This is a genomic window from Streptomyces sp. NPDC048257 (genome assembly GCF_043201855.1).
Lineage (GTDB): Bacteria > Actinomycetota > Actinomycetes > Streptomycetales > Streptomycetaceae > Streptomyces.
Map to the genome: position 1 here is coordinate 191738 of NZ_JBICZI010000009.1, position 54019 is coordinate 245756.

The window sequence follows — 54019 nt, forward strand, 5'->3', positions numbered from 1 at the left end:
CGCCCCCCCCCCCCCCCCCCCCCCCCCCCCCCCCCCCCCCCCCCCCCCCCCCCCCCGAAACCCGGCTCCGCCGGGCACCGGGCTCCGCCCGGACCCGCGCCTCAAACGCCGGCGAGGCTGAAGGTGGCCCGGCGAGGCTGCAACTGCGCCGCCGGAGCTGAAGGTGGCGCCGGCAGGGCTGAGCGTGGCCGCCGGCAGGGCAGAAGTGGCGCCGGCAGGGCTGAGCGTAGCCGCCGGCAGGGCAGAAGTGGCGCCGGCAGGGCTGAGCGTGGCCGCCGACGGGGCAGAACGTGGCTCGGCGGGTTACCAGCCCTGCAGCGGCGGGGAGACCCCGCTCGGCGGGGCGGCCCAGGGGCGGGTCAGCGAGGCCCAGACCGTGAAGGCCACCGCCGCGGCGAAGAGCACCGCCCAGCCGAACCTGCGCAGCGCCCTGCGACGCCGCAGGAGACGGTCGCCCCGGGCCGCCGCGCCCGCCGCCAGCCCCGCCGGCACGGTCGGGTACGGGCCCTCCAGGAGCTGCCTGACCTGGGCTTCCTTCCGGTCCGGGACCCCGCTCACGCCGCCTCCCGCGATCGCAGCGCGGCCACGGCCCGATTGCACAGCACCCGTACCCGCTCGACCGGCAGCCCCAGCTGCGCCGCCGTGACCTCCTCCGCGACCCCTTCGTAGAGCCGCAGGACGAGGACGAGCCGCTCCTGCGGACTCAGCCGTGCGAGCAGCCCGGTGTCCCCGTGGTGGCGCCACCCGGTCCGGGCGAAGGCCGCGCACAGCTCCTGGCGGGTGAAGTCGTACGGATCGTCCGCGCGCAGGCGCTGCCAGTGCGCGTACGTACGGGCCAGCGCGCCCGCCAGCAGCCGGCGGGCCGCATCCGGTTCACCGGTGAGCAGCACCGCGACATACAGGAGCCGCCCCGCCGCGCCCGCGACGAAGGCCTCGAACTCCGCGTAGGAGCCAGCCTGTTGATCAACCACCCGCATAGTCCACATAGTGCGGGCAGCGGGGCGGGCCAGGTCAAGAGGACGGACGGACTCCGCTCAGGAGGCGGGACCGGCTTCGGCCACGGCCGCCATCAGCTCCGACAGCGACAGGTTGAAGCGCGTGAGCAGCCCCGTGAAGGACTCGCGCTCGCCCTCGCTCCAGCCCTCCGTCACGCGGGCCATCAGCTCGCGCCGGGAGGAGCGGACCTCCTCCAGCCGGGCCAGGCCCCGCGGGGACAGCGCGAGCACCACGGCCCGCCCGTCCTCGGGGTGCGAGGTCCGCTTGACCAGGCCGCTGTCGACCAGCGGCGCGACCTGCCGGGTCACGGTGGAGGAGTCGATCCCCATGCCGCCGGCGAGCGCCTTGACGCCCATCGGGCCCTCCAGGTCGAGCCGGTTCAGCAGCAGGTAGGCGGCGCGGTCCATCGAATTGCGGGCCTGGCCCACACCGCCCAGACGGGTCTGCTCGGCCCGGCGCGCGAAGACCGCCACCTGGTGCTGGAGCGCGTCGAGGAGACCGGCTCCGGCGGGCGCGTCGGGCGCCGCGGGCAGATCGGAATTGGCCGGGGTGGAAGGCATGGCCGTGGGCTCTCTTCGCGTGGGTCCGACAAGGTTGGGGGACAGAGTACGCGGCCGTGCGGCGGCTCGTACGCCTCGTACGAGAACTGATACGGCCGGTTCGGGCCCCCGCCCCGAGGCTGTCCCGGATGGCGAGATATCGCCCCTCCCGCAGCCCCTCCCGCAGCCCCTCCCGGCGCCCCGAGCCCGCCCCTCCAGCAGCCCCTCCCGCAGCCCCGAGCCCGGCCCCGCCCGGGCTGCGAGACTGGCGGCATGAACTACCGCGTGCCCCAGCCCGTTCCGCAGGTCATCCTCGACGACATCCGGGGGGCCCAGAAGATGCTCTCCGGAGTCTCCCGGGTCACCGCGATGGAGGGCAGCCGGCACCTCTCCTCGCTCACCGGCTCCCCGGTCCACCTCAAGTGCGAGAACCTCCAGCGCACCGGCTCCTTCAAGCTCCGCGGCGCCTACGTCCGCATCGCGGGCCTGCGTCCCGAGCAGCGGGCCGCCGGTGTCGTCGCCGCCAGCGCCGGCAACCACGCGCAGGGCGTGGCGCTGGCCTCCTCCCTCCTCGGGGTCCGCTCCACCGTGTTCATGCCGGTCGGGGCACCGCTGCCGAAGGTGGCCGCGACCCAGGAGTACGGCGCCGAGGTGCGCATGCACGGGCAGGTCGTCGACGAGACGCTCGCGGCCGCCCAGGACTACGCGGACCGCACCGGCGCGGTGTTCATCCACCCCTTCGACCACCGCGACATCATCGCCGGCCAGGGCACGGTCGGCCTGGAGATCCTGGAACAGTGCCCGGAGGTGCGGACCATCCTCGTCGGGATCGGCGGCGGCGGACTCGCGGCCGGCGTCGCGGTCGCGGTGAAGGCGCTGCGGCCGGACGTACGGATCATCGGGGTGCAGGCGGCGGGCGCGGCCGCGTACCCGCCCTCGCTCAAGGTCGGGCACCCCGTATCGATCGACGACCCGAACACGATGGCCGACGGAATCAAGGTCGGCCGCCCCGGCGACGTCCCCTTCAAAATCATTGGCGAGCTCCTCGACGACGTGCGTACGGTCTCGGAGGACGCCCTCTCCAGCGCCCTCCTGCTGTGCCTGGAGCGGGCCAAGCTGGTGGTCGAACCGGCGGGGTGCAGTACGGTCGCGGCCCTGCTCAGCGAGCCCGAACTGTACGGAGGCGGCCCGGTGGTGGCCGTCCTGTCCGGCGGGAACGTCGACCCGCTGCTGCTCCAGCGGATCCTGCGCCACGGCATGGCGGCGGCGGGCCGGTACCTGTCGCTGCGGCTGCGCGTGGCCGACCGTCCGGGGGCCCTCGCCGGACTCCTGGCGGTGTTGTCAGTGGTGGATGCGAACGTGTTGGACGTGAGTCACGTGCGGACGGACCCGCGGCTGGGACTCACGGAGGTGGAGGTGGAGCTGCACCTGGAGACGAAGGGCCCGGAGCACTGCGCGGAAGTCGCGCGTTCCCTGCACGGCGCGGGATACAAGGTGATGAGCTAGGGGGCACGCCCCCGGCTGCGGACATTCCCCCGTTCGGCCGAGCAGGACCTGCCCGCCGCCCATAGGATTTGCGTAGAAATGCCCTGAATATCCCGATTCTACTGGCCCAATTCACTGGGAGAATCCATATGCCAGGCGCTATCTACGCCGAAGGTCTGGTCAAGACCTTCGGCGATGTACGGGCTCTGGACGGCGTGGACCTCGATGTCCCCGAAGGCACCGTCCTGGGTCTGCTCGGCCCGAACGGCGCGGGCAAGACCACGACCGTACGCGTCCTGACCACCCTGCTCCGGCCCGACAGCGGCAAGGCCGTCGTCGCCGGCATCGACGTACTCAAGCACCCCGACGAAGTCCGGCGCTCCATCGGCCTGTCCGGCCAGTTCGCGGCCGTCGACGAGTACCTGACCGGCCGCGAGAACCTCCAGATGGTCGGCCAGCTCTACCAGATGAAGGCCAGGGCGGCGAAGGCCCGGGCCGCCGAACTCCTCGAACGCTTCAACCTCGGCGACGCCGCCGACCGCACGGCCAAGACGTACTCCGGCGGCATGCGCCGGCGCCTGGACCTCGCGGCCGCCCTCGTCGTCAGCCCGCCCGTGATGTTCATGGACGAGCCGACCACCGGACTCGACCCCCGCAACCGCCAGCAGCTGTGGGGGATCATCCAGGAACTGGTCGCCGGCGGCACCACCCTCCTCCTCACCACCCAGTACCTGGAGGAGGCCGACCACCTCGCGCACGACATCTGCGTGGTCGACCACGGCAAGGTCATCGCCCGCGGCACCTCCGACCAGCTCAAGGCCCGCACGGGCGGCGAGCGCGTCGAGGTCGTCGTCCACGAGCGCGACCACATCGCCACCGCACGCGAGGTGCTCGCCGGCTTCGGCAAGGGCGAGACCACGGTCGAGGACCACACCCGCAAGCTGACCGTGCCCGTGTCGGGCGGCGCCAAGCTGCTCGCCGAGGTCATCCGCGAGCTGGACGGCCGCGGCATCGAGATCGACGACATCGGCCTGCGCCGCCCCACCCTCGACGACGTGTTCATCTCCCTGACCGGACACGCGGCCGAACGGGCGGCGGAGGAGCGCGCCGACGACGCGCCGGCCGGCCCCGGGACCAAGGGCCGCAAGCCGGCCCGGAAGGAGGCGGCCAAGTGAGCGGCCTGAGCGACTCCCTGGTGATCGCCCGGCGGAACGTCATCCGCCTCACCCGGATCCCCGAGATGGTCGTCTTCGGGCTGATCCAGCCGATCATGTTCGTGGTGCTCTTCAGCTACGTCTTCGGCGGCTCGATGGTGATCGGCGGCTCCACCAGCGCCAGCGCCTACCGCGAGTTCCTGATGGCGGGCATCTTCGCCCAGACCGTCACCTTCGCCACCGCGGGCGCCGGCGCGGGCATCGCCGACGACATGCACAAGGGCCTGATCGACCGCTTCCGCTCCCTGCCCATGGCCCGCGGCGCGGTCCTGACCGGCCGCACCCTGGCGGACCTGATGCAGACCGCACTGACCATGGTGGTGCTGGCGATCGTCGCGCTCCTCGTCGGCTGGCGCATCCACGAGGGCGTCCCCAAGGCCCTGGCCGGCTTCGCCCTGCTGCTCCTGCTCGGCTACGCCTTCTCCTGGATCGGCGCGCTGATCGGCCTGTCGGTCCGCACCCCGGAGGCGGCCACCTCGGGCGGACTGATCTGGCTGTTCCCCGTCACGTTCATCTCCAACGCCTTCGTCCCCACCGAGAACATGGCGAGCTGGCTCCAGCCCATCGCCGAGTGGAACCCGTTCAGCGCCACGGTCCAGGCCTGCCGCGAACTCTTCGGCAACCCGGGCGTCTCCCGGTCCGACGCCTGGCCGATGGTCCACCCGATCTGGGCCTCGCTGATCTGGTCGGTCCTGATCGTCCTGCTCTTCCGCACGCTCGCGGTCCGCAAGTACCGCGGTGCGGACGGTTGACGTCCCGGATCGTCTCGGGAAACGCGGATGCCCGGCCGGGGTGGGCCCGGCCGGGCATCCGCGTACGGGTCGTACAGGTCCGTACAGGTCGTACGGGGCGTTCGGGGCGTCTCGGGCCTTCCGGTCCGACCGGGCCCACCGGTCAGGAAGGAAAAGGTGACCGAGGGTGATCAGCCGGTAAAGGGCTTGACGTCCAGGATCTTGACCGAGGCCTTCTTGCCGTTCGGCAGCTCGTACTCGGCGTCCTCGCCGATCGCCTTGCCCAGCACACCGCTGCCCAGCGGGGACTGGGGGGAGTACGTCTCGAAGTCCGAGGACGCGTACTCACGCGAGGCCAGCAGGAACTCCATGGTGTCGTCCTCGTCGCCGTCGAAGGCGATCTTGACGAGCGTGCCGGGGGCCACCACGCCGTCGGACGCGGGCGCGGTCCCGACCTTGGCGTTCTCCAGGAGCTGCGTGAGCTGGCGGACCCGGAGCTCCTGCTTGCCCTGCTCCTCCTTGGCCGCGTGGTAACCGCCGTTCTCACGCAGGTCGCCCTCCTCGCGGGCGGCTGCGATCTTCGTGGCGATCTCCGTGCGGGCAGGACCAGAGAGGTAGTCCAGCTCCGCCTTCAGCTGGTCGTACGCCGCCTGGGTCAGCCAGGTGACGCTTTCGCTCGTCTGGGTCACGGGTGCTCCTCGTCGGTACAGGGGACTACTGGCCGCCAGCGGCGGACGAAACCACGAGCCTAACAATTCGGGAAGAAAAGGGGGAGGACCCCAGAGGCTCATTGCCTCGTGGGGCGCGTCTTCAATCCTCTTCGGGGCCCAGCGGGCGAAGCCGCCGGCTAGCGGTCGGAATCCGCCGGCTGGCAGCCGACCAGCTCGACCATCGTGGCCCGGCTGGTGGTCTTCAGGGTGACGACCTCGTCCACGCGCGACGCGGACTGGGCGAAGGTGAAGTCGGCGCGGCCCACCTCGCCGTGCGCCTCGTCCTGGGAGCTCAGGGAGCAGACCCCGGTGACCGAGGCCTCCTTGCGGACCTCCAGGTGCACCTTCACCTCGGTGTCCGAAATCACCTGGAACTTGATCACTTCGGCGCTCACGCTCTGTCCCGCGACGTAGTCCCAGCCGATCCAGCCGACCACACCCAGCAGCACGGCGCCGAGCACCGATCCGATGATCTTGAGCTTCCGGTCCGCACGCTCGTCCGCCGACCGGCCGTACCGGCCCTCGGGCAGTCCCTCGCGCACCGCGCTCATGATCGTTCCTCTCGCCGGGGACGGCTTGGTCACCCCTGGAATTTTCCGCCCCCCAGTTCGGTCACTATAGGAGCTGAGTGTCGCGCCGAATCGCAGAGGATCCTGTTTTGACCGAGCAGCTTCGACTGATGGCCGTCCACGCCCACCCCGACGACGAGTCGAGCAAGGGCGCGGCCACCATGGCCAAGTACGTGTCCGAGGGGGTCCCCGTGCTGGTCGTCACCTGCACCGGTGGCGAGCGCGGCTCGATCCTGAACCCCAAGCTCCAGGGCGACAAGTACATCGAGGACAACATCCACGAGGTCCGCGCCAAGGAGATGGACGAGGCGCGCGACATCCTCGGCATCGAGCAGGAATGGCTCGGCTACGTGGACTCCGGCCTCCCCGAGGGCGACCCGCTGCCCCCGCTGCCCGAGGGCTGCTTCGCCCTCGCGGACGTCCACGAGGCCGCCGGCGAGCTGGTGAAGAAGATCCGCGCCTTCAAGCCGCAGGTCGTCACCACCTACGACGAGAACGGGGGCTACCCGCACCCCGACCACATCATGACCCACAAGATCTCCATGCTGGCCTTCGAGAGCGCGGCCGACACCGAGAAGTACCCGGAGGCCGAGTACGGCCCGGCCTACCAGCCGCAGAAGCTCTACTACAACCAGGGCTTCAACAAGCCGCGCACCATCGCCCTCCACGAGGCGCTGCTCGCGCGCGGCATGGAGTCCCCCTACGGGGAGTGGCTGGAGCGGTGGAAGGAGTTCGAGCGCAAGGAGCGGACCCTGACCACTCACGTGCCCTGCGCCGACTTCTTCGAGATCCGGGACAAGGCGCTCATCGCGCACGCCACCCAGATCGACCCGGACGGCGGCTGGTTCCGCGTCCCCATGGACATCCAGAAGGAGGTCTGGCCCACCGAGGAGTACGAGCTGGCGAAGTCGTTCGTCGACACTTCCCTCCCCGAGTCGGACCTCTTCGCGGGCATCCGGGAGAATGCGTAGCTATGAGCGCTACGCAGGCAGCACTGACCCAGCTCCTCCCGCTGGCGGGTGACACCTTCGACAAGAACAAGGTGACGCCCGGCATCCTGGGCTTCATCGTGTTCGCGGCCCTCGCCCTCGGCGTGTGGGCCCTGATGAAGTCGATGAGCCGCCACATGGGCCGGGTGAACTTCCAGGAGGCCCCGGACCCCGCGGCCCCGGCCGCGCCCGGCGCGGACGGCACCCGGGCCCCGTAAGGCCCCGTAAGGCCCCGTAAGACACCGCAGGACCTCTGCACGACCGCCGCCCCGGCCGGGAACCCGTGGGGCGGCGGCTTCGGCGCGTGCCCGGCCACCGGGCCGGCTCCCGTGACCAGCGGCCACCGGCCCCGCGACCCGCCCCGGCCGGCGCCGCGGCTCCGTGACCGCTCCGACCGGCCCCGCGACCCGCCCCGGCCGGCCCCGCGGCTCCGTGACCGCTCCGACCGGCCCCGGCTCCGTGACCGCCCCGCCCGCCGCGTCAGGCGCGCGGCACCCCCATGACCTCCCGCGAGTGCAGGTTCGGCACCAGGCCGAGCCGCCACGCCTGCCAGCCCTCCGCCGGATCCACCCCCCGGCCCAGGATCACCCCGTAGGTCTCCAGGCAGTCCTCCAGCCGGCCGTCCCGCGCCGGGTGCGGCGCCTGCGCCAGCCGCCCCAGCTCCGCCCGCGCCTCCTCCGGCGCCGCCGGCACCGCGTACGGCAGCATCGTGCACCGCAGGAACCGCGCCCAGTCCTCCCCGCGCCGGTCCCCGTAGGAGATGAACAGCCGCACCGCCTCCTCGCACAGACCCAGGGCCTGGGACAGACGGCCGTTGCCCGCGTCGATCACCGCCAGCTCCAGACACGTCCACGCCTCACCGTGCGCCAGCCCGATCCGCCGGAAATCCGCCCGCGCGTCCACCAGCAGCTGACGGGCGAAGCCGGAGTTGCGCAGGTTCCCCGTCTGCGCCGCACGCTGGTCCCGCGTCACCCGCCCCGAATGGTGGCGGGCGTACGCCAGCCCGTACACGTCCCGCATCCGAGAGAACATCGTCCGGGCCCGCTCCAGCTCCCGTACCGCCTCGTCCCGCTCGCCGCCCACCTCCAGCGCCTGCCCGAGGTAGTACTGCGTCCACGCCTCGCCGCGCGCGTCCTCCGCCTCCCGGTGCCGGGCCAGCGCCTCGCGCAGCCCGTCGGCCGCCGGTCCCGGATCCCCGTCGACCACCCGGGCCCGGCCCAGCTGCGTCAGCGCCCAGGCCTCACCACGGTCGTCGCGGGTACTCCCGTACAGGTCCAGGGCCAGCCGCAGCTCCACCTCCGCCCGCTGCACGTCCCCGAACCGCAGGTGCACCTGACCCAGCTGGAAGTGCGCCCACGCCTCCCCGTGCACGCTCTCGCTCTCCCGGTGCAGCGCCAGCGAGGTCTCCAGCAGCCGCGCCGCCTCGCCCAGATGCGCCCGGTCCCGCTCCACCGCCGCCAGCGCGTGCAGCCCCCACGCCCGGTCGCCCGCCAGTTCCGGCGGCTCCTGCAGCACCAGCGCCTCGCGGAGACGGACCGCCGCCTCCGGGAGATTGCCCTGGTGGTGCAAGGTGATGCCGAGCGAGACCAGGGCCATCGCCGCCGCAGCCTCCTGATCGGCCTCCATGTACTGGTCCACCACCGAGGTCAGCGTGGTGCGGGCCTTGTCCAGCTCGCCCAGCTGGCGCGCCGCGATACCCGTACGCCACTGCACCGACCGCACCAGCCGGCCCTGCTGCCCCTTCAGCCCGTTCTGACCCGCCGCCACCGCCTGCGTCAGCTCATCGATCTCACCCAGCCGGTACAGATCCCCGCGCAGCAGACAGAAGTCGCACAGCGCACCCAGCAGATCGAGCACCGCCTGCTGGTCCACCCCCTCCGAATGCCGCAGCGCCGCCGTGATGAAGCTCGACTCGTCGTCCAGCCAGCGCAGCGCCGCGTCCAGCGACGTGAAACCGTGCCCCCCGAACTGGTTCGCCCGCGTCGACATCTTCCCGTCGACCATCCGGATCACCGCGTCCGCGAGCTGCGCGTAATTGCGGATCAGCCGCTCGTGCGCCGCCGCGGCCCGCGCCCGTTCCTCGTCCCGCTCCTCGTCCCGTTCCTCGCCGTGGTCCCCGTGCTCGCCCGCCACCGAGCGCGCCGCCGCGTACGCACGCACCGCGTCGTGCATCCGGAACCGCTGGCCGCGCACCCGCTCGATCAGCCCGGCCTCCCACAGCTCCTCCAGCGTGCGCAGCGCCGCCGCCTCCGGTACGTCCGCCAGCGCGGCCGCCGCCGCACCGCCGAGGGACGCCCGCCCGGCCAGCGGCAGCCGCCGCAGCAGCTGCCGGGCGGGCTCGGCCAGCCGCGCGTCCGCCGCGCGCAGCGCCGCCTCCACCGGGTGCGCCGCCGCACCGCCCGCGAGGGACCGGCCCTCGGCCGCCAGCGGAGCCAGCATCCGCAGCGCGAGCGGGAGCCCGCCGCTCAGCTCCACCACCGCGGCCACGTCCTCCTCCGCCACACCCGCCGCGGGCGCCGGGACCAGCTCCGCCGCCTCCTCCCGCGCCAGCCGCTCCACCGGCAGCTGGTACACCCACGCCGCCAGGTCCGCCGGCAGCTCCAGCGGCTCCCGCGCCGTCACCAGCACCAGGCTCTCGGAACGCTCCGGAACCAGCATCCGCACCTGCGCCGCGTCCACCGCGTCGTCCAGCAGCACCGTCACCGGCAGCCCCCGCAGGTGCTGGTGGTACAGCTCGCCGAGGCGCCGTACCTGCTGCTCCGCCGACGCGCCCTCACGGAACAGCAACTGCTCACGCGGCGCACCCAGCCGGTTCATCAGGTGCAGCAGCGCCTCACGCGTCGCCAGCGGCGCCTCCCCGGACGCCTCCCCGGCCGAACCGCCCCGCAGGTCCACCACACACGCACCCCGGAACTGGTCCCGCAGACCGTGCGCCGCCCGCAGCGCCAGCGCCGTACGGCCCACCCCCGGCTCCCCGTGCAGCACCACCACCACCGGCCGGGTCTCCGTACTCGCCCGGGCCGCCTGCACCCACTGCGCGATCCGCGTCAGCTCCGCCCGCCGCCCCGCGAACGGCTCGGCCGGGGCCGGCAGCTGCCCGAAGGAATGCTCCAGCGCACTGCGCCGCCGCGCCTCCGCGCTGCGGTCCGTACCGCGCAACTGCGGAGCGGGCCGCGCCGCCGGCCGGGACACGGGCCGGGCCGCACGCGCCGCCGCGGCCACCGCACGCTGCTGCTCCAGGAAGGGGCGTATCCCGCGCACCTCCAGCGCCGACAGCCACTGCAGCTTCAACTGCTCCGGCCCGCCCGGCCGGCCCAGCTCCCCGGCCCGCCGGTTCGCGGCCGGCAGGTGCAGAGCCGTCACCTTCGCCGCCGTCGCCACCGCCCCGGCGATGCCCACGACCGCCCCCGCCGTCAGCGCCGTACCGGCCGCGACACCGAGCGACAGGTCCGCGCCCACGGCCGTGGCCGCCGCGACCGCCGTCACCAGCAGCGCCGTGGAGTTGTTGCTCCGCCGGAAGGCCTCGCCGAGCGACTGGTCCCCGGCCGCCGCCTCGTCCAGGGCGTGCACGTACGCCTCGTACTCCGGCGCCGCACTCGCAGCGAGCGCGTCCAGCGCCTCCCTGCCCCGCGCCAGCAGCGTCGCCCGGTCCAGCGCCCCACCCGCCGCGCCCGCCGTACCCGCCCCCCGCTGCGCCGCCTCGTCCACGGCCCGCTCCAACAGCCGCTCGGCCTCACCGCGATGGCTGTCCCGCATCGGCATCCCCCTCAGAGAGCTCCGGCAACGTGCCCCAAGTGTCCTGCGGGACACCGCCGAGCGCGAGTGAATCTGAGCTAGATCAGAGGGAAGTGCTCACTCCCTCGTGCATTCGAGTCGAAATCCGTCAACTGCCGTGAGCGTAGGGCGACATGAAGTTGCACCGGTTGCCCACCGCCCTGACCGCGGCCCTGAACCTCCCCGTCCGCGACCAGGACCCGCCCCGAGGAACCGGACCACCGACCTGACCCGCTCCTGCGGCCGTGATCCGGCCCCGTGCGGCAGGATGACCCCATGTCGAACCGCCTCGCGAACCAGACCTCCCCCTACCTCCTCCAGCACGCCGACAACCCCGTCGACTGGTGGCCCTGGTCGCCGGAAGCGTTCGCCGAGGCGCGGGAGCGTGGAGTGCCGGTCCTGCTCAGCGTCGGATACTCCAGCTGCCACTGGTGTCATGTCATGGCCCACGAATCCTTCGAGGACGATCTGGCCGCCGCCTACATGAACGAGCACTTCGTCAACATCAAGGTGGACCGCGAGGAGCGGCCCGACATCGACGCCGTCTACATGGAAGCCGTGCAGGCCGCCACCGGGCAGGGCGGCTGGCCCATGACCGTCTTCCTCACCGCCGACGCCGAGCCCTTCTACTTCGGGACGTACTTCCCGCCCGAGCCCCGGCACGGGATGCCCTCCTTCATGCAGGTGCTCGAAGGGGTGCGGACCGCCTGGGTGGGGCGGCCCGAGGAGGTTGCCGAGGTCGCGCAGCGGATCGTACGGGACCTGGCCGGGCGGGAGCTGGACTACGGGAAGGCCCAGGCCCCGGGCCCCGAGGAGCTCGTGCAGGCGCTGCTCGGGCTGACACGGGAGTACGACGCCACGCGCGGCGGATTCGGCGGCGCGCCGAAGTTCCCGCCGTCCATGGTGCTGGAGTTCCTGCTGCGCCACCACGCGCGCACCGGGTCCGAGGGCGCGTTGCAGATGGCCGCCGACACGTGCGAGGCGATGGCCCGCGGCGGGATCTACGACCAGCTCGGGGGCGGCTTCGCGCGGTACTCCGTGGACCGGGAGTGGGTGGTCCCGCACTTCGAGAAGATGCTCTACGACAACGCGCTGCTGTGCCGGGTGTACGCGCACCTGTGGCGGGCCACCGGATCCGATCTCGCACGGCGGGTCGCACTGGAGACCGCCGACTTCATGGTCCGCGAGCTGCGCACCGATCAGGGCGGGTTCGCGTCCGCGCTCGACGCCGACAGTGCGGACCCGCTGACCGGCGAGCACGTGGAGGGGGCCTACTACGCGTGGACGCCCGCCGAGCTGCGGGAGGTGCTGGGGGAGGACGACGGGGACCTGGCCGTCGCCTGCTTCGGGGTGACCGAGGAGGGGACCTTCGAGCACGGGAAGTCCGTGCTGCAGCTGCCCCAGGACGGGCCCGTGGCGGAGGCGGGCCGGCTCGCCGGCATCAAGGAGCGGCTGCTGGCCGAGCGGGGCCGGCGGCCCGCGCCCGGGCGGGACGACAAGGTCGTCGCCGCGTGGAACGGGCTGGCGATCGCGGCGCTCGCCGAGTGCGGGGCGTACTTCGAGCGGCCCGACCTGGTGGAGCGGGCGACCGAGGCCGCCGATCTGCTGGTGCGCGTCCACATGGACGGCCGGGCCCGGCTCTCGCGCACCAGCAAGGACGGCCAGGTCGGCGGCAACGACGGGGTGTTGGAGGACTACGGCGACGTGGCGGAGGGCTTCCTCGCGCTGGCCTCCGTGACCGGCGAGGGCGTCTGGCTGGAGTTCGCCGGATTCCTCGTCGACCTGGTCCTGGACCGGTTCACCGCCGAGGACGGGTCGCTGTACGACACGGCGCACGACGCGGAGAAGCTCATCCGCAGGCCTCAGGATCCCACCGACACGGCGGCCCCGTCGGGGTGGACGGCCGCCGCGGGCGCGTTGCTCTCGTACGCGGCGTACACCGGGTCGCAGGCCCACCGCACGGCGGCGGAGCGGGCGCTCGGGGTGGTGCACGCGCTCGGGCCGCGCGTGCCGCGGTTCATCGGGCACGGGCTGGCGGTGGCCGAGGCGCTCCTCGACGGGCCCCGCGAGGTGGCGGTCGCCGGCCACCCGGAGGACCCGGCGCTGGCGCTGCTGCACCGGACCGCGTTGCTGGGGACGGCTCCCGGTGCAGTGGTGGCGGCCGGCCTTCCTTCTGCGGCGGACGGCGGCGGTGAGTTCCCGCTCCTTGCCGAGCGCACGCTCGTGGACGGCCTTCCCACGGCGTACGTGTGCCGGCACTTCGTGTGCGCGCGGCCCACGACGGATCCGGCCGAGCTGGCGGAGCAGTTGGGCACGGCCCGCCCCTGAGGGCCTGAACGACCGGGTGCACGACACGAGGGGCCCGGCCGCGCACCTGCGCGGCCGGGCCCCTCGCTGTTCCGTCAGTGCTGGTAGGCGGCGAGCGAGATGCCGACGTAGTGGGCGACGAAGGCCGCGAGGGTCAGCGAGTGGAAGACCTCGTGGAAGCCGAAGAAGCGGGGGGAGGGGTTCGGGCGCTTCATGCCGTAGATGACCCCGCCCACGCTGTAGAGCAGGCCGCCGACGATCACCAGGACCAGGACGGCGATCCCGCCGGTGCGCATGAAGTCGGGCAGGAAGAAGACCGCCGCCCAGCCCATGGCGATGTAGCAGGGGGTGTAGAGCCAGCGCGGGGCGCCGACCCAGAAGACGCGGAAGGCGATGCCGGCGGCGGCCGCGATCCACACCGCCCACAGCAGGGTCCGCCCGGTGGAGGGCGGCAGCAGCAGGACGGTCAGCGGGGTGTAGGTGCCCGCGATGATCAGGAAGATGTTGGCGTGGTCGAGCCGCCGCAGGATGGCCTCGCCCCGCGGTCCCCAGGTACCGCGGTGGTAGACCGCGCTCACGCCGAAGAGCAGGCAGGCCGTGAGGATGTAGACCCCACAGGCGACCCGTGCCCGGGTGGAGTCGGTGAAGGCCATGAGCACCAGGCCCGCGACGACCACCGCGGGGAACATCCCGAGGTGCAGCCAGCCGCGCAGCAGCGGCTTTTCCTCCAGGGCGGTCTCGGCCGCCTCCAGGGCCTCGACTACCGGTGTGGCCTCGACGACCGGGACGGCGGCGGCATCAGAAGTCATGCGCGCCATGCTACCTACGGGGCCGTAGCTTTCCGTCAGTGCTCTTTACGGAAGATTGACGGACGTGGCAATGCTCACGTGAGAGGCCCTCTGGACATATGCGCACATGCACCGGATGATCAGATGAGTGCGGTCGACACCGGATGAGCGGAGCGCGAAGCGTCCGGGTCGCAGCCCCCACGGGGCCTACACCAAACAAACCCCTCAACAAGGAGCAATCGTGGCGCGCGACAACGCGGCTCCCACCATCCCGACGACTCACCAGGAGCTGATCTCCTGGGTGGACGAGATCGCAGCCCTCACCCAGCCGGACCGCGTCGTCTGGTGCGACGGCTCCGAGGGCGAGTACGAGCGCCTGTGCGAGGAGCTCGTCGCCAAGGGAACGTTCAAGAAGCTCGACGAGACGAAGCGCCCGAACTCCTACTACGCCGCCTCCGACCCCTCCGACGTCGCGCGCGTCGAGGACCGTACCTTCATCTGCTCCGAGAAGGAGGAGGACGCGGGCCCGACCAACCACTGGAAGGCCCCGGCCGAGATGAAGGACCTCTTCTCGGGCGAGAAGGGGATCTTCCGAGGCTCCATGAAGGGCCGGACGCTGTACGTCGTCCCGTTCTGCATGGGCCCCCTCGGCTCCGAGCTCTCCGCGATCGGCGTCGAGATCACCGACTCCGCCTACGTCGCGGTCGCCATGCGCACCATGACCCGCATGGGCAAGGCCGTCCTCGACGAGCTCGGCACCGACGGCTTCTTCGTCAAGGCCGTCCACACCCTCGGCGCTCCGCTCGCCGAGGGCGAGGCCGACGTGCCGTGGCCCTGCAACACCACCAAGTACATCTCGCACTTCCCGGAGACCCGCGAGATCTGGTCCTACGGATCCGGCTACGGCGGCAACGCCCTGCTCGGCAAGAAGTGCTACGCCCTGCGCATCGCGTCCGTCATGGCCCGCGACGAGGGCTGGCTCGCCGAGCACATGCTGATCCTCAAGCTCACCCCGCCGGCCGGCGAGGGCGAGGCGAAGTACATCGCCGCCGCCTTCCCCTCCGCCTGCGGCAAGACGAACCTCGCCATGCTGGAGCCCACGATCCCCGGCTGGACCGTCGAGACCGTCGGTGACGACATCGCCTGGATGCGCTTCGGCGAGGACGGCCGCCTCTACGCGATCAACCCCGAGGCCGGCTTCTTCGGCGTCGCCCCCGGCACCGGCGAGCACACCAACGCCAACGCCATGAAGACCATGTACGCGAACACCGTCTTCACCAACGTCGCGCTCACCCCGGACGGCTCCGACGTGTGGTGGGAGGGCATGACCGAAGAGGCGCCCGCGCACCTGATCGACTGGAAGGGCAATGCCTGGACCCCGGAGTCCGGGACCCCGGCCGCCCACCCCAACGCCCGCTTCGCCGTCCCGGCCTCCCAGTGCCCGACGATCGCCCCCGAGTGGGAGGACCCCAAGGGCGTCCCGATCTCCGCGATCCTCTTCGGCGGCCGCCGCGCCTCCGCCGTGCCGCTGGTCACCGAGTCCTTCGACTGGAACCACGGCGTCTTCATCGGCTCGAACATCGCCTCCGAGAAGACCGCCGCCGCCGAGGGCAAGGTCGGCGAACTGCGCCGCGACCCCTTCGCCATGCTGCCGTTCTGCGGCTACAACATGGGCGACTACATGGGCCACTGGGTCGACGTCGCCAAGGGCAAGGACCAGTCCAAGCTCCCGAAGATCTACTACGTGAACTGGTTCCGCAAGAACGACGCGGGCAAGTTCGTGTGGCCCGGCTTCGGCGAGAACAGCCGCGTCCTCAAGTGGATCGTCGGCCGCCTCGACGGCGCCGCCGAAGGCGTCGAGACCCCCATCGGCATCCTGCCGACCAAGGACTCCCTCGACCTCGACGGCCTGGACCTCCCGGCCGAGGACCTCGACTTCCTCCTCACCGTCGACAAGGAAGTCTGGCGCGACGAGGCCTCCCTGGTCCCCGAGCACCTGAACACCTACGGCGACCACACTCCCAAGGAGCTGTGGGACCAGTACCACGCCCTCGTGGAGCGCCTGGGCTGAGCCAGGACACGCCCTGAAGAAGGGCCATCGAACGTGGGAGCCCCCGACCAAGCGGCGCCCACCGCTGTGGGAGCCCCCGACCAAGCGGTTCCCACCGCAGCACATGTCCCACCTCAGGAGCGTCCGCGCTCCTCGAGGTAGGCCGTGTGCGTCTGCTGACGGCGGGCCTCTGCTTCGCGGAGGTCCGCCGTCACTCTTTCCGCCTCCTCGTACAACAGGTCCAGCTGACGCTCCAGGTGGCGCTCCGGCGACTCCCCGCCCGGAGTGAACCGGTTCCACCAGCGGGTCCGGTTGTACGTGTCCACGCACTCCGGCACGTCCCGCCGGACCGCCCGGGACAGTGCATGCACCGCCTCCGGCTCGGTGGCCAGGACCTGCGCCACCCACCCCGGCTCCAGCAGCGCCCCGTACAGCTCCAGCAGCCCGGCCCACCTGGCCGCGGCCGCAGCCGGCAGCTCCACCTCGGCCAGGTACTCCCGCAGTCGCGTGAAGTCCGCGCGCAGGGCGCCGACCTCCTCGCTCGGGTCGAAGGGCGGCGGCGCCACCCGCTCCGGCGGAGCGATCAGCGCCCCCGCGCCGTACAGCCCGGCGACGACCAACGGCCAGTAGGCGCCGGCCGCCCCGGCGAGGGTCAGGCCCAGCCCGGCCACACCGCAGGCGGACCCGGTCAGGTTCTTCCGCGACTCCAGGTAGCCGAGCATCCGGCGGGCCCCGCGGGCCCTATTGGTAGCCACGGATCTCCTCGAAGGCTCCGGCCAGCGAACCGCCCCCAGCCACCGCTGGGGGGACCCCCGTGCCGGTGGCGTCGAAGAGCCGCCCGCCGGTCAGTTCGGTGATGTGGGTGAGCTCCTTGCGGTCCGAGTCGCCGAACAGCACCGCGAAGACGGGCGTCTGCTTCTGGGCCGGCGGCAGGGCCGCGTAGAAGGAGTCGAAGTGCCCGGCCCCGACGCCCTCGGTGTTCTCGCCGTCCGTCATCAGCACGATCGAGGTGAACGCGTCCGCGCCGCCCTTGCCGAGGTGCTGGTACGCCGCCTCCAGACTGCCGTAGACCGCCGTACCCCCCTCGGGCTCCAGCGACTTCACATCACCGCGGATCGCGTCCAGCGCGGGCCCCGGATTGCCGGGCTCGACGACGTGCGTCCGCACCTTCTTCACCCGGGACCCGAAGGGCAGCAGCGTCACCTCCTCGCGGTCGCGGAACCGCTGCCCGGTGCCCGAACTCCCCGAGCCCGTCAGGTCGGTGAGCGCCGACTTCAGCCGCCCGATCCGGTCCTTCTCGCTCATCGAACCCGAAGTGTCCAGGACGTACACCGTCCGCGAGGGCCGGCGCAGCTCGTTCTCGTACGAGGCCAGCAGCCCGTCGGCCACCGACCGCGAGCCGGGGAAGGGCAGTTCGCGCCGCTTCTCGGCGTCCAGCCCGGCCGCCGGCGCCACCCCGGCCGCCACCGGGCGGCGGAAGGTCTGCGTGGTGATCGCCTTCTGCGCCTCGGGGCCGCGCAGGTACTCCGTCAACGCCCGCCCCGCGTCACGGGCCCCGGCCGGGGCCGAGGTCAGCAGGGTCAGCGGGTAGTGGGCGGTGACCACGCCGTCGCGCGGCCGGATCACCGTGAGCGGAGCCCCGGCCTCCGTCGCATCCCGGTTCATGGACAGCAGCACCGACTCGTAGTTCACCAGCGCGTCCACGTCCCCGCGCTTGGCGTACGCGGTGACCAGCCACCCCGAGGAACCCGAGGTCAGCTTCTGCCCGGCGAAGAACTCCTTCAGCCGGGGCGCGGCCGCCTTCACGTCCGCGTCGCTCAGCGCCGCCTGCGCGCCCGACAGGCCCGAGGCCACCGACACCAGTGCCGAGAAACCGGAGTTGGAGCGCACCGGGTCCGTCATCCCGTACGTCAGCTTCCCGGCGGCGACGGCCTCGTGCACCGCAGGCCAGGTCACCTCTCCGGGCTGCCAGCCGAGCCGGGCCAGCGCCTCGGGCTTCACGCCGAGTGCGACCGGGGAGGACATCACCGGGGTCTCGCTGGAGAGCTTCCCGGCGGCCTCCGGCCGCAGGCGCAGGTAGTCGTTGGAGGACAGCCAGATCGCGTCGTACTTGCCGTCCGCCGCCCCCGAGGCGACCTGCTCGGCGGCGTCCAGCGTGCCGGACCAGGTCAGTTCGACGCTGATGCCGGTGGCGGCCCTGGCCGCCTTCAGTACGGGCTCCATGTCGCTGAGCTCGCTGGAGGCCAGCACCCGCAGGTGGCCCTCCTTGTACTTCGACTCCTCGGGCCTGGCCGGCCCGTCGGCGCTACAGCCCGTCGCGGCCATCAACCCGGCGAGAACCAAGCCGATCCAGCCCCGCCGGCGTCCGGGGGATGGCGAAAGGCCGGGGCGGGGAGAAGCTCCGCGCAGCGGCCTCACCGGGAGCCCCCATCGAGCGAACTGGTGGTCCGCGTCCGCGCGAGATGCGCCGACGCCGTCTGCAGCTCCCCGGCCAGCGACTCCACCGTCGCGGCCATGTTCTGCGTCGCCTGCACCTTGAACGCGTCGATCGCGTCCAGCGTCCGGTAGATCTGCGCGAACGCCGTCCGCAGCGTCTCCACGCCCACGGCCGGATCGGCCGCGATCCGCTGGATCTCGCCGCTCTGCGTGGAGAGCATCTCCGCGTTGCCCCGGATCAGCTCCTCGGTGGTCCCCTTCAGGGCGTTGACCTGCTCGATCACCTTGCGCTGGTGGTCGAGGGCCGAGGCCAGCATCACGGCGATCCGCAGCGCGGACACGGTGGTGGTGGCGGCCCGGTCGACGCCCTTGATCAACTCGTCGTTGTTGCGCCGGACCACGTCCATCGCCAGGTAGCCCTGCGCGCAGACGGCCAGTTGCGTCAGCAGGTCCTGGTGCTTCTGCCGGACCGGGAAGAGGACGTCCGCGCGCATCGCGTCGGCCGCGCCCGGATCGGTGGGGGCCGCCTCGGCGATCCGCTGCCCGACGGCGCCGTCCAGGGCTTCGGTCAGGACGGCGTACTCCTGGAGCCTGCCCATGGTCTCCCACAGGCGCGAACGCTCGGTGTGCAGGGCCGCGTTGTCGCGGCGCAGTTCGTCCTGGCCGCTGCGCAGCGAGCCCACGATCCTGTTGAGGGTGGCCTGCGAGGAGGCGTACTTCGCCACGTGGTCGCGGAACCTGCTGCCGCCCGGCAGCTTCGCGAGGAACCGGCCGACCCCCTTGCCCGGTGTGTCCCGTGGGTCGAGGTCCTCGACGGTGCGGCGCAGCTCGACGAGGGACCCGGCGACCCGGGCCTGGGCGTCGCCGCCGCCGTCGGAACCCAGCGAGCGTACGGCCCGTTCCAGCATCCGGTTGGACTGCTGGGCAGCGGTGCGCATGTCGGCCGAGCCCAATCCGGCGATCTCGCCGATGCGCTGCGCGAACTCCGGGGAGCGGGCGTCGATCGCGGCGAGCGAGCCGACGTACTCACCGGCCCGGCGGGCCATCTCCTCGTGGACGCCGTCCTGCAGCGGGACCAGTCCGGCGGCCTGCTCCCTGCGTACGGGGGCGACGGGCTCCGGAGGGCTCAGGCGGAAGGACGTGTCCTCGGGCGGTGTCAGTGTCATGGTGTGTCCCCCTGGCCCTTGGCGCGCTGGGCCAGCGCCATCAGGATCTTGACGGTGGGTGTGCCGACCTGGCGGATGCCGGTCAGCCCCGTGTTGAGGTAGGCGGTGTGCGGGGCGGTCGCGGAGGCGAACTCGGCCACGCCCTCCTGCGGGCGGAACCCGCGGAGCACGGCCAGCTCGCGCAGCTTCGGATCGGTGGCGAGGAGGGTGCCCAGCTCCTTCGCCGCGTCGGTCAGCGGCACGAAGGTGTGCGCCGAGTTGACGGTGGTGTCGGGGTAGAGCACGACCATGTCGCCCGGATCCTGCTTCTGCAGCAGCAGCGAGGCCACCTGGGACTCGTACACCAGGATCAGCGGCTCGCCGCTGCCGCTGATGAAGGCCCGGAAGGGGTCGTCGGTGCTGGGCTCCAGTGCGCCCTGGACGGAGATCAGCTTGCGCATCAGGGGCGCGGTGCGGGCGATGCCGGCGTCGTCGGCGACCACGGTGTTGCCGTTCGCGACGTTGGACGTGGCGGCGAGGAAGAGGGCGCCGGAGTTGGAGGAGGCCGGGTCGGTGGTCTTGACGAACACCGTGCCGGTCAGCTCGGCGTGGGCGGCCGAGCCGGGCAGCTGCTGCCAGGTGCGGTCCTCGCCGGAGGCCTTGAGGAAGGGACCCATGAGCAGGGTCCCGGTGTTCTTGCCGGTCATCCTGACGAGGCCGTTATCGGCCAGCACCCTCGCGGCGCCCGGACGGGCGATGACGACGAGCGGGGAGAAGAAGGGCCTGGTCTCCTGGGCCCCCTTGAGCCCGGCGGCGGCCGCGACCTCCTTGGCGGGTTCACTGCTGCTGGGGAAGGCGAAGTCGTACTCCTTGAGGGCGAGTTGGTCCATCGCCCAGGAGCCGGAGGTCTCCGTCTTCACGGTGTAGCCCTTGGCGGCAAGGGCCTTGACGACGTCGGGGTCGCGGAAGAATTCGGACTTCTCCGAGCCGATGACGCCACGCACGGTCTTCGTTGCCGTGGTTTCTGGGTGATCCTGCCCCTGGAAGGCGACGACGTAGAGCACGCCGCCGATCAGGAGGAGGCCCAGGACGATTCCTAGGATGCGTCTCACGGGTGCAGCGTGCTCGCGGAAACCCACATTCCGCGCCGAGTCGAATGAACGTCAGGTGTCCAGGCGGTCCCACTTCGAAATGCTGTGTGGGCCCGTGGGTGCTGGTGGGCGGGGCGGCGGCCCGGGAGGATCGGGGCATGGGCGTGAGCGCGTTGAAGTGGCAGGGCTGGCTGGTCGGCCTGGTGACGGTGGCCGGGCTGCTGGTGTTCGCCCCGCTGGGCCTGTACGTGTGGGCGAGCGGCGGCGATCCGCCGCAGGCGCCGCCGCGGGCGGCGGTGGAGGACGTACGGGTCACCGGGTGCCGAATCGATCCGGCGAGCCGGCGGGTGGTGGCCGCGGTGGAGGCGACGGGGCGGACCGAGGGCCCCGGCGCGTACGTCGTCACCGTCGAGTTCCGTGACCGCGCCGAAGCGGACCCGGGCAGGCGGGCCGCGCAGGTGCTGGTGAAGATCCCGGGAGTGGCCCCGGGCGCGACCGAGTACGGGGAGGCGGTCGGCCCGGTGTGGCCGGTGGCGACGGTGCCCTGGTGCGGGGTCGCCGGCGCGGAGTTCGCACGGACGACTTAGGGAGCAGCAGGCAGCAGGGAGTCGCCACCGGTCCTCACCGTGTGGCGATCAGCCGTTGTTGTTCACCTTGATGACGACCGTGCTGCACACCTTGTCGGCGAAGGTCTGCTTCTTCTCGTCCCACAGCGGCCACAGCCAGCCGATGTAGCAGGCCATGCTGTCGAGGATGTGGGCCAGCTTGCGGACGAACGCCATGCCGAAGCCGAGCGTGGCCCCGTCGAGCTCACGGTGCAGGCTGATACCGACGACCTTCTTGCCGATCGTCTGGCCGGTGGAGCCTTCCCGGTACAGCTGGAAGATGGTCATGCCGAGGGCGTACAGGACGCCGACCATGCTGAAGATGCCGGCGACCACCGACTCCTCGTTGCCGACGGCCGCGACGATGCCGATCAGCGCGTACATCGGGCCCGCGATGATCAGTGCATCGAGCAGGTACGCGCCCACGCGCAGACCCCAGTGGGCCAGCGGCGGCATGCCCGAACCCGGCATGCCCGGCATCCCCGGCGGCGGGTACGCGCCGTACGGCGGCGGGGCCTGCTGCGGGTAGCCGTACTGCGGAACGGCGCCCTGCGGCGGCTGCTGCGGGTAGCCGTACTGCGGCGGCACGCCCTGCGGGGCCTGCTGCGGGTGACCGGGCTGGCCCTGCGGGGGCTGGCCGTAGGGGTTGTTCGGGTCGCCGAAGCTCATGGGCGAATCTCTCCAGAATGCTCGAACGGGGACGAAGCGGAGCTGGAGGAGATTGACCATGTGGAGCGGCCTCCCCCGTGCTGCCGCGATCTTTCAGCCCTCATCGTGTTCGGAGCACCGGGTTCTGTCCAATTTCCGCCCCTGCCACAGGCCCGCGGGAAAGGGACGTGGCGCCCGGTCCGGAGCCTCCGCGGCCCCGGACCGGGGCCGTCTAGAGGGCGCCGGCCAAGTCCGGGGACTTCAGGGCGGCGGCGTGCGCGTCCATGCGCTCGGCGGCGAGGATCGCGACGGTGGTGTCGGCGCGGGACGCGGCGACGAGGAGAGCGCGGGCGGCGAGGTCGTGTGCGCGCTGGTGCAGTGCGGCGGCGTCCTCGGCGGAGTGCCGGGGTGCGCGGGCGGGCTGGGCCCCGCGCAGTCGTGCGACCTGCGCGGCGATCTCGGCGGCGCCTTCGTCGAGCCCGAGCTCGTCGGTGACGGCGAGCAGGGCCGCGAGGTGGCCGGCGAGCTGGATGTCCAGCGCTTCGGCGCGGCTGCTGTGCGGATAGTCGGCCGGGGTCGCGCCCATGCGCTGGACGACCGGCTTCGTGCGGATCGGCTCGTACATGAGGTGGCCTCCTGCGTGGTCAGGAGACCATCCTACATTGGATTGGTTCTAAAGTTGAGCTGAATCCTGCTGTTGGGGGGTGTGTCTCGCCGGATGGACTCCGGCGAGACCGCCCGGGCGCGGCTACAGCTGGCTGTAGCCGTCGAGGAAGTTCCCGATCCGCGTCACGGCATCGGCCAGGTCCTTGGCGTTCGGCAGGGTCACGATCCGGAAGTGGTCGGGCTCGGGCCAGTTGAAGCCCGTACCGTGCACCACCATGATCTTCTCGGCCCGCAGCAGGTCGAGGACCATCTGCCGGTCGTCCTTGATCTTGTAGACGGACGGGTCCAGCCTGGGGAAGGCGTACAGCGCGCCCTTCGGCTTCACGCAGGTGACACCGGGGATCTGGGTGAGCAGGTCGTACGCGACGTTGCGCTGCTCCAGGATCCGCCCGCCGGGCAGGACCAGGTCCTCGATCGACTGCCGGCCGCCGAGCGCGGTGGCCACGGCGTGCTGCGAGGGCATGTTCGCGCACAGGCGCATGTTCGCCAGGACCGTGAGGCCCTCGATGTAGCAGGAGGCGTGCTTCTTGGGACCGCAGACCGCCATCCAGCCGGCCCGGTAGCCGGCGACGCGGTAGTTCTTCGAGAGCCCGTTGAAGGTCAGCGTCAGCAGGTCCGGAGCGATCGCGGCGGTGTTGTGGTGCACGGCGCCGTCGTAGAGGATCCGGTCGTAGATCTCGTCCGAGCAGACGACCAGGTTGTGGCGGCGCGCGATGTCCGTGAGCCCGCGCAGCATCTCTTCGTCGTAGACGGCACCGGTCGGGTTGTTCGGGTTGATGATCACGATCGCCTTGGTGCGATCGGTGACCTTGCGTTCGATGTCGGCGAGGTCGGGCATCCAGTCGGCCTGCTCGTCGCAGCGGTAGTGCACGGCCGTGCCGCCGGCGAGCGAGACGGAGGCGGTCCACAGCGGGTAGTCCGGCGCGGGGACCAGGACCTCGTCGCCGTCGTCCAGCAGCGCCTGCATCGACATCTGGATCAGCTCGGAGACGCCGTTGCCGAGGTAGATGTCCTCGACGTCCAGGTCGATGCCCTTGGTCTGGTAGTGCTGCATGACCGCGCGGCGCGCGGAGAGCAGCCCCTTCGCGTCGCCGTAACCGTGGGCGGAGCCCAGGTTGCGCAGCATGTCCTCAAGGATCTCCGGAGGGCAGTCGAAGCCGAAGGCCGCGGGGTTGCCCGTGTTGAGCTTGAGGATGCGATGACCTGCTGCTTCGAGCCGCATCGCCTCTTCGAGCACGGGGCCGCGGATCTCGTAACAGACATTGGCGAGTTTGGTTGACTGGATCACCTGCATGACGGGAGCTTACGGGCCCGGGTGCGAGCTTGACGTGTGTTTTCGAAGAGAGGCTCGAAGGGCGATTTGTCCCAGTTCGGGCAATGGGTGGGTGGGGGAGTGGTCCCCCCTTGGAATCCGGGGCCGGGCTGCGCTCCGACCTGCGGAATGGGTGGGGCGGGCGGGCGTGCGAATGCGCGGTGTTGCGCTCGTCACCCCGGGCCGAGTAGGCCGCATGAGTGCGCCGGGTGATGCGGTGCGTGAGTACGAGGCATGAGTACGCGGGATGAGTACGCGCACTCATGCGGGGCGCGGGTGTCGCGGTGGAGGCTGGATGCGTGAACCAGGGGGCGCGGCGGACGCCGTCCTGGCGGCCGGGGCCGTCTTCGTGACGCTGCTCCCGCCGGTGGTCCTGAACGGCGGCAACTGAGGGGCGCGAGACAGTGGTTTTCGTAGTCGGTGACATGGAGATCGCCACGGTCGGCACGGATGGCGACGACCGGGCGATCGAGTTCCTGGTCAGGCCGGAAGGGGTCGCGGAGGAAGGTCACTTCGCGATCTTCCGCGAACACGACCAGGGCTGGGAGACGGCCCGCCTCACGATCGACCCCCAGTCGGGCAGCGTCCCGCTGGCGGCGGTGGAATGGGCGGTGGAGTTCGCCCGCGAGTACCTCTGAGGGGGCGGGGCGGGGGGCGGGGGCGGGGTCGGGGCGGCAGGCCGGGTCCGGGCGTACGGGGGTCGCTCGGGCGCGGGGGCTTCGGCGGCGGGAGCCGGGCGGGCGGGGTCGAGGGGTTGGGCGGGGCTTCGGGGGCCCCGGCTGGGCGGGGTCGGGAGGTGCGGCGGGGCTTCGGGGGGCCCCGGCTGGGCGGGGTCGGGAGGGTGCGGCGGGGGTCCGGGTGTGCGGGGGCTGAGCGGGTGGCATCGAGAGGTGCGGCGGGCTTCGGGTCTCGGCTGGGCGGGGTCGGGAAGTGTGGCGAGGTCCCGGGTGCGCAGGAGTCGCGCGGGCGCATTGAGAGGTGCGGCGGGGTTTCGGCGGCGGGAGCCACTCGGGCGGCATCAGAGATGGGTATGGGGGTTTCCCGTCAGTCTCATCGTCTCTCCGGTTCGGGCCGGTCCCTCAAGGGCGCTCGTTCCTCGCGTCGCTACGCGATGTCGCTGCGCTCCACCCTTGACCGACCGTCCCGCCCCGGAAAGTCGAAGACTGCCGGGAAGCCCCCAAAAGAACGAGCCGGGCCAAGGCCAAAGGGACGGCCTCGTCGGAGATGCCCGACCCGGTCGGGCGCAAGAGGCACGACAGGCAGACGGGCCCATCACATCCACCGGCCGGGTCAGGGCGCGCGCCCCATCGCTACGCGCTCCTCACCTCTCAGCGTCCGACGACCGTCTGGGGCTGGGCATAAGCCGCCCACCGCCTGGGCGCTTCCCACTCCCCGCGTCCGACGACCGTCTGTGGCTGGACATAAGCCGCCCACAGCCTCAGCACTCTCTCTTTGACTGCGACCGGCCGCCGTCAGAGGCCATTGAGAGGGATGGTCGGCTGATTCCTCGCCTCAGCCGAGGTGGGGGCGGGTCAGCGCGAGGACGGCACCACAAAGCCACACCCAAACAAGGGTAATTGGGGCAAACGGTCAGCCTTCCGAGCCGCACACACTCACTGACCAGAGCCCACCTCGACATAGCCGCCGTATGACGCCCCGCACCCTCCGACAGCCATCAGACGCATCGCACGAGGAGCACCCAAGAGGTGTGGGCGGCCTATGCCCAGCCGCAGACGGTCGCCGGACGCACGTCGAGCGTCGAACCGAGGCTGTGGGCGGCCTTACGTCCACCCCCGACAGCCGTCAGACGCCATCGAAGAGAGCGCCCAGGAGGCGTGGGCGGTCTATGCCCAGCCCAAGACGGTCGCCGGACGCATGTCGAGCATCGAACCGAGGTCTTGGGCGGCCTTTGCCCAGCCCAAGACGGTCGTCGGACGCATGTCGAGCACCGAACCGAGGTCGTGGGCGGCTTATGCCCAACCCAAGGCGGTCGTCGGACGCATGTCGAGGGCCGGGCCGAGGTCGTGGGCGGCCTATGCCCAGCCGCAGACGGTCGTCGGACGCATGTCGAGGGCCGGGCCGAGGTCGTGGGCGGCCTATGTCCAGCCCAAGACGGTCGTCGGACGCTGAGAGGTGAGGAGCGCGTAGCGATGTGGCGCGCCCCACCGACCCGGCCGGTGGGTGTGACGGGCCCCGCCTGTCGGTCGCGCCCCCTTGCGCCCGACCGGGCCGGGCGTCTCCGACCGCCCCGTCCCTGAAAAGAAGCACCCGGCTCGTTCTTTTGGGGGCTTCCCGACAGTCTTCGACTTTCCGGGGCGGGACGGTCGGTCAAGGGTGGCCGAAGGCCATCGCGAAGCGACGCGAGGAACGAGCGCCCTTGAGGGACCGGCACGACACGGAGAGACGATGAGACTGACGGGAAACCCCCATACACATCCCTGATGCCGATCAACTGGCTCCCGCCCACCCGAAGCCACCGCCCCGGGTCCTGATGCCGCCCGCGCGACTCCCGCACACCCGGACCCCCGCCGCACTTCCCGACCCCGCCCAGCCGGGACCCGGCCCCCCGGAGCTCCCGCCCTGCGTCACGACCCCGCCCCCTCGGCTCCCGCCCCCTCGGCTCCCGCCCCCCGACGCCCCGCCCCCGTCGGTGGCCCCGAATATCCTTTCGGGATGAAGCCGCTCAGGATCATCGCCGGGGATGCGACGAGTCCCCAGGCCAAGGGGCCCAAGGTCATCGCGCACGTCTGCAATGACCTCGGGGGGTGGGGGAAGGGCTTCGTGCTGGCCGTTTCGAAGCGGTGGGGCGAGCCCGAGGCCGCGTACCGGGCCTGGCATCGGGGGCGCAGCGGGAACGACTTCGGGCTGGGGGCCGTGCAAGTGGTGCGGGTGAAGCCCGACGTGTGGGTGGCCAACATGGTCGGTCAGCGCGGCATGCGGACCGGGAGCGGAGGGCCGCCGGTGCGTTACGACGCCATCGAGCGGTGTCTCGTCACGCTGGCCGGTCATGCCGTCGAGCTCGGGGCGAGCGTGCACATGCCGCGCATCGGGTGCGGGCTCGCGGGCGGCACGTGGACGCGGATCGAGCCGCTGATCACCGGGGCGTTGTGTGCGCGGGACGTGGAAGTGACGGTGTACGACCACGGGTGAGTCGATCGGCTCAGCCCCGGACCTGCCATGCCGGGTGCGGGGTCCGGGGTGCGCGCCGCTTGCGGGCTTCGAGCGTGAGGAACACGGCTCCGGAGACGACTGTCGTGGTGAACGACAGCGTCAGGTTGGCCGGCCTCGATACCGCCCAGACTCCCAGGGCGCTCACCCACGCCGCCGCGGAACCGGCAGCCAGGGCCACCAGCAGCGTGATTCTGGCTCCGAGCGGCAGCCTGCGGCTCACCGCGACGGTCGCGTACCCCAGGACCGCGCTTGCCGTGAGGGTCGCGACCAGGCCCACGATCATGAGGGCAAGCACGAGGACGAAGAGGACCAGGGCCATGCCGCGCCGACCTCCGCACTCGTGGCGACCGGTCGCGAGGGCAGGCGGAGTCACATCCCGCTGTTCCGGCAGGTTCACCGGTGGTCATACTGCCAGAATGTTTGAACGTGTTCAATGTTGCCCCCGTGTCACCCGGAGGCCTCGGTGTCGGCGCCCCGGCCAGGGGGTGGGGGCGTGGCACGATCGCGGGATGGAGTACCGGTACGCAGCCGAGGCCGACGCGGCCGCCATGGCGGAGCTCTTCGCCGCCAACCGTCGCGACGCGCTGACCGAGCGGCAGCGGGCCGAGCAGGGGTTCGTGCAGGGCGGGTTCGACGTCGGCGCGCTGCGGGCCATGGCCGGTGCGCGGGAGCTGCTGGTCGCGGACGACGGCGGCCGGGTCGTCGGCCTGCTCGCGCTCTCGGTGCCCACGGCCCTGGCCGACCCGCCGCCGCCGGTCGTGGGCCTGCTCCGGGCCCAGGCGGCCCTGAAGTGGCACGGGCGTCCGCTGACCGAGGTGCGGTGGCTGCTCTACGGGCCGGTCGTGGTGGACGCCGCGTACCGGGGGCGGGGTGTGGCCCGGGCGCTGTTCACGATGGCCGTGGCGGCGGCCTCGGAGCGCGCCGAAGCCGTGGTCGCCTTCATCGAGGCCGGGAACGTGCCGTCCTGGAAGGTGCACGTCGACGGCTTCGGCATGGTCCCGCTGGGCGACTTCGTCGCGGGCGGACGCACGTACAGCGCGGTGGCCGCGCCCACCTTCTAGGCCTCGTGTTCCAGGATCACCAGCGGGATCTCGCGGGGCCGGGCCGCGGTGCGGTCGTCCTCGAACGGGGGCCACAGGGCCGTCATCATCTCCCAGTACATCTCCCGCTCCTGGGGCGTGGCGGTGCGCGCCTGCGCCGTGAAGGCGGCCGCACCGACCTGGAGGCGGACCTCCGGGTGGGCGGTGAGGTTCCGGTACCAGCGGGGGTGTTCCGGGGCGCCGTAGGCGGAGGCCAGGACGATGTACCGGCCCGCGTCCTCGCCGTAGATCAGCGGGCAGCGGACGGTGCGGCCGCTGATGCGGTCGAGCGTGGTCAGCAGGAGGGTGGGGACTCCGTGCCAGAGGTGCCCGTCGGCTCCAGCGGTCGTCACGTAGGCGCGGACGTGGTCGAGGCGAGGGCCCGGTCGCGGGTCGGTGGGGTGGTCCCAGTCGACGTCGAGTGCGTGCATTTTCCTGTCCTTAGGGTTGTGTCCCCCTTGCGGCTAACGAGCATTAACGATTCTGGATGCGCCCGACCCATAGCGCACCCGTACAGGTCTGGACCAAGCTCGTCGTATGGATCTGGAGCTGAGGCACCTCAAGATCGTCAGGGCCGTCGCCGACGCCGGGAGCCTGACCCGGGCGGCCACCGCGCTCGGCCTCGCGCAGCCCGCGCTCAGTACGCAGCTGAAGCGGATCGAGCGGACGCTGGGCGGCTCGCTGTTCGTGCGCGGGCGGGAGGGCGTACGGGCCACCGCGCTCGGGGAGCTGGTGCTGGAGCGGGCCAGGGTGCTGCTGCCCGCGGTGTGCGAGCTCCAGGAGGACGCGCAGCGGTTCGCCCGGCAGGGGGCGCCCGGCCACCGGCTCGGCGGGACGCACGGGCCGCTGCTCGGCGGGCTCGTGGACCGGCTTGCGCACCGGGAACCCGGCGTGCCCGTGACCACGTACACCTCCTGGTCGGAGAGGGAGGTCGCCGCCGGTGTCGCCGCGGGGCGCCTGGACTTCGCGCTGGTCGGGGTCTGCGGGGAGAGCGCGCCGCCCGAGCCAGGGCGCCTCGCCTGGATGGAGGTGGCGCGCGATCCTGTGTACGTGATGCTCGCCGAGGACCATCCGCTGGCCCTGGCCCCGCGCACGGAGATCGAGCTGGCCGAGCTGGCCGCCGAGGCGTGGACGGACGTTCCCGGTGACGGGTGCTTCGGCGACTGCTTCGCCGCGGCCTGCGTGCGGGCCGGTTTCACGCCCGCCTGCGTCTACGAGACCGACACCGCCTCCTGTGTGCACCTGGTGCAGGTGGGGCGGGCGGTCGGCCTGTGCCGGGCCACCTTCCCGGTGACCCCGGGGGTGGTCACGCGGCCGCTCGCCGGGACCCCGCTCGTGTGGCGGCACCTGCTGGGCTGGCACCCCGCGGCGCGCGCCGCGGCCCGGGCCGCGGAGGTGCTGGAGCACGCCCGCGCCGCGCACGCGCAGGCACTGGCCAGGTCGGCGGGCGGCCTGCCGGCAGGCCTGCGGACAGCGGACGACCCCGCCCCGGGGGGCGACCCCGGGGCGGAGCTGTCGGCAGCATCCGTATCGCGCTGGAGCCGTACCTACGGCAGATAGCGCTCGATGACCTGCGGGCCCTCCTTCTCGATCAGCAGGCGAGCCTTCTCGATCCGCTCCGGAGTCGGGTCGTGGCCGGTCGCCATCACGAGGTCCTCGGGGTCGTACGGCCGCTCCCCGCCCGTGAAGAGCCGGTCCGACCGTGTGGGCTGCTCGTCGGGTTCACTGACCATCGCGTACCTCCTACGGTTTTCCCCTGGCCCCATCCTCCGGCCGCCGCCCCATGAACGCACCTCGGCCGCCGCCGCCCGCCCGCAGGACTCGGGCCGTCCGCCCGTGGGCCGAGGGGGTGTCGTGCCGATCAGGCCGGGCTCGCGTCACCTGGCACGCACGCTCGCACCAGGCACCGCTCCCTGATCCGGCCCGATCGACAAGACACCCCTCGGGCATAACACCGGGGGAGGGGCCAACCGGCAGCTCCCGCACGGCGGTTCGGATTTCTACGGTTTCCGCAGACCCCCACCGGAAACCGAGGAGATCCCCCATGCTCAAGCGACACGCCCGCGCGGCGTGTACCGCCCTGGCCGCCGCCGGGCTGCTGCTGGCCGGGACCGGCGGCGCCACCGCCGATTCCGCCCCGCCCGCCCCCTCCGCGGCGGCCACCCTGCGCACCGCGGACGCCCCGCCCGAGCTGCTCGCCGCGATGCAGCGCGACCTCGGCCTGACCCCCACGCAGGCCAAGGCGCGACTCGCCCACGAGGCCGAGGCGGGGGCCACCGCGGCCCGGCTGCGGGACCGGCTCGGCGCCGCCTTCGCCGGGGCCTGGGTGGACGGGGCCGACGCCGGCACCCTCACCGTGGCGACGACGCGGTCCGCCGACACCGCCGCGATACGGGCCACCGGCGCCCGGGCGAAGCTGGTCACCCGCACCCTGGCCGACCTGGACGCCGACAAGGTTGCGCTGGACCGGGCCGCAGGACCCGCCACCCCGGTCCGCTACGTCGACCCGCGCTCCAGCACCCTGGTCGTCGAGGAGACCGAGGCGGGGGCGGCGGCCGCACTGCTGGCCGCCACCGGCACCGCCCCGGACCGGGTCACGGTGATCCGTACGGACGCGGCCCCGCGCCCGCTGTACGACCTGCGTGGCGGGGACGCGTACTACATGAACGGCAGCGGCCGCTGCTCCGTGGGCTTCCCCGTCACCAAGGGGTCCACGAGCGGCTTCGCCACCGCCGGGCACTGCGGCCGCGCCGGCACCACCACCAGCGGCTTCAACCAGGTCGCCCAGGGCTCCTTCCAGGCCTCGGTCTTCCCCGGCAACGACATGGCCTGGGTGGCGGCGAACACCCAGTGGACGGCGACCCCGTACGTGAAGGGCAGCGGCGGCGCGAACGTGCAGGTCACCGGCTCCGTGCTGCAGCCGGTCGGGGCGTCGGTATGCCGTTCCGGATCGACCACCGGATGGCACTGCGGCACGATCCAGCAGCACAACACCAGCGTCACCTACCCCGAGGGCACCATCTCGGGCGTGACCCGGACGACGGTCTGCGCCGAGCCGGGCGACTCGGGCGGCTCCTACATCTCCGGGAGCCAGGCCCAGGGCGTCACCTCGGGCGGTTCCGGCAACTGCTCCAGCGGCGGGACCACCTTCTTCCAGCCGCTGAACCCGATCCTGTCGGCGTACGGACTCACCCTCAAGGTCACCGGCAGCGACCCCGGCCCGGGCCCCGGCCCCGGACCCGGCGACCCCGAGCCGGGCGGCACCTGGAAGGCGGGCACCGTCTACGCGGCCGGCGCCACCGTCACCCACGGCGGCTCGACCTACCGCTGCCTCCAGGGGCACCAGGCCCAGACGGGCTGGGAGCCGCCGAACGTCCCGGCCCTCTGGCAGCGGGTGTAGCCCGCACAGCCCCGCGCGTGAACGCGCGGACCGGTGCCGTGACTGCCAAGGGGGGAGTCACGGCACCTCCGCGTGCGCAGGGCTCAGGCGTTGGTCACGGCCAGCAGCGTGCCGAGCGCGCCGAGGGCGGTCAGCACGCCGCAGATCCACAGGTTCAGGGCCTTGTGCTCCCAGAAGACCGCGATGAACTCGCGGATGGTGGCGCTCGGCCAGTAGTACTTCGCGGTGGGCGAGCCCAGCACCTGCCCGTTGACCCCGGTCTTGCGGGCCAGCATCGCCGACCGGAAGGCATGGAAGTTGTTGGTGACCACCACGCACCGGTAGGCCGGGTCGTGCGCCGTCATGATGTCCCGGCTGAAGCGCATGTTCTCCTCGGTCGTGGTGGACCGGTCCTCCACGGCGATGTGCTCCGCCGGCACGCCCTGCCCGATCAGCCAGTCCGCCATCGCCCGCGCCTCGGCGACCTTCTCGTCCGAGCCCTTGCCGCCCGAGGTGAGCAGCACCGGCGGGCGGCCGCCGCGGGCCAGCTGGGCCGCGTAGATCTGCTGCCCCTTGCGCAGGCGCGAGGCCAGCAGCGGCGGCACCTGGTCCCCGCCGACCAGGCCCGAGCCCAGCATGACCACGTGGTCGACGTCGCCGCGGACCTTGATCCGCCCGTAGAGGAAGGCGTAGCCGAGGAAGCAGAGGAAGACGAAGGAGACGTAGCCGGCGACCAGGGTGATCGTCGCCGCGATGCCGCCCAGGAGGGGGGAGCCGGAAATGCCCACGAGCAGCAGCATCGCGATCATCGCGAAGACGCCCAGTCCCGCGAGCATCGTCAGCAGGTTGGCCGGGCGGCCGCCCTCCTTGCGGATCATGGTCACGCCGTTGGCGATGAGGAAGACGCCCAGTCCCAGGGTGGCGAACGCGGGCGAGGCGAAGACGAGGACGAGGACGGCGACGGACGCCCAGCCCGGCAGTTTCCCCACCTGGAGGAGGACGGCGAAGGAGGCGGCGACGACGGTCAGTCCGAACAGCACGGCGTTGAGGAAGCGTCGCCGGTCCTGCCGGGCGCTGATGCAGAACGCGAGGAAAAGCAGGGCGGCAAGGGCGAAGGCGACCATGGCGACCATCGTAGATGTCTGATTTACCGAAGATCGTGGGCGGTTCGGCGCACCGAGCGCCCGGCCAGCACGTCCGTCCGGCGCCCGTCGCGCATGACGAAGCGCCCGTCGATCAGGACGTGCGGGATGCCGGTCGGCAGCGCGCGCGGCCGCTCGTACGTGGACCCGGCCGCGACCGTGTCCGGGTCGAACAGGACGAGGTCGGCGCGGTGGCCCACCCGGACCAGGCCCCGGTCGGGCAGCCGTAGGCGCGCCGCGGGGCGGCCGGCCAGGTGCGCGACGCACTCCTCCAGGGAGAGCAGGCCGAGTTCGCGGACGTAGTGGCCGAGGTAGTGGGGGAAGGTGCCGTAGGCGCGCGGGTGCGGTTTCGCGCCCTGGAGGATGCCGTCGGAGCCGCCGGTGTGGACCCGGTGGCGCATGATCGCCCGGACGTTCTCCTCGTGGCCGACGTGCTGCAGGATCGTCGGCGCGAGCCGGTCGCCCAGCAGGAGCCGGCGGGCGGTCTCCCAGCCGTCGACGCGCGTGCCGACGTACGAGCCGTAGGCGGGGTCGGCGGTGCCCGAGATCTCGATCGTCGACCAGTCGACGGGCACCCCGTGGCAGCCGTCGGCGCCCTCGACCTCCAGGGCGCGGCGGATCTGCTCGGCCTGGGTGTCGTCGCGCAGCCGGGCCAGGACCGCCCCGGGCCCGCCCTCGTTCGCCCAGCCGGGGAGGAGCGCGACGAGGGTGGTGCAGCCGGGGGTGTACGGGTAGCTGTCGAGGGTGATGTCGGCGCCTCCGGCCAGGGCCGCGTCGAGCAGGGCGAGCAACTCGGGGGCACGGCCCCGGTTCTCGCCGAAGTTCATCGTGGCGTGTGCGAGGTGCAGGGCGCAGCCGGCCTCCCGGGTGAGGGCGACCATCTCCGCGTAGGCGGCCAGCGCGCCGTGGCCGTAACTGCGGTGGTGCGGGCAGTAGTAGCCGCCGAAGCGGGCCACGACCCGGCACAGCTCGGTCAGTTCGGCGCCGGTGGCGTACATGCCGGGGGTGTAGGTGAGGCCGGAGGACAGGCCGACGGCGCCCTGGGCCAGGCCGTCGGCGACGAGCCGGCGCATCCGGTCCAGCTCGGCCTCGGTCGCCGGGCGGTCCTCCCAGCCGAGGGCGTACGCGCGGACCGTGCCCTGGGGGACCAGGTAGGCGGCGTTGACCGCGATGCCCTCGCCGTCGAAGCCGCGGTCCAGCCGGTCGAGGTACCCGCCGACCGTGCGCCAGTCGAAGTCGACGTCGTCGCCGGGGCCGTTCCAGCCGGCGATGGCGGCCCGTACCTCGCCCAGCGTGCGCTCGTCGACGGGCGCGTACGACAGGCCGTCCTGGCCCAGGACTTCGAGGGTCACGCCCTGAGCGGCCTTGGCGCTGTGGTCCGGGTCGCGGAGCAGGGCGAGGTCGCTGTGGGCGTGCATGTCGACGAAGCCCGGGGCGAGGGCGAGGCCGTGCGCGTCGAGGTTCTCGCGGCCTCCGGACAGCCTGCCGATCTCGGCGATCCGGCCCTCGTGGACGCCGATGTCGGCGGTGTACGAGGGCCCGCCCGTGCCGTCGACGACGCGGGCCCCCCGGATGACCAGGTCCACCGGCCGGCGCCTAGAAGAAGGTGCGGACGTAGTCGGTGACGGTGCCGTCCGCCTCCACGACCGGGATCAGCGGCCACTTCTCGAAGATCGTGCAGGGGTGGGACATGCCGAGGGCCACCCAGTCGCCGACCTGCACGTCCTCGGCCGAGTCGGTCTCCAGCCAGGCGTGCTGGTCGGACAGTTTGACCACGCGGACGCCGGTGGCGGGGCGCTCCTCGCTGGTGAGGGCGTCACGGACCAGTTCGGCCTCGGGCAGGCCCAGGTCGTAGGCGATGTCGCGCTTGCCCGCGTTGACGAAGGCCTGGGTGGGGGAGGGGCGGGAGACGACCTGGGTCCACAGCCGGAACGCCGGGCGCAGCCCGCCCTCTTCGGGGTGCCGGTTGAAGGGGGTCAGGCGGGTGTACCAGCCGTGGTCGTGGGAGACGTACGCGCCGGAGCGGAGCAGCTTGAGGACGGGGCGGGAGAGCTCCGGCAGCTCGGCGAACACGTCGGCCACCGCGTCGAACCAGGCGGAGCCGCCGGCGCTGACGACGATCTCGTCGAGGTCCGCGGCGAACCGGCCGGCCTTGTCGAACTCGACGGCGAGGCCGGTGAGCCGGCTCAGGTACGCGTGGACGGAGCCGGGGTCGGCGCCCGGGACCTCGGCCTCGTAGCCGCCCAGGCCCACGAGGCGCAGGGAGGCGGCCGCGGCGACGGCGTCGGCGACGGCGCGGCAGTCCTCGTCGGTACGGGCCCCGGTACGGGCGCCCTCGCCGGCGCCGAGCTCGACGACGACGTCGATGCGGGCGGCCGGGGTCCGGCCCCGGAGGGCGCGGTCCATGAGCTCGACCCCGCGCACGGAGTCGACGTAGCAGACGAAGCGGAAGCCGGGGTCGGCGGCGAGCTCGTCGGCGACCCAGCGCAGGGCGGCGGGGTCGACGAGCTCGTTGGCGAGGAAGATCCGCTGGATGCCGAAGGCGCGGTAGACGCGGGCCTGGTGGGGGACGGCGGCGGTGATGCCCCACGCGCCGTGCTCCAGCTGGCGGCGGAAGAGCTGGGGGGACATGCAGGTCTTGCCGTGCGGGGCGAAGGCCAGGTCGTGGCGGGCGGCGTAGGCGCCCAGCGCGGTGAGGTTGTGCTCCAGCGCCTCGGCGTCGAGGGTCAGGACGGGGGTGGTGAAGCCTCCGGTGTGCAGGTCCCGCCGCTCGGCGGCGAGCTGCCCGACGGTGAGGCCGGACGCCTGGGCGTCCGGGGGGAGGCCCTTGAACCGGTGGTCGACCGGCTCGTCGGCGAGGTCCTTGACGGGGTCGCTGGCGCTGGCCATGCGGGTGCCTCCGGGGTTGCGTGGTGTGCAACGGTCGTTGCGTGTGCCGCTGCATGCTGTCTAACATCCCGGGTGACGACGGGTCAACGTTGTCCTATGCGCCGCCGCTGCATCTTCAGCCCCGCCGGCGTTCGAGGCGCGGGTCCGGGCGGAACCCGGTGCGCCGGCCGAGCCGGTGGTGCAGTGACCGTACGAGAGGACGAGGATGAGCCAGTCCGTGGAACGGGCACTCGCGGTGCTGCCGCTGCTCGCGCGCGGCCCCGCCGGCCTCGGGGCGGTCGCCGAGGCGCTCGGCGTGCACAAGAGCACCGCGCTGCGGCTGCTGCGCACCCTGCACGAGCACGGCTTCGTCTACCGCCAGGGCGACGGCCGCTACCGCCTCGGCGCGCAGCTCTTCGCGCTCGCCGCCGAGGCCATCGAGAACCTGGACGTCCGGGAGATTGCGCACCCCCACCTCGTGGAGCTCAACAGGGCCACCGGGCACACCGTTCACCTGGCCCTCCACCAGGACGGCGAGGTCGTGTACGTCGACAAGGTCGACAGCCGCTATCCGGTCCGCATGTACTCCCGCATCGGCAGGCCCGTGGCCCTGACGGTCGCCGCCGTGGCCAAGCTGCTCCTCGCCGACCTGCCCGAGGCCGAGCGCCGGGACCTCGCCGACCGGATCGACTACCCCCGCTACACCGCCCGCTCCACCCCGGACGCGGCGGCCTTCCTGCGCGAACTGGACCTCGTACGGGAGCAGGGCTGGGCCACCGACTTCGGCGGCCACGAGGAGTCCGTCAACTGCCTCGGGGCGCCCGTGCACGGGCCGGACGGGAGGGTCGTCGCCGCGCTGTCGGTGTCCGCGCCCGGTGTGGTCCTCGCCGCCGAGGGGCTGCTCGAACTGCTGCCGCAGGTGCTGCGTACCGCCGGAGCCATCAGCCAGGACTACTCAGGAGCACAGGAGAGCACGTGAGCGAGCAGAACGTGACCGAGCAGAACGTGACCGACCAGAACGTGACCGGGAAGAACGTGACCGGGAAGATCGCCATCACCCCCGAGACCCACACCACCCCGCCCGCCAGGTTCTCGCACGGCGTGCGCAAGGGGAACATCCTCCAGGTCGCCGGGCAGGTCGGCTTCCTCCCGCACGTCGAAGGCCGGCCGCCCACCCCCGCCGGTCCGACGCTGCGCGAGCAGACCCTCCAGACCCTGGAGAACGTCCGCTCCGTCCTGGAGGCGGGCGGCGCGAGCTGGGACGACGTGATGATGATCCGCGTCTACCTCACGGACACCGGGCACTTCGCCGAGATGAACGACATCTACAACGCCTACTTCGAGGAGCAGGGCCTGGGGGAGGCGCCCGCCGCCCGCACCACCGTGTACGTGGGCCTGCCGGCCGGGCTGCTCGTCGAGGTCGACGCGCTCGCCGTCCTCGGCTGAGCCGGGCCCACGGCCGGGCATGCGGGCGGGGCGCCCCCCTGGCGGAGGGGCGCCCCCTTTCACGCGGTGGTCGCGGTGCACGGGGTGCACGGGGTGCACACGGTCACGGCGCTGCGCAGTACTGGGCTTCCTTGCCGATCGAGCGGTACATGCAGTCCGCGTTCTCCAGCAGCTGGAGCACCGCGTCCTTGTTGCGCGCGGTCTCGCGGTCGATCACCTCGTCCGGCGGGTAGAAGCCGCCGCCGCCGCTCTCCGGGTACATCTCGAAGGTGTAGGAGAAGATCTTCTGGTTGCCCCACAGCCAGTCGTCGATCGTGCCGTCCGTGATGTACAGGTCGCTCGACTGCTCCGGCGTGTAGCCGTTGCTCGCCGCCATGCTGGTGCCGATCTTCTTGTAGACGGCGAGGTCGTCGGCGGTCAGGCCCGGGGCGGTGTCGTTGTAGGTGTAGCCGAAGGGCCACAGGACGAGCTCGCTGTAGGTGTGGAAGTCGATGGCGGCCTTGATCTGCTGCTTGCCGCCGATCACGCGGCTGCGGACGAAGTCCGCCACCACCTTCACCTCGGGCGCCGACTCGCCGGCCGCACCCCGGTAGGTCTCGGAGCTCTTGCTGCTGCTGGAGCCGCCGCAGCAGCCGAACTTGTAGTTCCAGTTGCGGTTCTCGTCCGTGCCGACGTAGGAGGATCCGGAGTTCGGCTGCCGGTTCTTGCGCCAGGAGCGGTAGGAGCCGGTGGCGATGTCGTACTCGCCGCCGTCCGGGTTGAGGTCCGGGACGATCCAGATCTCGCGGCCGTTGACCGCGTTCGTGATGCGGGAGTCGCTGCCGTACTTGGAGGCGAACTCCTTGAGCAGGTACAGGGCCATCTCGACGGTCAGGTGCTCGCGCGCGTGCTGGTGGGCGGTGAAGAGCACCTCGGGCTCGGCCTCGTCCGTCGCGACGTTGTCGCTGATCTTGATGGCGAAGAGGTCCCGGCCCTGGTACGACTTTCCGATCACCCGCTTGCTCGTGATCGAGGGGTACTGCGCGACGAGCTGGTTGATCTCCGCCGTCGCCTCGGCGTAGTTGTGGTACTTCGAGTCCGCCGAGGGGAAGTCCATCGGGCTCGCCGCGATGCCGGGCACGGAGCGGTCCGGGGGTCCGGGCAGGGCGGTCAGCCGGTAGCCGAGCTCCTTGAGCCTCTTGGCCTGCATGGTGTCGGCGCTGACCACGACCGTGTGGTCGTCCACCTCGTCGATCGAGACGCCCGTACGGAGCAGGGCGGTGCGGTCGGTGGCGGTGGAGGGGCCGTGGATCCGGTACTGGACGATCGCCTCGTCCTGGGTGGCGGTGGAGGGGGTGGGCGGAGGGGAAGCCGTCGCGCTCATGCCGTAGGCGGGTGCGCCCAGCGCGAGCGCCAGCAGGGCCGCCGTGAGGGCGGCCCTTCGGCGGGTATGGAGCCGCATGCGTTCTCCTGGGTCGGGAGTGTGGGGGTAGCCGTGCGGACGCGCACAGCGTGCTCTCGTGGCATGTCCCGGTCAAGGACACGCTGTGCCGGCCGTACCGATCCGGCCACCCCCACACGTACCGCCTAAGGGAGCCCGTGGACCTTGGGACCCACCGAGTTCGACCAAGCACTACCCGCCCTGGCGTCCCAGTTGGTCGACCAGGTCATCGCACCGCGCAGCCCCGGATAGGTCTTCGACGGCTTGAAGGAGCCGCAGCTCGTGCCCCGGGTCAGGCAGTCCAGGGCGCTGTTGACGACGGCCGGGGACACGTAGCCGCTGCCCGCTCCGCTCGGGGAGGCCGGGACGCCGATGCCCACCTGCGAGGGGTCGAGGCCGCCCTCCAGCTGGATGCAGGCGAGCGCGGTGAGGAAGTCCACCGAGCCCTGGGAGTAGACCTTGCCGTCGCAGCCGTTCATCGAGCCGCTGTTGTAGTACTGCATGTTGACGACGGTGAGTATGTCCTTGATGTTCAGTGCCGTCTTGAAGTACCCGCCTTGGGTGGACTGCATGTCGATCGTCTGCGGGGCCATGGTGATGACGAGCGAGGAGCCCGCCTTCGCCGACAGCGAGCGCAGCGCCTGCGTCATGTAGGTGGGGTTCAGGCCGTTCTCCAGGTCGATGTCGATGCCGGTGAACCCGTACTCCTGCATCAGGGCGTACGCGGAGTTCGCGAGGTTGTTCGCGGAGGTCGAGTCGTTGACCGAGATGGTCCCCTTCTCACCGCCGACGGAGAGGATGACCGACTTGCCGGCCGCCTTCTTCGCGGCGATGTCGGCCTTGAACTGGGTGACCGTGTAGCCGCCGAGGCCGGCCGAGTCGAGGTTGAAGGTGATGGCGCCGGGCGTGGTGGTGGCGTCGGCGAAGGAGACGGCGATGATGTCGTACTGCGCGGAGACGTCGGAGATCTTCTGGACGGTCGCGCCGTTGTCGAAGTTCTGCCAGTAGCCGGTCAGGGCGTGCTTGGGGACCCCCGGGCCGGGGCCGGGACCCGGGCCGGTGCCGGTGGTGGTGCCGGTGACGGGCGCGGACTTCGGTCCCTCGCCCGCCGCGTTGTAGGCGCTCACCTGGAAGGAGTACGAGGTCGAGGCCGCGAGCCCGGTGATCTGGGTGGAGGCGGCGCCGCCGGTCACGGTCTTGACGCGCACCCCGTCCTGATACACGTGGTAGCCGGTGGCCGCGCTGACCGCGTTCCACGAAAGGGTGAGGGCGCTCGCGCTCTGGCCGGAAACGGCCGCCCCGGCCGGTGCCCCGGGCACGGACGGGCCGGGGTCGGTGCCGCCTCCGCCGTCCGGGCCGAAGACGCTGAACTCGTCGACGACGTAGCCCGGCTGGCCGTACCAGCCGTGGGTGTAGACGGTGACCTGGGTGGTGCTGGGGCCGGTGGTGAAGGTGGTGGAGAGCTTCTGCCAGCCGGCCCCGGACCCGGGCGTCCAGGTGGAGACGTCCTGGGTGCCGGTCCCGGTCGCGCCGAGGTACACGTAACTGCCCTGGACCTGCGTGCTCAGCGTGTACGTCGAGTTCGGCTTGACCGTGACGGTCTGGCTGCAGCGGGCATTGTCCTGGCCCGACGGGGTGGCCTTCAGGGCGCCGGATCCGGCAAAGACGGGGGAGGAGACGGAAGCGCCCGTTCCGCCGGTGCAGGACCAGTTGGCGAGACCCGACTCGAAGCCGCCGTTGCGGGCGACGTTCACGTCCGCGGCCTGTGCGGTACCGGCGGCGAGGGCGGACAGGGCGCCGGCGGTCAGGGTGACGGCGATGGGGAGGGCGAGGGAGCGTATGCGGTTCACGTGGGCTCCGGTGGGGGGAGGGAGAGGGTGTGGGGAAGAGAGGGACCGGGTGGGGTGGGTCCGACTCAAGGCGTGCGCTGCCAAGTTGGTCCAGACCAATCCCCGTGTCAAGAGTCTTCGCGATGTGGCTTGAAATGGCCCGCTATGCGATCCCTGTTGTCCGGGTTTCCGCCCCCTGTGACCTGGGCCGGGAGTGCGGGAATCTTCAAGGCCCTGCCCTGCCAGGGGCGACGCGGATATGGTGCTGGAGCAAGGGGGAGCGGGTCGATCGGATGCGGTCGCGCGGTGCGGGCGCGGTCGTGAAACATCCGCGTCGAGTCGCACGCCGCCGAGTCGCACGCCGTCGGGTCGCGCGCTCGCGGCGTACGGGGTGAACGTGGGGGAACGGGGGAATGAGCGTGCCGACCGCCATCGCTGTCACCAGCGCCGATCTGGTACTTCCGGCCCCTGACCGGCACACGCCCGGGGCGGCGTTACTGCACCCGCCCGAGCAGCTCGACCTGGAGGCCGCGCTCGCCGAGACGGGCGCCCTGCTGGAGCGGCACGGCCACCTCGTGGCCCTCGTACCGCCGTGGCTGCCGCGCTCCACCGTCCAGCGGCTGCACACCGTACGGGCCATCCTGGAAACCGACCGGATCGCGCTCCTCGGCATCGATCTGCCGCCGCTGGGCACCGCCCTGCTGGTGCGTCAGCTGCGCCAGCTCAGCGTCTGCGACTTCAGCCCCGGCATCATCGCCTCCGCGGCCCGGCTGCTGTCCCACTACATCTACGCGGGCGCCCTGCTGGGCTCGGTCGCCAAGCTCGACCGGGTCCGGGTCCCCGTCGGACTGGGGGCGCACGCCAGGTCCTGGTCACCGAGCGCGCAGTTCGCCGTACTGGCCCACCCGAAACCGCACCTGGCGAAACTGGGCGGGGGCGCCGGCGGAGGCGGCCGCGCCCAGGGCGCTCACGGCCACCGCGGTGCCGTGCTGCCGGCCGGCCCCGAGTTCGCCACGCACCTCACCTTCGCCCGCGGCCAGCTCACCTCGGACTGGGTCACGGCCGAACTGGCCCCCGCCTGGCAGGTCCAGGGCGTGATGGAGAACCCGCTGCCCGCCGCATCCCCGGGCTGGTGGGGCACCGGGAAACTCGTCGAGTTCGCCGCCGGCATCCCGGACCTGTCCGTGCTCTACCAGTTGGTCGCCTCGGTCCGCCGGGAGGAGTGCCGCTGGTGCGGCCTCGAACTCATCGGCGACCGCTGCGGCTTCTGCGCGGCGCCCCTCACCGCGCCCCTCACCGCGCCGCTCACCGCACCGCTTACCGCGCCGCCGCCCGCGAGTACGGCCCGTTCCAGACCCTGATCACTCGAACGCACGAATGAACGAAGAACGGCGAGGTAGGTAAGGCCCATGAACTCACGCCAGCGCCGCGGCGTCATCCTGCTGCTCCTGTCGGTCCTGTGCGCACTGGGGGCCTTCGCCGGGGTCCTCGTGGTGATCGGCGACGTCAACTCCAAGGTCGGCGCCGAGGTCGTCGCCTACCGGGCCAAGGGCGACATAGCCCCGTACAGCCCCCTGGCGGCCGGCCAGTTCGAGGAGGTCAGGATCCCCGAGCGGTGGCTGTCCGACACCGCCGTCACCGACCTCGGGGCGGTCAAGGACAAGATCGCGCTCACCACCCTGAAGAAGGGCTCGCTGCTCCAGGCGGACATGTTCGTCGACCGGCCGCAGCTGCAGCCCGGTGAGCAGGAGATCGCCATCATGATCGACGCGGCCACGGGCGTGGCCGGAAAGATCACCTCCGGCGCCAAGGTCAACATCCTCGCCACCTTCAAGGGCGCCAAGGACACCGACCCCTCGAAGTCGGTGATCATCGTCGCGAACGCCCGCGTCCTGGGCGTCGGCAAGCTCACCGCCCTGGACAAGGACAGCGACCGCAAGGGCCCCGCCGAGGCCGTCCCGATCACCTTCGCCCTCAGCACCAAGGACACCCAGCGCGTCGCGTACGCCGAGTCGTTCGCGGAGCACGTACGCCTGGCCCTGGTGGCCCCCGGCACCGACTCGGCGCCCGCCCCGGGCGACCGTACGTACACCCTCGACGGGGACAGGTGAGGCCCGGATGACCACCCGAATCCTCCCCGCGGTCGGCGACCCGGACGCCGCGCGCGCCATCGTGACGCTGCTGAGCCAGCTCCCGGCCGCAGAGCCGGCCGCCCCCGTCCCCGACGCGACCACGCTGCTGGACACCCTCGCCCGGCTGGCCACCGAGTCCATCGACGAACTGCCCGAGGTCGTCCTCGTCCACGAGCGGATCGGCCCGGTGCCCGCCCTGGAGCTCATCCGGGAAGTCGCCCTGCGCTTCCCGGCGGTGGGCGTGGTCCTGGTCTCCTCGGACGCCGGCCCCGGGCTGTTCTCCGCCGCCATGGACTCGGGCGCGCGCGGCCTGATCGGCCTCCCGCTCTCCTACGAGGAACTCGCCGCCCGCGTCCAGGCCGCCGCCCAGTGGTCCGTGGGCGTACGCCGCCACCTCGGCAAGGGCGCCGCCGCCGATGTCTTCACGGGCCCCGGCGGCCGGGTGGTCACCGTCACCGGAGCCAAGGGCGGCGTGGGGACCACCTTCACCGCCGTGCAGTTCGCGCTGGCCGCGGCCGCCTCGGGGCGGCGTACCGCCCTGGTCGACCTGGACCTCCAGGCGGGCGACGTGGGCTCGTACCTCGACGTGCAGTTCCGGCGCTCGGTCGCGGACCTCGCCGGGATCCAGGACATCTCCCCCAGGGTCCTCCAGGACGCGGTCTACGACGACGCCTCGGGCCTCGCGCTGCTGCTCGCCCCGGCGGACGGGGAGCGGGGCGAGGAGGTCGACGACCGGGCCGCCCGGCACATCGTCGGAGCCCTGCGCAGCCGCTACGAGCTCGTCGTCGTCGACTGCGGCACCCAGGTCACCGGAGCCAACGCGGCGGCCGTGGAGATGGCGGACGTGGCGGTGCTGGTCACCACCCCGGACGTGGTCGCGGTGCGGGCGGCGAAGCGGATGGTCCGGATGTGGGAACGGCTCCAGGTGCGCAAGGCGGAGGACACCGCGATGGTCGTCAACCGCTGGAGCAAGCACACGGAGATCCAGCCCGCCCTGATCGAGAAGATCACCAAAACCCGCGCCACCCGCACCCCGGTCCCGGCCGCCTTCAAGGAACTCCAGGCGGTGGTGGACGCGGGCCGCGTCCAGGACCTCGACAACCGCTCGACGGTCAAGCAGGCGCTGTGGACGCTGGCGGGCGAACTGGGCCTCCTGTCGACCCCGGACCCCGCCACCCCGGGCGCGACCACCACCCCGGGCGCCTCGTTGGCGGTCCGCGCATCGGGCCCGGTCGCCCGCCTGCGCCGCGGCCGGGAGGGCTGACGCATGCCCGCCCGCAGACCCGGGCGCGGGGCCGGGGACCGGGGCCAGGTGGCGATCGAGTTCGTGGGCACGGTGCCGCTGATCCTGCTGCTGGTGGCGGCGGTGTGGGAGTGCGTCCTGATCGGCTACGCCTTCTCGCTGGCGGGCAACGCGGCGGACGAGGCGGCGCGGGCGGGGGCGGTGGGAGGCTCGTGCCGGGAGGCGGCGGCGGAGCACATCGCGGACGTCTGGGGCATGGGAGTGGAGTGCCGCCGTTCGGGCGACATCTACAAGGCGACCGTGACGCTCAGGATCCCTGTCCTGTACCCCGGGCTCAACTTCGGCCGGATCACCGGCACGGGCGGCGCGGCGATGGAAAAGGAGTGACATGAACCGGAAGCGGAAGTGGCGCTCCGATCGAGGCCAAGTGGCCATCGAATACATCGGCTTCGTGCCGATCCTGCTGCTCGTCGCGCTGTGTGGGATCCAGCTGGGCTGGGTCGCATACGCCGAGGAACAGGCGGACACGGCGGCGCGTACCGCCGCGCGCGTGGAAGCCCGCAACGGCAAGGGCGGAGAGGCAGCAGGACGTGCCGCCATCAGCGGCGGACTGGCGGAAAGCGCCACATTCGACTGGGCCACGTCGTCCGACGCGGTCCGTGTCACCGTCACCCTCACCGCCAACTCGATCGTGCCCGGCCTCGACGCGCACAAGGCGTCGGCCACTGCCGTCATGCCCAACGACGACCCGAAGGGCCTCCGTCCATGAGCCTGCGTTCCCGGGTCAACACCCCCGGCGACCACCACAGTCCGCGCGAGGACGGCCGGCTGGTCTCCTCCTACCGCGCCAAACTGCTGGAGGAGATCGACCTCGCCGAGATGTCCGCGCTCGCACCCGCCGAGCGCCGGGCGCGCCTGGAGCGCGTACTCGGCCACATCATCAGCCGCGAAGGTCCCGTCCTCTCCACGGTCGAGCGCGCGCAGCTGATCCGCCGCGTCGTCGACGAGGCCCTCGGGCTCGGCGTCCTCGAACCACTCCTCGAGGACGCCTCCATCTCCGAGATCATGGTCAACGGCCCCGACCAGATCTTCGTGGAGCGTTCCGGACGCGTCGAGCAGCTCCCGCTCCGCTTCGCCTCGCACGAGCAGCTGATGCAGACCATCGAGCGCATCGTCTCCACCGTCAACCGGCGTGTGGACGAAGCGAATCCGATGGTCGACGCCCGCCTGCCCAGCGGGGAGCGCGTCAACGTCATCATCCCGCCGCTTTCCCTGACCGGCGCCACCCTCACCATCCGGCGCTTCCCGCGCGCCTTCACCCTGCACGAGATGATCGCCCTCGGCTCGCTCGACGAGCAGATGCTGCTCCTGCTGTCGGGGCTGGTCGCGGCGAAGATGAACCTGATCGTCTCCGGGGCCACCGGCACCGGCAAGACCACGCTCCTCAACGCCCTCTCCGGCCTGATCCCGGAGGGCGAACGCATCATCACCATCGAGGACTCGGCCGAACTCCAGCTCCAGCAGGCCCACGTGATCCGCCTCGAATCCCGTCCGCCGAACGTGGAGGGCAAGGGCCAGATCACCATCCGCGACCTCGTACGCAACTCCCTGCGCATGCGCCCCGACCGCATCATCGTCGGCGAGGTCCGTGGCGGCGAGACCCTCGACATGCTCCAGGCGATGTCCACCGGCCACGACGGCTCCCTGGCCACCGTCCACGCCAACAGCACTTCGGACGCCCTGATGCGCCTGCAGACGCTCGCCTCGATGTCGGAGGTCGAGATCCCCTTCGAAGCCCTGCAGGACCAGATCAACAGTGCCGTGAACGTCATCGTCCAGCTGACCCGGTTCGGCGACGGATCACGCCGCATCACGGAGATCTCCATCCTGGAATCGCACGGCCGCGAACCCTTCCGGATCACCACGGTGTGCCGCTTCGGCGCCCAGCCCATGGGAGCCGACGGCCGCGTGCACGGCTATTTCGAGTACTACCCGCTGCCCCGCCGGATCGCGGAACGCCTCTACATGAACAACCAGCCCATCCCGCAGGCCTTCGGCGTCGCGCCGGAAGACCCCCTCACCGCCCGCATCACCCGGACCGCCCTGTGAACCCACTGATCCTCGCCACCCTCGGCACCACGCTGCTGAGCTGCGTGTTCGTCATCGCCGGCCTCCAGGCGTACCTCGCCGGGCGCGCCCAGCGCGCCGCGCTGATCGATCGGCTCTCGGCGAGCGGCATGCCGGAGCCCCTGGGTCGGCGGCGCCGCTTCCGGAATGTCGACCGACGGCTGCGCAAGACGAAGCTCGGCCGCCGCATCGAGCTGAAGCTCGCGACGACCGGCCTGGACCTCACACCGGGCGAGTTCTTCGTCTACATGCTGGGTTCGATCGCGGGCGTCTGGCTCATCGCGTCCTCCCTCCTCGCGCCCTTCTTCGGACCGGTGGCGGGTGCGATCGGCATCTGGGCGGCGAACGCCTTCCTCAACTGGCAGCGGGCGCGGCGTACGGAACGGTTCATCAACCAACTGCCCGACCTCGCTCGCATCCTCGCCAACGCCACCCAGGCCGGACTGGCCCTGCGTACGGCCATCGGAATCGCGGCCGAGGAGCTGGAGGCTCCGGCGGGCGAGGAACTCGGGCGCGTGGCCGACCGCCTCGCCGTCGGCCACTCCATCGAGGAGTCCCTGGGGGAGCTCACCGAACGCCTCCCGTCCCGTGAACTCGTGGTCCTGGTCTCCACCCTGGTCCTGTCGGCCCGCGCGGGCGGCGCGATCGTGGACAGCCTGCGCAACCTGACGGTGACGCTGGAGCAGCGCAAGGAGACCCGGCGCGAGATCCGTACCCAGCTGTCCCAGGTGACGGTGACGGCCTACCTCGTACCGTCCATCGGACTCGGCTCGCTGCTGCTGGTCGACATGATGATGCCGGGCGCGCTGGACCGGATGACGGGTGCGTTCCTCGGACAGACGGCGGTCCTCGTCGCCCTCGGCCTCTTCTCTCTGGGCTTCCTCCTCATCCGGCGCCTCTCGAAGATCGACGTGTGAGGGGGCGGACGGGACGATGATCGGACTTCTTCTCGCACTCACCGTGGCCCTGTCGGTCTTCGGGGCCTTCCACGGCATCCGCCTCTACCGCGCGGACGTGAAACTGCCGAGCGACCTCGCGCTCGCGCTGGAGGTGGGGGCCACCCGTACGACGGCGGTCGGCTCCCTCGTCGACCGCATGGGCATCCGCTGGGCGCCGATGGTACTCGGCGCGATGGGCCCGGCCAGGGTCGCCCGCAAGCGCCGCCAGATCGACATGGCGGGCAACCCGGCCGGCCTGACGATCGACCGGTACGCGGCCCGGCGGGCGGTGTACGGGGCCCTGGGCGCTGCGGGCGCCTTCTCCATGCTGATCAACGGCCAGCTGGTCGCCGCCCTGCTCATGGTGGCCTTCGGCCTGTTCTGGATCGAGGTCGGCCTGTGGTCGGCCATCCGGATCCGCCGCGACCACATCGAGCGGACCCTGCCCGACTTCCTCGACGTACTCGCCGTCGTGGTGAGCGCGGGGCTGGGCTTCCGGCAGGCGCTGGGCCGGGTGGCGGACAAGTACGAGGGCCCGTGGGCGGACGAGATCCGCATCACGCTCCAGCAGATGGACATGGGCGTCAGCCGCCGCCAGGCCTTCGACGAGCTGCGCCGCCGCAACGACAGCGAACAGGTCGCGCAGTTCGTCACGGCCCTCCAGCAGGGCGAGGAACTCGGCTCCCCGATCGTCGACACCCTGATCGCGATCGCCGAGGACATGCGCCGCACGGACGCCCAGAACGCCCGCCGTCGCGCGGCCCGGGCCGTCCCGAAGGCGACGTTCGCGGTGACCATGTTCATGCTGCCGGGCACGCTGATCCTGCTGGTCTGCGGCTTCGTCTACGGCGCGAACGTCGACTTCGGCGCGCTGTTCGGGGGTGGCTGAGCCATGGCGAGACTGAGCGTGCTCATCGCCGACGGCAACCCGGTCATCAGGGCGGGCCTGGCGGCCATCCTGTTCGCGGCCGAGGACCTCGACGTCATAGCGCAGGCGGCGGACGGCCGCGAGGCGCTGAGCCTGACCCGCCGGCACGCTCCGGACGTGATCCTGCTGGACGTCAGGATGCCGGGGGTGGACGGGATCTCGGCGCTGCCGCACCTGGTGCAGATGGCCCCCGTGCTGATGCTGACGTACAGCAAGGAAGCCGAAATCGTCTGTGAGGCACTGCTGTTGGGCGCGGGCGGTTACCTCGTGCACGGCGAGTTCACGACGGACGATCTACTCCGGGCGGTACGCGACGCCCCGCTGGGCCGCCCCCACTTCACCCCGACGGCGGCGAGCGCGCTCCTCGCAGAGGTTCGGTCCTCTTCGCATCCGCAACGAGTTGTGGCACAGTCTTCAGAGCGGATGCACAACTCTGTTGTCTTCGGGCTGAGTTCCCGGGAGGTGGAGATCATGGATCTGATCGCGTCCGGGATGAATAATCAGCAGATCGCAGCCGCCTGCTTCATCAGCGAGAAGACGGTCAAGAACCACATCAACCGCATCTTCGCGAAGCTCCGGAGCGCCACGCGCAGCGAGGCGATAGCCCGCTGGCTGGGAACCGCCCGTCCAGGAGTGACCGGTCATGGGTAGACAGAGTGCGCAGTGGGTCCGTAATTGGGCCCCGGGACCCTTGGTTACGACTGGTGACTCGCCGTACCGTCCGCAGATCGACAGCGGTACCGGCCCGGGAGGGAACCCCCATGTTGCAGAACACCGTGGCGAGGATGCGCAAGCGGTACGAGGGCAAGGGTGCGAGGGATCGAGGCCAGACGGCATTCGAGTACCTGGGGATCATTCTGGTGGTCGTCGTGATCATCGGTGCGATCATCGGTACGGGCATCGGCCAGGCCATCACAACCAAGATCACTGCTGCCGTCGCGAGTATCACGGCAGGAAAGTGACGTGGCGCCGATTCGGCGGTGACCGCGGTCAGGCCTTCCCCATTTACGTCGTGCTCGTGGCGGGTCTCCTCTTCGCCGCTCTGGCGTACTTCACCATCGGCAAGGCGGCGGTCGTCCGCAGCAATGCGCAGGGCGCTGCGGACGCCGCCGCGCTCGCGGCGGCGCGCGAGGCCAGAGACACCCTGGCACCCGGCGTCGACCTCGCCACCCTCTCGCCGGAGGGCTGGGAGCAGGTCCTGCTGGGCAATCGGTTCGGCACTTCGGGCAGCGCTTGTGCGGCGGCGCAGGACTTCGCCGCCATGAATGACGCGACGGCGACGTGTAGCTGGTTGGGCACCCGGTTCAGCGTCCAGTCGATGACGAACGGAACGGTGGGGGACTCTGTTGTCCCTGGAACGAGTGGAAAGCGCGGCGAAGCGGACGCGACAGCGGAGATCGTTCCTCGCTGCCACGTCAAACCCGGGGGGTCGGGAAGCGGCGGCGGCTCGGCGCCGACACCGGAGCCGCCCGGGCCCATCAAGTTCTCCTGCGACAAAGGGGTCGTCGTGGACTACGACCCTGCCCAACCGCGCGCGTGGCGTTCGCTGGCTGCGGTTCTGTTCGACATACGCCTGATCGACTGACGACCGAGAGACAAGGAAGCCAAGTACATGAGTGTTCGGCGGCGCGCGGCCCACGGGAAGGCGGCTGTGGGGATGGTGGCGGTCCTGTCCCTTGCCCTGACCGGGTGTGGGGGCGAGGGGAAGTCAGACAAGCCCGCTGCGTCGACGTCGGCGAAGCCGGGCGACGGCGAGGCCTCCCCGTCCGGAGCGGTGAAGAGCGCGGATGCCCCGCCGACTCAGGTCATCGCCACGGTGAACGGCGAGGCGGGCATGGTGCTGACGATCAACAAGGCTGCCCGGGACGCCGGAGGATTCCTGACCGTCGAAGGGCAGTTGAAGAACACCGGCAGTGCCGCATACGTGAACACCGCGCCGTGGCGCGGCAACGAGCTGAACTCCAGTGGAGTATCCGTAGCCGGCGTGACCCTGGTCGACAAGGTCGGCAAGAAGAGGTACTACGTGCTCCGGGACACTGATGGCCGGTGTCTGTGCACGACTGGGCTGAACATCATCGAAGCCGGGCAGACCATGCCGTTCTTCGCGCAGTTCCCCGCTCCGCCGACCAGCACCGTTGAGGTGGACCTCAGCCTCCCCACCTTCGCCACGGCGACCGTCAAACTCTCCGGGTGACCCCATGACCAAACGCCACCGCGTCCTCGCCGCCACAGCCGTTGTCGGGCTCGTCATTGCCGGCGTTCAATCAGCCGGTGCGGCGGTCGCCCATGCCGACGACGTCAAGCCGTCAGCACCCCCCGGCACCGAGCCCTCCGCCTCGGCTCCCGTGCCCATCGATTCCAATGCCCCCGGGCTGAAGATCCCCCAGGGCGGAACCCTCGCTCCCGTCAAGGTTCTCGACATCGCAGAGGTCGTCGAAGACCTCGGTGGGGAGCAGCGGCGGCAGGAGACCAATCAGACCGTCATGATGGCGCTGCAGTCCGAGGTGTTGTTCCCCGAGGACAGTGCGGTCTTCACCGCTCAGGCCGCCGCCCGGATCCAGGCCATCGCGCAGGAGATCAACCAGCAGAAGGCCACCCGTATCCGGGTCTTCGGGTTCACCGACGACCAGGGGAGCTACGAGCACGGCAAGGAGCTCTCCAAGAAGAGGGCCGATGCCGTGCAGGCCGAGCTGGTCAAGACCGTGACCAATCCGAGCGTCGTCTTCGACGTCCGCGGGTACAGCGAGGACTACCCGATCGCCGACAACGGCACCGAAGAGGGCCGCAAGAAGAACCGCCGGGTCGAGATCACCTTCCCCCGCAGCGCCGGTTAGGTGCCGGTCGGTCAGCTCGCCCGCGGCCGTCGCCGGAGGCGGCCGCGGGAGGCCTCCACGATCGTTCCGAGGACGAGCGACTGGGCCAGTACGCACAGGGCGAGCTCGGTGATGAAGAGCCACGTGTCGGGCTGGCCTTCCCCGCGGACCGTTCCTTCGATCAAGGCCACGACGAGGAACAGCGGGAACGCGCACAAGGCGGGCAGCACCCATACGAACCCGGGATCCGGGGCGAGCAGCGTGACGGCCGTCGCGTAGGCCACGGCGGCGCCGACGAGGCCGAGGTAGATCGCCGAAGCGGGGTTCGCGAAGGTCAGGCGGACGAGCGTGCGAGCGGTCATCGGTTCTCCCCGGGCCGTGCGGACCGCCTCCATGGTCGGGAGGATCCGGGGTCCTGTCGTGAGTACGCGTACCCAGACCGGTGCCCGCGGTCCGGCCCCGATCGGGGCCGGACCCGTGCGGGATCAACCGAACTGGCCCGGCTGGTAGTCGCCCGCCGGCTGCTGGACGATCACGTTCATGCGGTTGTACGTGTTGATCAGCGCGATGAGGGAGACCAGTGCGGCCAGCTGGTCCTCGTCGTGGTACTTGGCGGCCTCGGCCCAGGCCTCGTCCGTGATGCCGCCGGCCGCGTCGGCGATACGGGTGCCCTGCTCGGTCAGTTCCAGGGCCGCCCGCTCGGCGTCGGTGAACACCTTCGCCTCGCGCCAGGCCGCGACCAGGTTGAGCCGCACCGGGTCCTCCCCGGCGTGCGAGGCGTCCTTGAAGTGCATGTCGGTGCAGAATCCGCAGCCGTTGATCTGGCTGGCCCGGAGCTTCACCAGCTCCTGCGTGGCGTGCGGCAGGGTCGATTCCGAGATGACCTTGCCCGCGGAGTTGATGTACCGGCCGAACTTGGTCGCGACCGCGTTGCCGTAGAGGTTGAGACGCGCTTCCATCGTGATCTCCTTGCCGTGCGAACGGTTACACAGCTCTGACCGAGAACGCGGCCCGGATGTGACAGCCTCACGGCGCGATCGGATGTGACCTGCATCACTCGACCAGGAGGAGCTCCGCGATCTCCCGGGCCCGGTGGGCCGGCTCCGGGCCGGGGGCGAGGGACGCCACCGTCGTCGCCCCCTCGGTCAGGATCAGGAGCCGGTCGGCGAGGGCGGGGTCGGCGGTCAGGCCGGCCAGCAGGGCGTGGAGCTCCGCCTTGTGGACGCGGACGATCTCCGGCGCCGCCGCGCCCAGTTCCCCGTACGCGTTGAGGAACGCGCAGCCCCGGAAGTCGGGCTCGGTGAACCACTCCGCCAGCCAGTCGAAGACCGCGAGCACCCGCGCCCGTGGCTCCGCCGGGGCGCGGGCCGCGGTGCGCAGGGAGTCCAGCCACCGCCGGTCGCGGCGTTCCAGGTAGGCCGTGACCAGGGATTCCTTCGCCGGGAAGAGCCGGTACAGACGCTTGAGGGGGACCCCGGAGGCGGCGCGGATGCGGTCCATGCCGACGGCCTGGATGCCGTGCCGGTAGAACAGCTCCTCCGCTGCGTCCAGCAGTCGGGTCCGTGCCTCTTCGTCGTCCATGAGGGCAGGGTAGCCCGTTTCCCTTGCGGTGAGAACGTTCGTTCTCGTACCGTCGAGAACGATCGTTCTCGCCCGTCTTCGCTTCGGAGGATCCGCCGTGACACGTCCGCCCCTGCCCCCCTTCACCGAGGAGTCCGCCCGCGTCAAGGTCCAGGCCGCCGAGGACGCCTGGAACAGCCGTGACCCCGAGCGCGTCGCCCTCGCGTACACGGAGGACTCGGTGTGGCGCAACCGCGACCGCTTCCTCACCGGCCGCGCCGAGATCCGTGCGTTCCTCGCCGGCAAGTGGGAGCGGGAGCTCGACTACCGGCTGCGCAAGGAGCTGTGGGCGTTCACCGGCAACCGCATCTCCGTCCGCTTCGAGTACGAGTGGCACGACGCGAGCGGCCAGTGGTGGCGCAGCCACGGCAACGAGCAGTGGGAGTTCGCCGACGACGGCCTGATGCGCCGCCGCGAGGCCAGCATCAACGACGTCCCGATCGCCGCCGGGGACCGCCGCCTCGTCTGACCGGGCTCAGCCGCGCAGCCGGGCGGGCGCTGCCGGAGCCGGTACGGCCGGATCCCCGTACGAGTTCAGCGGCGTGCCCGACGGGTAGCGGGCGCAGTCGGCGTGCGCGGCGACCGCGAGACGGTCGCCCGGGTACGTCGACACGGAGAGGGTGGTGCGGTGCCGGGGAGTTCGAGGCGCAACTGGAGCCGGCGCGGGGTGTTCTGGTACTCCGTGACCTTCCAGCCCCGGCGCGTCAGATCCGCCCGCACCCGGTCCACCGCGGGCGCCACCCGGGGGAGGGGGACACCCTCCAGGGCCCAGCCGGCGCTCACGTCGACGACCTGGGGAGCCTGCGGCGGCACGCCGAGCCCGTTCTCGGACCAGTGGCGCATCCCCCGGAGGTTGCAGTCCGCGCCCTCGGCCACCAGACCGGCGCCCGGCCGGTCGGCCAGTTCGGCGTCCGGCAGGGCGAGGGCGAGGGTGCCGTAGACGGCCTGCGTGTGCCCGTCCGGCTCCCGTGCGGTGGCGGCCGGTTCCGCGACGGGATACGGCGCCCCCTGCCACAGCGCCCCGAACATCGCGCGACCTCCCACGTCCCCACCGCCACGACGGCCAGGGCCACCCCGGCGGCCGATACGGCGAGGAGCTTGCGGCGTCGGTTCGGTGTCGTCATGCCCTCATCGTCCGTCAGGTCCCGGCGGGCGGGCATGAGCAGCCGTACTCAACCGGCGACTCACGCCTCGTGGTGGGCCTGGGTGATGAGGTCCGTCGCGACCTCCAGGGCGGCCAGGCGGGTCTCCTCCGGGTCGCCCTCCACGTGCTGGAGGAACATCATCCCGGCGTGCAGGGTGAACAGCGCGCTGACGCAGCGGACCTGGTCCGTCAGCGGGCCGTCCTGCGTGCGGAGCAGTTCCACCAGGGTGAAGAGGCGCTTCTTCACCGTCTCGCCGATGCTCAGCTCGCGCGTCGTCGCCTGGTTCTCCTGCATGAACCGGTACAGCACGGCGCCCGCCGCCATCGCCTCGCTGTAGCGCCGCAGCACCTCGCGCTTGGTCTCCAGGGTGCGGGGCTGCCCCTCCGCCCATGCGATCAGCTCGTCGATGGGCCGTGTCAGGTCCTCGAAGATGCTGATGATGATGTCTTCCTTGGTCTTGAAGTGGTAGTACAGCGCCGCCTTCGTGACCTCCAGCCGCTCCGCGATCTCGCGCAGCGACGTCTTCTCGTACCCCTGCTCGGCGAAGAGCTCCAGTGCGACGTCCTGGATGCGCTGACGCGTGTCGCCACGGCGTCGCTGCGGACTGCTGCTGGACATGACTCTCCCCAAGATTACTTACTTGACGCCCGGCTAGTTGCGGGTCTACCGTCCCCATTGTAATGA

Annotated in this window: 56 protein-coding genes; 29 read left to right on the forward strand and 27 right to left on the reverse strand. The window is 71.7% G+C overall.

Annotated elements, in window-relative coordinates; all coding sequences use genetic code 11:
* Positions 1-303: 303 nt before the first annotated feature.
* Genes ACGFZK_RS20220 through ACGFZK_RS20230 form a run of 3 tightly spaced genes read right to left on the reverse strand, consistent with a single transcriptional unit; the run spans position 304 to position 1556 of the window.
* The gene (locus ACGFZK_RS20220; protein ID WP_393850233.1) at positions 304-558 is read right to left on the reverse strand and encodes a hypothetical protein; all 255 of its coding nucleotides are present in this window, start codon (positions 556-558) and stop codon (positions 304-306) included.
* Complete coding sequence (locus ACGFZK_RS20225; protein WP_393850234.1) at positions 555-977, reverse strand: sigma factor-like helix-turn-helix DNA-binding protein; 423 nt, start codon at positions 975-977, stop codon at positions 555-557. The genes ACGFZK_RS20220 and ACGFZK_RS20225 overlap by 4 nt, the downstream gene beginning before the upstream one ends.
* 57 nt (positions 978-1034) lie before the next feature.
* Entirely contained in the window at positions 1035-1556 is a 522-nt protein-coding gene (locus ACGFZK_RS20230) for a MarR family winged helix-turn-helix transcriptional regulator (RefSeq protein ID WP_030009956.1), read from the reverse strand.
* Positions 1557-1808: 252 nt separating this feature from the next.
* Between ACGFZK_RS20230 and ilvA the strand changes: the two genes are divergently transcribed.
* The 3 genes from ilvA (at position 1809) to ACGFZK_RS20245 (ending at position 4986) form a co-directional block, all read left to right on the forward strand.
* The gene (ilvA, locus tag ACGFZK_RS20235) at positions 1809-3041 is read left to right on the forward strand and encodes a threonine ammonia-lyase (RefSeq protein WP_393850235.1); all 1233 of its coding nucleotides are present in this window, start codon (positions 1809-1811) and stop codon (positions 3039-3041) included.
* Between the two features lie 128 nt (positions 3042-3169).
* Positions 3170-4195: an ATP-binding cassette domain-containing protein gene (locus ACGFZK_RS20240; protein ID WP_393850236.1), complete on the forward strand. Its 1026-nt coding sequence runs from the start codon at positions 3170-3172 to the stop codon at positions 4193-4195.
* Positions 4192-4986 (forward strand): ABC transporter permease, encoded by a 795-nt coding sequence (locus ACGFZK_RS20245; RefSeq protein WP_393850237.1) that lies wholly within the window; start codon positions 4192-4194, stop codon positions 4984-4986. Before ACGFZK_RS20240 ends, ACGFZK_RS20245 begins: the two co-directional genes overlap by 4 nt.
* A 170-nt stretch (positions 4987-5156) precedes the next feature.
* On the opposite strand, the gene greA is transcribed toward ACGFZK_RS20245, so the two are convergent.
* Positions 5157-5654, reverse strand: a complete 498-nt coding sequence (gene greA / locus ACGFZK_RS20250; RefSeq protein WP_030009952.1) for a transcription elongation factor GreA — start codon at positions 5652-5654, stop codon at positions 5157-5159.
* 158 nt (positions 5655-5812) lie between these two features.
* Positions 5813-6226: a DUF4307 domain-containing protein gene (locus tag ACGFZK_RS20255; protein ID WP_393850238.1), complete on the reverse strand. Its 414-nt coding sequence runs from the start codon at positions 6224-6226 to the stop codon at positions 5813-5815.
* Positions 6227-6333: 107 nt separating this feature from the next.
* Here ACGFZK_RS20255 and mca point away from each other — a divergent pair, with 107 nt between their 5' ends.
* Both mca and ACGFZK_RS20265 read left to right on the forward strand, forming a co-directional pair.
* Positions 6334-7215: a mycothiol conjugate amidase Mca gene (gene mca / locus ACGFZK_RS20260; protein WP_393850239.1), complete on the forward strand. Its 882-nt coding sequence runs from the start codon at positions 6334-6336 to the stop codon at positions 7213-7215.
* Between the two features lie 2 nt (positions 7216-7217).
* Positions 7218-7451, forward strand: coding sequence for a hypothetical protein (locus ACGFZK_RS20265; RefSeq protein WP_393850240.1), 234 nt, complete (start codon positions 7218-7220; stop codon positions 7449-7451).
* A 262-nt stretch (positions 7452-7713) separates the two neighbouring features.
* On the opposite strand, the gene ACGFZK_RS20270 is transcribed toward ACGFZK_RS20265, so the two are convergent.
* Positions 7714-10989 (reverse strand): tetratricopeptide repeat protein, encoded by a 3276-nt coding sequence (locus ACGFZK_RS20270; protein WP_393850241.1) that lies wholly within the window; start codon positions 10987-10989, stop codon positions 7714-7716.
* 294 nt (positions 10990-11283) lie between these two features.
* On the opposite strand from ACGFZK_RS20270, the gene ACGFZK_RS20275 reads away from it, so the two are divergent.
* Positions 11284-13335 carry a thioredoxin domain-containing protein gene (locus ACGFZK_RS20275; RefSeq protein WP_393850242.1) on the forward strand — a complete coding sequence of 684 codons (2052 nt, stop codon included), beginning with the start codon at positions 11284-11286 and terminating at the stop codon, positions 13333-13335.
* A 74-nt stretch (positions 13336-13409) separates the two neighbouring features.
* On the opposite strand, the gene ACGFZK_RS20280 is transcribed toward ACGFZK_RS20275, so the two are convergent.
* Positions 13410-14123 (reverse strand): hemolysin III family protein, encoded by a 714-nt coding sequence (locus ACGFZK_RS20280; protein ID WP_393850243.1) that lies wholly within the window; start codon positions 14121-14123, stop codon positions 13410-13412.
* 220 nt (positions 14124-14343) lie between these two features.
* Here ACGFZK_RS20280 and ACGFZK_RS20285 point away from each other — a divergent pair, with 220 nt between their 5' ends.
* Complete coding sequence (locus ACGFZK_RS20285) at positions 14344-16173, forward strand: phosphoenolpyruvate carboxykinase (GTP) (protein WP_393850244.1); 1830 nt, start codon at positions 14344-14346, stop codon at positions 16171-16173.
* Between the two features lie 113 nt (positions 16174-16286).
* Here ACGFZK_RS20285 and ACGFZK_RS20290 read toward each other — a convergent pair whose 3' ends face one another.
* From ACGFZK_RS20290 to ACGFZK_RS20305, 4 genes are all read right to left on the reverse strand, one after another.
* Entirely contained in the window at positions 16287-16907 is a 621-nt protein-coding gene (locus ACGFZK_RS20290) for a hypothetical protein (RefSeq protein ID WP_393850245.1), read from the reverse strand.
* Positions 16894-18477 carry an extracellular solute-binding protein gene (locus tag ACGFZK_RS20295; protein ID WP_393850312.1) on the reverse strand — a complete coding sequence of 528 codons (1584 nt, stop codon included), beginning with the start codon at positions 18475-18477 and terminating at the stop codon, positions 16894-16896. The genes ACGFZK_RS20290 and ACGFZK_RS20295 overlap by 14 nt, the downstream gene beginning before the upstream one ends.
* Positions 18478-18566: 89 nt before the next feature.
* Complete coding sequence (locus ACGFZK_RS20300) at positions 18567-19754, reverse strand: toxic anion resistance protein (protein WP_393850246.1); 1188 nt, start codon at positions 19752-19754, stop codon at positions 18567-18569.
* Positions 19751-20845, reverse strand: coding sequence for a hypothetical protein (locus ACGFZK_RS20305; protein ID WP_393850247.1), 1095 nt, complete (start codon positions 20843-20845; stop codon positions 19751-19753). Before ACGFZK_RS20305 ends, ACGFZK_RS20300 begins: the two co-directional genes overlap by 4 nt.
* A 143-nt stretch (positions 20846-20988) precedes the next feature.
* On the opposite strand from ACGFZK_RS20305, the gene ACGFZK_RS20310 reads away from it, so the two are divergent.
* Complete coding sequence (locus tag ACGFZK_RS20310) at positions 20989-21411, forward strand: hypothetical protein (protein ID WP_393850248.1); 423 nt, start codon at positions 20989-20991, stop codon at positions 21409-21411.
* Positions 21412-21459: 48 nt separating this feature from the next.
* Here the strand turns inward: ACGFZK_RS20310 and ACGFZK_RS20315 are convergent, their stop codons facing one another.
* The 3 genes from ACGFZK_RS20315 to ACGFZK_RS20325 all read right to left on the reverse strand — a co-directional run bounded on the left by ACGFZK_RS20315 (position 21460) and on the right by ACGFZK_RS20325 (position 24037).
* Positions 21460-22098 carry an RDD family protein gene (locus tag ACGFZK_RS20315; RefSeq protein ID WP_393850249.1) on the reverse strand — a complete coding sequence of 213 codons (639 nt, stop codon included), beginning with the start codon at positions 22096-22098 and terminating at the stop codon, positions 21460-21462.
* Between the two features lie 211 nt (positions 22099-22309).
* Positions 22310-22702 (reverse strand): hypothetical protein, encoded by a 393-nt coding sequence (locus tag ACGFZK_RS20320; protein WP_393850250.1) that lies wholly within the window; start codon positions 22700-22702, stop codon positions 22310-22312.
* Between the two features lie 123 nt (positions 22703-22825).
* Positions 22826-24037 carry a pyridoxal phosphate-dependent aminotransferase gene (locus tag ACGFZK_RS20325; protein WP_393850251.1) on the reverse strand — a complete coding sequence of 404 codons (1212 nt, stop codon included), beginning with the start codon at positions 24035-24037 and terminating at the stop codon, positions 22826-22828.
* A gap of 422 nt (positions 24038-24459) precedes the next feature.
* On the opposite strand from ACGFZK_RS20325, the gene ACGFZK_RS20330 reads away from it, so the two are divergent.
* Positions 24460-24693 carry a hypothetical protein gene (locus ACGFZK_RS20330; protein ID WP_393850252.1) on the forward strand — a complete coding sequence of 78 codons (234 nt, stop codon included), beginning with the start codon at positions 24460-24462 and terminating at the stop codon, positions 24691-24693.
* Positions 24694-26728: 2035 nt separating this feature from the next.
* Positions 26729-27205 carry a macro domain-containing protein gene (locus tag ACGFZK_RS20335; protein WP_393850253.1) on the forward strand — a complete coding sequence of 159 codons (477 nt, stop codon included), beginning with the start codon at positions 26729-26731 and terminating at the stop codon, positions 27203-27205.
* 10 nt (positions 27206-27215) lie between these two features.
* On the opposite strand, the gene ACGFZK_RS20340 is transcribed toward ACGFZK_RS20335, so the two are convergent.
* Positions 27216-27545: a hypothetical protein gene (locus tag ACGFZK_RS20340; protein ID WP_393850254.1), complete on the reverse strand. Its 330-nt coding sequence runs from the start codon at positions 27543-27545 to the stop codon at positions 27216-27218.
* A gap of 190 nt (positions 27546-27735) precedes the next feature.
* On the opposite strand from ACGFZK_RS20340, the gene ACGFZK_RS20345 reads away from it, so the two are divergent.
* A complete protein-coding gene (locus ACGFZK_RS20345; RefSeq protein ID WP_393850255.1) occupies positions 27736-28287 on the forward strand; it encodes a GNAT family N-acetyltransferase in 552 nt (183 codons plus the stop codon).
* Here ACGFZK_RS20345 and ACGFZK_RS20350 read toward each other — a convergent pair.
* The gene (locus tag ACGFZK_RS20350) at positions 28284-28736 is read right to left on the reverse strand and encodes a nitroreductase/quinone reductase family protein (RefSeq protein ID WP_393850256.1); all 453 of its coding nucleotides are present in this window, start codon (positions 28734-28736) and stop codon (positions 28284-28286) included. The two genes, ACGFZK_RS20345 and ACGFZK_RS20350, sit on opposite strands and share 4 nt — an antisense overlap.
* Before the next feature lie 106 nt (positions 28737-28842).
* On the opposite strand from ACGFZK_RS20350, the gene ACGFZK_RS20355 reads away from it, so the two are divergent.
* Positions 28843-29865 carry a LysR substrate-binding domain-containing protein gene (locus ACGFZK_RS20355; protein ID WP_393850257.1) on the forward strand — a complete coding sequence of 341 codons (1023 nt, stop codon included), beginning with the start codon at positions 28843-28845 and terminating at the stop codon, positions 29863-29865.
* Here the strand turns inward: ACGFZK_RS20355 and ACGFZK_RS20360 are convergent.
* Positions 29853-30038 (reverse strand): hypothetical protein, encoded by a 186-nt coding sequence (locus ACGFZK_RS20360; RefSeq protein ID WP_052876506.1) that lies wholly within the window; start codon positions 30036-30038, stop codon positions 29853-29855. The two genes, ACGFZK_RS20355 and ACGFZK_RS20360, sit on opposite strands and share 13 nt — an antisense overlap.
* A gap of 311 nt (positions 30039-30349) precedes the next feature.
* Between ACGFZK_RS20360 and ACGFZK_RS20365 the strand changes: the two genes are divergently transcribed.
* Positions 30350-31705, forward strand: a complete 1356-nt coding sequence (locus ACGFZK_RS20365) for a carbohydrate-binding protein (RefSeq protein WP_393850258.1) — start codon at positions 30350-30352, stop codon at positions 31703-31705.
* Positions 31706-31788: 83 nt separating this feature from the next.
* Here ACGFZK_RS20365 and ACGFZK_RS20370 read toward each other — a convergent pair whose 3' ends face one another.
* The 3 genes from ACGFZK_RS20370 to ACGFZK_RS20380 are packed head-to-tail and all read right to left on the reverse strand — an operon-like array spanning position 31789 to position 35715.
* Positions 31789-32808, reverse strand: coding sequence for a YdcF family protein (locus tag ACGFZK_RS20370; RefSeq protein ID WP_393850259.1), 1020 nt, complete (start codon positions 32806-32808; stop codon positions 31789-31791).
* A gap of 23 nt (positions 32809-32831) precedes the next feature.
* Positions 32832-34412: an amidohydrolase family protein gene (locus ACGFZK_RS20375; RefSeq protein WP_393850260.1), complete on the reverse strand. Its 1581-nt coding sequence runs from the start codon at positions 34410-34412 to the stop codon at positions 32832-32834.
* Between the two features lie 10 nt (positions 34413-34422).
* Positions 34423-35715, reverse strand: coding sequence for an alanine racemase (locus ACGFZK_RS20380; protein ID WP_393850261.1), 1293 nt, complete (start codon positions 35713-35715; stop codon positions 34423-34425).
* 205 nt (positions 35716-35920) lie between these two features.
* On the opposite strand from ACGFZK_RS20380, the gene ACGFZK_RS20385 reads away from it, so the two are divergent.
* Complete coding sequence (locus ACGFZK_RS20385; protein ID WP_393850262.1) at positions 35921-36673, forward strand: IclR family transcriptional regulator; 753 nt, start codon at positions 35921-35923, stop codon at positions 36671-36673.
* Between the two features lie 56 nt (positions 36674-36729).
* Complete coding sequence (locus ACGFZK_RS20390; RefSeq protein ID WP_393850313.1) at positions 36730-37140, forward strand: RidA family protein; 411 nt, start codon at positions 36730-36732, stop codon at positions 37138-37140.
* A 103-nt stretch (positions 37141-37243) separates the two neighbouring features.
* Here ACGFZK_RS20390 and ACGFZK_RS20395 read toward each other — a convergent pair whose 3' ends face one another.
* Both ACGFZK_RS20395 and ACGFZK_RS20400 read right to left on the reverse strand, forming a co-directional pair.
* Positions 37244-38581 (reverse strand): M14 family metallopeptidase, encoded by a 1338-nt coding sequence (locus ACGFZK_RS20395; protein ID WP_393850263.1) that lies wholly within the window; start codon positions 38579-38581, stop codon positions 37244-37246.
* Positions 38582-38706: 125 nt separating this feature from the next.
* Positions 38707-40410 (reverse strand): chitinase, encoded by a 1704-nt coding sequence (locus ACGFZK_RS20400; protein ID WP_393850264.1) that lies wholly within the window; start codon positions 40408-40410, stop codon positions 38707-38709.
* A gap of 392 nt (positions 40411-40802) precedes the next feature.
* On the opposite strand from ACGFZK_RS20400, the gene ACGFZK_RS20405 reads away from it, so the two are divergent.
* From ACGFZK_RS20405 to ACGFZK_RS20465, 13 genes are all read left to right on the forward strand, one after another.
* Positions 40803-41750, forward strand: a complete 948-nt coding sequence (locus ACGFZK_RS20405) for a hypothetical protein (protein WP_393850265.1) — start codon at positions 40803-40805, stop codon at positions 41748-41750.
* 48 nt (positions 41751-41798) lie between these two features.
* Positions 41799-42500, forward strand: coding sequence for a Flp pilus assembly protein CpaB (gene cpaB / locus ACGFZK_RS20410; RefSeq protein ID WP_393850266.1), 702 nt, complete (start codon positions 41799-41801; stop codon positions 42498-42500).
* A 7-nt stretch (positions 42501-42507) separates the two neighbouring features.
* Positions 42508-43785 carry a CpaE family protein gene (locus ACGFZK_RS20415; RefSeq protein ID WP_393850267.1) on the forward strand — a complete coding sequence of 426 codons (1278 nt, stop codon included), beginning with the start codon at positions 42508-42510 and terminating at the stop codon, positions 43783-43785.
* A 3-nt stretch (positions 43786-43788) separates the two neighbouring features.
* Positions 43789-44151 carry a TadE/TadG family type IV pilus assembly protein gene (locus ACGFZK_RS20420; RefSeq protein ID WP_393850268.1) on the forward strand — a complete coding sequence of 121 codons (363 nt, stop codon included), beginning with the start codon at positions 43789-43791 and terminating at the stop codon, positions 44149-44151.
* Between the two features lies 1 nt (position 44152).
* Positions 44153-44533, forward strand: a complete 381-nt coding sequence (locus tag ACGFZK_RS20425) for a TadE/TadG family type IV pilus assembly protein (RefSeq protein ID WP_393850269.1) — start codon at positions 44153-44155, stop codon at positions 44531-44533.
* Positions 44530-45873, forward strand: a complete 1344-nt coding sequence (locus ACGFZK_RS20430) for a CpaF family protein (RefSeq protein WP_393850270.1) — start codon at positions 44530-44532, stop codon at positions 45871-45873. The genes ACGFZK_RS20425 and ACGFZK_RS20430 overlap by 4 nt, the downstream gene beginning before the upstream one ends.
* On the forward strand, positions 45870-46808 hold the full coding sequence (locus tag ACGFZK_RS20435) for a type II secretion system F family protein (RefSeq protein WP_393850271.1): 939 nt from the start codon (positions 45870-45872) through the stop codon (positions 46806-46808). Before ACGFZK_RS20430 ends, ACGFZK_RS20435 begins: the two co-directional genes overlap by 4 nt.
* Before the next feature lie 19 nt (positions 46809-46827).
* Positions 46828-47718 carry a DUF5936 domain-containing protein gene (locus tag ACGFZK_RS20440; RefSeq protein WP_393850314.1) on the forward strand — a complete coding sequence of 297 codons (891 nt, stop codon included), beginning with the start codon at positions 46828-46830 and terminating at the stop codon, positions 47716-47718.
* A 3-nt stretch (positions 47719-47721) separates the two neighbouring features.
* Positions 47722-48408 (forward strand): response regulator, encoded by a 687-nt coding sequence (locus ACGFZK_RS20445; RefSeq protein WP_393850272.1) that lies wholly within the window; start codon positions 47722-47724, stop codon positions 48406-48408.
* Between the two features lie 110 nt (positions 48409-48518).
* A complete protein-coding gene (locus ACGFZK_RS20450) occupies positions 48519-48719 on the forward strand; it encodes a hypothetical protein (RefSeq protein WP_081522566.1) in 201 nt (66 codons plus the stop codon).
* Complete coding sequence (locus ACGFZK_RS20455; protein ID WP_393850273.1) at positions 48716-49342, forward strand: pilus assembly protein TadG-related protein; 627 nt, start codon at positions 48716-48718, stop codon at positions 49340-49342. The genes ACGFZK_RS20450 and ACGFZK_RS20455 overlap by 4 nt, the downstream gene beginning before the upstream one ends.
* Positions 49343-49369: 27 nt before the next feature.
* Positions 49370-49951, forward strand: coding sequence for a hypothetical protein (locus ACGFZK_RS20460; RefSeq protein ID WP_393850274.1), 582 nt, complete (start codon positions 49370-49372; stop codon positions 49949-49951).
* A gap of 4 nt (positions 49952-49955) precedes the next feature.
* On the forward strand, positions 49956-50591 hold the full coding sequence (locus ACGFZK_RS20465; protein WP_393850275.1) for an OmpA family protein: 636 nt from the start codon (positions 49956-49958) through the stop codon (positions 50589-50591).
* An 11-nt stretch (positions 50592-50602) separates the two neighbouring features.
* Here ACGFZK_RS20465 and ACGFZK_RS20470 read toward each other — a convergent pair whose 3' ends face one another.
* From ACGFZK_RS20470 to ACGFZK_RS20480, 3 genes are all read right to left on the reverse strand, one after another.
* Positions 50603-50932, reverse strand: coding sequence for an SCO4225 family membrane protein (locus ACGFZK_RS20470; protein WP_393850276.1), 330 nt, complete (start codon positions 50930-50932; stop codon positions 50603-50605).
* A 123-nt stretch (positions 50933-51055) separates the two neighbouring features.
* On the reverse strand, positions 51056-51529 hold the full coding sequence (locus tag ACGFZK_RS20475; RefSeq protein WP_393850277.1) for a carboxymuconolactone decarboxylase family protein: 474 nt from the start codon (positions 51527-51529) through the stop codon (positions 51056-51058).
* A 94-nt stretch (positions 51530-51623) separates the two neighbouring features.
* Complete coding sequence (locus tag ACGFZK_RS20480; protein WP_393850278.1) at positions 51624-52151, reverse strand: TetR/AcrR family transcriptional regulator; 528 nt, start codon at positions 52149-52151, stop codon at positions 51624-51626.
* Positions 52152-52248: 97 nt separating this feature from the next.
* On the opposite strand from ACGFZK_RS20480, the gene ACGFZK_RS20485 reads away from it, so the two are divergent.
* A complete protein-coding gene (locus tag ACGFZK_RS20485; RefSeq protein WP_393850279.1) occupies positions 52249-52659 on the forward strand; it encodes a nuclear transport factor 2 family protein in 411 nt (136 codons plus the stop codon).
* Between the two features lie 65 nt (positions 52660-52724).
* On the opposite strand, the gene ACGFZK_RS20490 is transcribed toward ACGFZK_RS20485, so the two are convergent.
* On the reverse strand, positions 52725-53219 hold the full coding sequence (locus ACGFZK_RS20490; protein WP_393850280.1) for a hypothetical protein: 495 nt from the start codon (positions 53217-53219) through the stop codon (positions 52725-52727).
* A gap of 155 nt (positions 53220-53374) precedes the next feature.
* Positions 53375-53953 (reverse strand): TetR/AcrR family transcriptional regulator, encoded by a 579-nt coding sequence (locus ACGFZK_RS20495; RefSeq protein ID WP_393850281.1) that lies wholly within the window; start codon positions 53951-53953, stop codon positions 53375-53377.
* Positions 53954-54019: the final 66 nt, after the last annotated feature.

What these genes read in the sequence shown, in the direction of transcription:
- ACGFZK_RS20225 (WP_393850234.1), bottom strand. Translation starts at nt 977, where the DNA reads ATGCGGGTGGTTGATCAACAGGCTGGCTCCTACGCGGAGTTCGAGGCC.
- ACGFZK_RS20230 (WP_030009956.1), bottom strand. Translation starts at nt 1,556, where the DNA reads ATGCCTTCCACCCCGGCCAATTCCGATCTGCCCGCGGCGCCCGACGCG.
- ilvA (WP_393850235.1), top strand. Translation starts at nt 1,809, where the DNA reads ATGAACTACCGCGTGCCCCAGCCCGTTCCGCAGGTCATCCTCGACGAC.
- ACGFZK_RS20240 (WP_393850236.1), top strand. Translation starts at nt 3,170, where the DNA reads ATGCCAGGCGCTATCTACGCCGAAGGTCTGGTCAAGACCTTCGGCGAT.
- ACGFZK_RS20255 (WP_393850238.1), bottom strand. Translation starts at nt 6,226, where the DNA reads ATGAGCGCGGTGCGCGAGGGACTGCCCGAGGGCCGGTACGGCCGGTCG.
- ACGFZK_RS20265 (WP_393850240.1), top strand. Translation starts at nt 7,218, where the DNA reads ATGAGCGCTACGCAGGCAGCACTGACCCAGCTCCTCCCGCTGGCGGGT.
- ACGFZK_RS20270 (WP_393850241.1), bottom strand. Translation starts at nt 10,989, where the DNA reads ATGCGGGACAGCCATCGCGGTGAGGCCGAGCGGCTGTTGGAGCGGGCC.
- ACGFZK_RS20275 (WP_393850242.1), top strand. Translation starts at nt 11,284, where the DNA reads ATGTCGAACCGCCTCGCGAACCAGACCTCCCCCTACCTCCTCCAGCAC.
- ACGFZK_RS20280 (WP_393850243.1), bottom strand. Translation starts at nt 14,123, where the DNA reads ATGACTTCTGATGCCGCCGCCGTCCCGGTCGTCGAGGCCACACCGGTA.
- ACGFZK_RS20295 (WP_393850312.1), bottom strand. Translation starts at nt 18,477, where the DNA reads ATGGCCGCGACGGGCTGTAGCGCCGACGGGCCGGCCAGGCCCGAGGAG.
- ACGFZK_RS20300 (WP_393850246.1), bottom strand. Translation starts at nt 19,754, where the DNA reads ATGACACTGACACCGCCCGAGGACACGTCCTTCCGCCTGAGCCCTCCG.
- ACGFZK_RS20315 (WP_393850249.1), bottom strand. Translation starts at nt 22,098, where the DNA reads ATGAGCTTCGGCGACCCGAACAACCCCTACGGCCAGCCCCCGCAGGGC.
- ACGFZK_RS20320 (WP_393850250.1), bottom strand. Translation starts at nt 22,702, where the DNA reads ATGTACGAGCCGATCCGCACGAAGCCGGTCGTCCAGCGCATGGGCGCG.
- ACGFZK_RS20325 (WP_393850251.1), bottom strand. Translation starts at nt 24,037, where the DNA reads ATGCAGGTGATCCAGTCAACCAAACTCGCCAATGTCTGTTACGAGATC.
- ACGFZK_RS20335 (WP_393850253.1), top strand. Translation starts at nt 26,729, where the DNA reads ATGAAGCCGCTCAGGATCATCGCCGGGGATGCGACGAGTCCCCAGGCC.
- ACGFZK_RS20340 (WP_393850254.1), bottom strand. Translation starts at nt 27,545, where the DNA reads ATGGCCCTGGTCCTCTTCGTCCTCGTGCTTGCCCTCATGATCGTGGGC.
- ACGFZK_RS20345 (WP_393850255.1), top strand. Translation starts at nt 27,736, where the DNA reads ATGGAGTACCGGTACGCAGCCGAGGCCGACGCGGCCGCCATGGCGGAG.
- ACGFZK_RS20350 (WP_393850256.1), bottom strand. Translation starts at nt 28,736, where the DNA reads ATGCACGCACTCGACGTCGACTGGGACCACCCCACCGACCCGCGACCG.
- ACGFZK_RS20355 (WP_393850257.1), top strand. Translation starts at nt 28,843, where the DNA reads ATGGATCTGGAGCTGAGGCACCTCAAGATCGTCAGGGCCGTCGCCGAC.
- ACGFZK_RS20360 (WP_052876506.1), bottom strand. Translation starts at nt 30,038, where the DNA reads ATGGTCAGTGAACCCGACGAGCAGCCCACACGGTCGGACCGGCTCTTC.
- ACGFZK_RS20365 (WP_393850258.1), top strand. Translation starts at nt 30,350, where the DNA reads ATGCTCAAGCGACACGCCCGCGCGGCGTGTACCGCCCTGGCCGCCGCC.
- ACGFZK_RS20370 (WP_393850259.1), bottom strand. Translation starts at nt 32,808, where the DNA reads ATGGTCGCCTTCGCCCTTGCCGCCCTGCTTTTCCTCGCGTTCTGCATC.
- ACGFZK_RS20380 (WP_393850261.1), bottom strand. Translation starts at nt 35,715, where the DNA reads ATGGCCAGCGCCAGCGACCCCGTCAAGGACCTCGCCGACGAGCCGGTC.
- ACGFZK_RS20385 (WP_393850262.1), top strand. Translation starts at nt 35,921, where the DNA reads ATGAGCCAGTCCGTGGAACGGGCACTCGCGGTGCTGCCGCTGCTCGCG.
- ACGFZK_RS20395 (WP_393850263.1), bottom strand. Translation starts at nt 38,581, where the DNA reads ATGCGGCTCCATACCCGCCGAAGGGCCGCCCTCACGGCGGCCCTGCTG.
- ACGFZK_RS20405 (WP_393850265.1), top strand. Translation starts at nt 40,803, where the DNA reads ATGAGCGTGCCGACCGCCATCGCTGTCACCAGCGCCGATCTGGTACTT.
- cpaB (WP_393850266.1), top strand. Translation starts at nt 41,799, where the DNA reads ATGAACTCACGCCAGCGCCGCGGCGTCATCCTGCTGCTCCTGTCGGTC.
- ACGFZK_RS20415 (WP_393850267.1), top strand. Translation starts at nt 42,508, where the DNA reads ATGACCACCCGAATCCTCCCCGCGGTCGGCGACCCGGACGCCGCGCGC.
- ACGFZK_RS20420 (WP_393850268.1), top strand. Translation starts at nt 43,789, where the DNA reads ATGCCCGCCCGCAGACCCGGGCGCGGGGCCGGGGACCGGGGCCAGGTG.
- ACGFZK_RS20425 (WP_393850269.1), top strand. Translation starts at nt 44,153, where the DNA reads ATGAACCGGAAGCGGAAGTGGCGCTCCGATCGAGGCCAAGTGGCCATC.
- ACGFZK_RS20430 (WP_393850270.1), top strand. Translation starts at nt 44,530, where the DNA reads ATGAGCCTGCGTTCCCGGGTCAACACCCCCGGCGACCACCACAGTCCG.
- ACGFZK_RS20445 (WP_393850272.1), top strand. Translation starts at nt 47,722, where the DNA reads ATGGCGAGACTGAGCGTGCTCATCGCCGACGGCAACCCGGTCATCAGG.
- ACGFZK_RS20450 (WP_081522566.1), top strand. Translation starts at nt 48,519, where the DNA reads ATGTTGCAGAACACCGTGGCGAGGATGCGCAAGCGGTACGAGGGCAAG.
- ACGFZK_RS20460 (WP_393850274.1), top strand. Translation starts at nt 49,370, where the DNA reads ATGAGTGTTCGGCGGCGCGCGGCCCACGGGAAGGCGGCTGTGGGGATG.
- ACGFZK_RS20465 (WP_393850275.1), top strand. Translation starts at nt 49,956, where the DNA reads ATGACCAAACGCCACCGCGTCCTCGCCGCCACAGCCGTTGTCGGGCTC.
- ACGFZK_RS20470 (WP_393850276.1), bottom strand. Translation starts at nt 50,932, where the DNA reads ATGACCGCTCGCACGCTCGTCCGCCTGACCTTCGCGAACCCCGCTTCG.
- ACGFZK_RS20475 (WP_393850277.1), bottom strand. Translation starts at nt 51,529, where the DNA reads ATGGAAGCGCGTCTCAACCTCTACGGCAACGCGGTCGCGACCAAGTTC.
- ACGFZK_RS20480 (WP_393850278.1), bottom strand. Translation starts at nt 52,151, where the DNA reads ATGGACGACGAAGAGGCACGGACCCGACTGCTGGACGCAGCGGAGGAG.
- ACGFZK_RS20490 (WP_393850280.1), bottom strand. Translation starts at nt 53,219, where the DNA reads ATGTTCGGGGCGCTGTGGCAGGGGGCGCCGTATCCCGTCGCGGAACCG.
- ACGFZK_RS20495 (WP_393850281.1), bottom strand. Translation starts at nt 53,953, where the DNA reads ATGTCCAGCAGCAGTCCGCAGCGACGCCGTGGCGACACGCGTCAGCGC.